This is a genomic window from Planktothricoides sp. SR001, from assembly GCF_001276715.1.
Taxonomy (GTDB): domain Bacteria; phylum Cyanobacteriota; class Cyanobacteriia; order Cyanobacteriales; family Laspinemataceae; genus Planktothricoides; species Planktothricoides raciborskii.
In genome coordinates, this window is record NZ_LIUQ01000002.1 from 82,093 (window position 1) to 139,763 (window position 57,671).

At 43.1% G+C, this 57,671-nt stretch carries 54 protein-coding genes, 2 tRNA genes, 1 other RNA gene and 1 pseudogene (1 of these 58 running past the window's edge); 14 read left to right on the forward strand and 44 right to left on the reverse strand.

Going from position 1 to position 57,671, the window contains the following annotated elements; translation table 11 throughout:
• The first annotated feature begins 356 nt into the window (after positions 1-356).
• Positions 357-794 (forward strand): Hsp20/alpha crystallin family protein, encoded by a 438-nt coding sequence (locus AM228_RS01570; RefSeq protein WP_054464348.1) that lies wholly within the window; start codon positions 357-359, stop codon positions 792-794.
• Positions 795-1,069: 275 nt separating this feature from the next.
• On the forward strand, positions 1,070-1,540 hold the full coding sequence (locus tag AM228_RS01575; RefSeq protein WP_231636533.1) for a group 1 truncated hemoglobin: 471 nt from the start codon (positions 1,070-1,072) through the stop codon (positions 1,538-1,540).
• A 63-nt stretch (positions 1,541-1,603) separates the two neighbouring features.
• Here the strand turns inward: AM228_RS01575 and AM228_RS01580 are convergent, their stop codons facing one another.
• From AM228_RS01580 to AM228_RS01595, 4 genes are all read right to left on the reverse strand, one after another.
• Positions 1,604-1,828 (reverse strand): hypothetical protein, encoded by a 225-nt coding sequence (locus AM228_RS01580; RefSeq protein ID WP_054464349.1) that lies wholly within the window; start codon positions 1,826-1,828, stop codon positions 1,604-1,606.
• A complete protein-coding gene (locus tag AM228_RS01585) occupies positions 1,825-3,612 on the reverse strand; it encodes a S8 family peptidase (RefSeq protein ID WP_054464350.1) in 1,788 nt (595 codons plus the stop codon). Before AM228_RS01585 ends, AM228_RS01580 begins: the two co-directional genes overlap by 4 nt.
• A gap of 1,374 nt (positions 3,613-4,986) precedes the next feature.
• Positions 4,987-5,238 carry a hypothetical protein gene (locus AM228_RS01590; RefSeq protein ID WP_054464503.1) on the reverse strand — a complete coding sequence of 84 codons (252 nt, stop codon included), beginning with the start codon at positions 5,236-5,238 and terminating at the stop codon, positions 4,987-4,989.
• Positions 5,239-5,338: 100 nt separating this feature from the next.
• Complete coding sequence (locus tag AM228_RS01595) at positions 5,339-6,109, reverse strand: Uma2 family endonuclease (RefSeq protein WP_054464351.1); 771 nt, start codon at positions 6,107-6,109, stop codon at positions 5,339-5,341.
• 88 nt (positions 6,110-6,197) lie between these two features.
• Between AM228_RS01595 and AM228_RS01600 the strand changes: the two genes are divergently transcribed.
• A complete protein-coding gene (locus AM228_RS01600; protein ID WP_082348702.1) occupies positions 6,198-7,148 on the forward strand; it encodes a homocysteine S-methyltransferase family protein in 951 nt (316 codons plus the stop codon).
• Positions 7,149-7,198: 50 nt separating this feature from the next.
• Here AM228_RS01600 and AM228_RS01605 read toward each other — a convergent pair whose 3' ends face one another.
• The 6 genes from AM228_RS01605 to AM228_RS01630 form a co-directional block, all read right to left on the reverse strand.
• Complete coding sequence (locus tag AM228_RS01605; RefSeq protein WP_369817657.1) at positions 7,199-8,017, reverse strand: SGNH/GDSL hydrolase family protein; 819 nt, start codon at positions 8,015-8,017, stop codon at positions 7,199-7,201.
• A 373-nt stretch (positions 8,018-8,390) separates the two neighbouring features.
• Complete coding sequence (gene cas6 / locus AM228_RS01610; RefSeq protein ID WP_054464505.1) at positions 8,391-9,233, reverse strand: CRISPR-associated endoribonuclease Cas6; 843 nt, start codon at positions 9,231-9,233, stop codon at positions 8,391-8,393.
• Between the two features lie 93 nt (positions 9,234-9,326).
• On the reverse strand, positions 9,327-11,606 hold the full coding sequence (cas3, locus tag AM228_RS01615; RefSeq protein ID WP_054464353.1) for a type I-D CRISPR-associated helicase Cas3': 2,280 nt from the start codon (positions 11,604-11,606) through the stop codon (positions 9,327-9,329).
• On the reverse strand, positions 11,603-12,361 hold the full coding sequence (gene cas5d / locus AM228_RS01620; RefSeq protein ID WP_054464354.1) for a type I-D CRISPR-associated protein Cas5/Csc1: 759 nt from the start codon (positions 12,359-12,361) through the stop codon (positions 11,603-11,605). Before cas5d ends, cas3 begins: the two co-directional genes overlap by 4 nt.
• Before the next feature lie 3 nt (positions 12,362-12,364).
• Complete coding sequence (gene cas7d / locus AM228_RS01625; protein ID WP_054464355.1) at positions 12,365-13,399, reverse strand: type I-D CRISPR-associated protein Cas7/Csc2; 1,035 nt, start codon at positions 13,397-13,399, stop codon at positions 12,365-12,367.
• Positions 13,400-13,414: 15 nt separating this feature from the next.
• Positions 13,415-16,153 (reverse strand): CRISPR-associated protein Csc3, encoded by a 2,739-nt coding sequence (locus AM228_RS01630; protein ID WP_054464356.1) that lies wholly within the window; start codon positions 16,151-16,153, stop codon positions 13,415-13,417.
• Positions 16,154-16,842: 689 nt separating this feature from the next.
• Here AM228_RS01630 and AM228_RS01640 point away from each other — a divergent pair.
• Positions 16,843-17,712 (forward strand): YafY family protein, encoded by an 870-nt coding sequence (locus tag AM228_RS01640; protein ID WP_054464358.1) that lies wholly within the window; start codon positions 16,843-16,845, stop codon positions 17,710-17,712.
• Between the two features lie 206 nt (positions 17,713-17,918).
• Positions 17,919-18,548, forward strand: a complete 630-nt coding sequence (locus tag AM228_RS01645; protein ID WP_054464359.1) for a precorrin-8X methylmutase — start codon at positions 17,919-17,921, stop codon at positions 18,546-18,548.
• A 197-nt stretch (positions 18,549-18,745) separates the two neighbouring features.
• Here AM228_RS01645 and AM228_RS01650 read toward each other — a convergent pair whose 3' ends face one another.
• A complete protein-coding gene (locus AM228_RS01650; protein WP_054464360.1) occupies positions 18,746-19,444 on the reverse strand; it encodes a hypothetical protein in 699 nt (232 codons plus the stop codon).
• Positions 19,445-19,721: 277 nt separating this feature from the next.
• Positions 19,722-20,549: a 4-hydroxy-tetrahydrodipicolinate reductase gene (gene dapB, locus AM228_RS01655; RefSeq protein WP_054464361.1), complete on the reverse strand. Its 828-nt coding sequence runs from the start codon at positions 20,547-20,549 to the stop codon at positions 19,722-19,724.
• A 363-nt stretch (positions 20,550-20,912) separates the two neighbouring features.
• Here dapB and dndE point away from each other — a divergent pair, with 363 nt between their 5' ends.
• Entirely contained in the window at positions 20,913-21,329 is a 417-nt protein-coding gene (dndE, locus tag AM228_RS01660; protein WP_054464362.1) for a DNA sulfur modification protein DndE, read from the forward strand.
• 141 nt (positions 21,330-21,470) lie between these two features.
• Here the strand turns inward: dndE and AM228_RS01665 are convergent, their stop codons facing one another.
• The 14 genes and pseudogenes from AM228_RS01665 to ssrA all read right to left on the reverse strand — a co-directional run bounded on the left by AM228_RS01665 (position 21,471) and on the right by ssrA (position 33,201).
• On the reverse strand, positions 21,471-22,760 hold the full coding sequence (locus AM228_RS01665; RefSeq protein WP_054464363.1) for a Glu/Leu/Phe/Val dehydrogenase: 1,290 nt from the start codon (positions 22,758-22,760) through the stop codon (positions 21,471-21,473).
• A 427-nt stretch (positions 22,761-23,187) separates the two neighbouring features.
• The gene (locus tag AM228_RS01670) at positions 23,188-24,204 is read right to left on the reverse strand and encodes an endonuclease/exonuclease/phosphatase family protein (RefSeq protein ID WP_054464364.1); all 1,017 of its coding nucleotides are present in this window, start codon (positions 24,202-24,204) and stop codon (positions 23,188-23,190) included.
• Between the two features lie 61 nt (positions 24,205-24,265).
• Positions 24,266-24,391, reverse strand: coding sequence for a hypothetical protein (locus AM228_RS35905; RefSeq protein ID WP_255353130.1), 126 nt, complete (start codon positions 24,389-24,391; stop codon positions 24,266-24,268).
• Between the two features lie 88 nt (positions 24,392-24,479).
• Complete coding sequence (locus tag AM228_RS01675) at positions 24,480-25,868, reverse strand: hypothetical protein (RefSeq protein ID WP_156331459.1); 1,389 nt, start codon at positions 25,866-25,868, stop codon at positions 24,480-24,482.
• Between the two features lie 745 nt (positions 25,869-26,613).
• The gene (locus AM228_RS01680; protein WP_054464506.1) at positions 26,614-27,903 is read right to left on the reverse strand and encodes a glucose-1-phosphate adenylyltransferase; all 1,290 of its coding nucleotides are present in this window, start codon (positions 27,901-27,903) and stop codon (positions 26,614-26,616) included.
• Positions 27,904-28,087: 184 nt separating this feature from the next.
• Positions 28,088-28,609 (reverse strand): Hpt domain-containing protein, encoded by a 522-nt coding sequence (locus tag AM228_RS01685; protein WP_054464366.1) that lies wholly within the window; start codon positions 28,607-28,609, stop codon positions 28,088-28,090.
• Positions 28,606-29,046 carry a response regulator gene (locus tag AM228_RS01690; protein ID WP_054464367.1) on the reverse strand — a complete coding sequence of 147 codons (441 nt, stop codon included), beginning with the start codon at positions 29,044-29,046 and terminating at the stop codon, positions 28,606-28,608. Before AM228_RS01690 ends, AM228_RS01685 begins: the two co-directional genes overlap by 4 nt.
• 75 nt (positions 29,047-29,121) lie before the next feature.
• Positions 29,122-30,295: pseudogene (locus AM228_RS01695) on the reverse strand (ISAs1 family transposase).
• A 122-nt stretch (positions 30,296-30,417) separates the two neighbouring features.
• Entirely contained in the window at positions 30,418-30,552 is a 135-nt protein-coding gene (locus AM228_RS36635) for a hypothetical protein (RefSeq protein WP_199317273.1), read from the reverse strand.
• A 156-nt stretch (positions 30,553-30,708) separates the two neighbouring features.
• Positions 30,709-30,849 carry a hypothetical protein gene (locus AM228_RS31585; protein WP_156331460.1) on the reverse strand — a complete coding sequence of 47 codons (141 nt, stop codon included), beginning with the start codon at positions 30,847-30,849 and terminating at the stop codon, positions 30,709-30,711.
• Between the two features lie 74 nt (positions 30,850-30,923).
• Complete coding sequence (locus AM228_RS01700) at positions 30,924-31,214, reverse strand: hypothetical protein (protein WP_054464368.1); 291 nt, start codon at positions 31,212-31,214, stop codon at positions 30,924-30,926.
• A gap of 58 nt (positions 31,215-31,272) precedes the next feature.
• Entirely contained in the window at positions 31,273-31,464 is a 192-nt protein-coding gene (locus AM228_RS01705; RefSeq protein WP_156331461.1) for a hypothetical protein, read from the reverse strand.
• A gap of 591 nt (positions 31,465-32,055) precedes the next feature.
• Positions 32,056-32,586, reverse strand: a complete 531-nt coding sequence (gene cysC / locus AM228_RS01710; RefSeq protein ID WP_054464370.1) for an adenylyl-sulfate kinase — start codon at positions 32,584-32,586, stop codon at positions 32,056-32,058.
• A gap of 223 nt (positions 32,587-32,809) precedes the next feature.
• Positions 32,810-33,201: a transfer-messenger RNA gene (gene ssrA, locus AM228_RS29040) on the reverse strand.
• Between the two features lie 325 nt (positions 33,202-33,526).
• On the opposite strand from ssrA, the gene AM228_RS01720 reads away from it, so the two are divergent.
• A complete protein-coding gene (locus tag AM228_RS01720; RefSeq protein ID WP_082348707.1) occupies positions 33,527-34,870 on the forward strand; it encodes a lipid-A-disaccharide synthase-related protein in 1,344 nt (447 codons plus the stop codon).
• A 154-nt stretch (positions 34,871-35,024) separates the two neighbouring features.
• Here AM228_RS01720 and AM228_RS01725 read toward each other — a convergent pair whose 3' ends face one another.
• Together AM228_RS01725 and AM228_RS01730 are read right to left on the reverse strand one after the other, a co-directional pair.
• On the reverse strand, positions 35,025-35,759 hold the full coding sequence (locus AM228_RS01725; RefSeq protein ID WP_054464373.1) for a 2-phosphosulfolactate phosphatase family protein: 735 nt from the start codon (positions 35,757-35,759) through the stop codon (positions 35,025-35,027).
• 450 nt (positions 35,760-36,209) lie between these two features.
• The gene (locus AM228_RS01730) at positions 36,210-37,085 is read right to left on the reverse strand and encodes an S-methyl-5'-thioadenosine phosphorylase (protein ID WP_054464374.1); all 876 of its coding nucleotides are present in this window, start codon (positions 37,083-37,085) and stop codon (positions 36,210-36,212) included.
• A 208-nt stretch (positions 37,086-37,293) separates the two neighbouring features.
• Between AM228_RS01730 and AM228_RS01735 the strand changes: the two genes are divergently transcribed.
• The gene (locus AM228_RS01735; RefSeq protein ID WP_054464375.1) at positions 37,294-37,494 is read left to right on the forward strand and encodes a hypothetical protein; all 201 of its coding nucleotides are present in this window, start codon (positions 37,294-37,296) and stop codon (positions 37,492-37,494) included.
• Between the two features lie 313 nt (positions 37,495-37,807).
• Positions 37,808-38,131: a hypothetical protein gene (locus tag AM228_RS01740; protein WP_054464376.1), complete on the forward strand. Its 324-nt coding sequence runs from the start codon at positions 37,808-37,810 to the stop codon at positions 38,129-38,131.
• Between the two features lie 58 nt (positions 38,132-38,189).
• Here the strand turns inward: AM228_RS01740 and AM228_RS01745 are convergent, their stop codons facing one another.
• Positions 38,190-38,441, reverse strand: a complete 252-nt coding sequence (locus tag AM228_RS01745) for a hypothetical protein (protein WP_197285193.1) — start codon at positions 38,439-38,441, stop codon at positions 38,190-38,192.
• 277 nt (positions 38,442-38,718) lie between these two features.
• Between AM228_RS01745 and AM228_RS01750 the strand changes: the two genes are divergently transcribed.
• Both AM228_RS01750 and AM228_RS01755 read left to right on the forward strand, forming a co-directional pair.
• Positions 38,719-38,967: a hypothetical protein gene (locus AM228_RS01750; protein ID WP_054464378.1), complete on the forward strand. Its 249-nt coding sequence runs from the start codon at positions 38,719-38,721 to the stop codon at positions 38,965-38,967.
• On the forward strand, positions 38,964-39,407 hold the full coding sequence (locus AM228_RS01755) for a PIN domain-containing protein (RefSeq protein ID WP_231636534.1): 444 nt from the start codon (positions 38,964-38,966) through the stop codon (positions 39,405-39,407). The genes AM228_RS01750 and AM228_RS01755 overlap by 4 nt, the downstream gene beginning before the upstream one ends.
• Positions 39,408-39,656: 249 nt before the next feature.
• On the opposite strand, the gene AM228_RS01760 is transcribed toward AM228_RS01755, so the two are convergent.
• The 4 genes from AM228_RS01760 to yvcK form a co-directional block, all read right to left on the reverse strand.
• Positions 39,657-40,739: a hypothetical protein gene (locus AM228_RS01760; protein ID WP_054464380.1), complete on the reverse strand. Its 1,083-nt coding sequence runs from the start codon at positions 40,737-40,739 to the stop codon at positions 39,657-39,659.
• A gap of 421 nt (positions 40,740-41,160) precedes the next feature.
• On the reverse strand, positions 41,161-41,994 hold the full coding sequence (locus AM228_RS01765; RefSeq protein ID WP_054464381.1) for a Tab2/Atab2 family RNA-binding protein: 834 nt from the start codon (positions 41,992-41,994) through the stop codon (positions 41,161-41,163).
• A gap of 132 nt (positions 41,995-42,126) precedes the next feature.
• Positions 42,127-42,630, reverse strand: a complete 504-nt coding sequence (gene tsaE / locus AM228_RS01770) for a tRNA (adenosine(37)-N6)-threonylcarbamoyltransferase complex ATPase subunit type 1 TsaE (RefSeq protein WP_054464382.1) — start codon at positions 42,628-42,630, stop codon at positions 42,127-42,129.
• A gap of 193 nt (positions 42,631-42,823) precedes the next feature.
• Positions 42,824-44,239 (reverse strand): gluconeogenesis factor YvcK family protein, encoded by a 1,416-nt coding sequence (gene yvcK, locus AM228_RS01775; protein WP_054464383.1) that lies wholly within the window; start codon positions 44,237-44,239, stop codon positions 42,824-42,826.
• A gap of 577 nt (positions 44,240-44,816) precedes the next feature.
• Here yvcK and AM228_RS01780 point away from each other — a divergent pair.
• Positions 44,817-45,599, forward strand: coding sequence for an ABC transporter ATP-binding protein (locus AM228_RS01780; RefSeq protein ID WP_054464507.1), 783 nt, complete (start codon positions 44,817-44,819; stop codon positions 45,597-45,599).
• 231 nt (positions 45,600-45,830) lie between these two features.
• Positions 45,831-47,285: an MlaD family protein gene (locus tag AM228_RS01785; protein WP_156331462.1), complete on the forward strand. Its 1,455-nt coding sequence runs from the start codon at positions 45,831-45,833 to the stop codon at positions 47,283-47,285.
• 525 nt (positions 47,286-47,810) lie between these two features.
• Here AM228_RS01785 and AM228_RS01790 read toward each other — a convergent pair.
• From AM228_RS01790 to AM228_RS01810, 6 genes are all read right to left on the reverse strand, one after another.
• Positions 47,811-48,137, reverse strand: a complete 327-nt coding sequence (locus AM228_RS01790; protein ID WP_190877572.1) for a hypothetical protein — start codon at positions 48,135-48,137, stop codon at positions 47,811-47,813.
• Between the two features lie 111 nt (positions 48,138-48,248).
• Positions 48,249-49,682: a vWA domain-containing protein gene (locus tag AM228_RS01795; RefSeq protein ID WP_054464385.1), complete on the reverse strand. Its 1,434-nt coding sequence runs from the start codon at positions 49,680-49,682 to the stop codon at positions 48,249-48,251.
• Between the two features lie 289 nt (positions 49,683-49,971).
• Entirely contained in the window at positions 49,972-50,709 is a 738-nt protein-coding gene (locus AM228_RS34795) for an NUDIX domain-containing protein (RefSeq protein WP_231636535.1), read from the reverse strand.
• A gap of 268 nt (positions 50,710-50,977) precedes the next feature.
• Positions 50,978-51,054: transfer RNA gene (locus AM228_RS01805), tRNA-Leu, on the reverse strand.
• A 391-nt stretch (positions 51,055-51,445) separates the two neighbouring features.
• Positions 51,446-51,517, reverse strand: a tRNA-Asp gene (locus tag AM228_RS31590).
• Between the two features lie 129 nt (positions 51,518-51,646).
• Positions 51,647-51,847 carry a hypothetical protein gene (locus AM228_RS01810; RefSeq protein WP_054464386.1) on the reverse strand — a complete coding sequence of 67 codons (201 nt, stop codon included), beginning with the start codon at positions 51,845-51,847 and terminating at the stop codon, positions 51,647-51,649.
• A gap of 825 nt (positions 51,848-52,672) precedes the next feature.
• Here AM228_RS01810 and AM228_RS01820 point away from each other — a divergent pair.
• Positions 52,673-53,611, forward strand: a complete 939-nt coding sequence (locus AM228_RS01820; protein ID WP_054464388.1) for a ParA family protein — start codon at positions 52,673-52,675, stop codon at positions 53,609-53,611.
• A gap of 229 nt (positions 53,612-53,840) precedes the next feature.
• Here the strand turns inward: AM228_RS01820 and AM228_RS01825 are convergent, their stop codons facing one another.
• The 5 genes from AM228_RS01825 to ctaD all read right to left on the reverse strand — a co-directional run.
• Positions 53,841-54,239, reverse strand: a complete 399-nt coding sequence (locus AM228_RS01825) for a hypothetical protein (RefSeq protein WP_054464389.1) — start codon at positions 54,237-54,239, stop codon at positions 53,841-53,843.
• A gap of 18 nt (positions 54,240-54,257) precedes the next feature.
• Entirely contained in the window at positions 54,258-54,509 is a 252-nt protein-coding gene (locus AM228_RS01830; protein ID WP_054464390.1) for a hypothetical protein, read from the reverse strand.
• A 277-nt stretch (positions 54,510-54,786) separates the two neighbouring features.
• Entirely contained in the window at positions 54,787-55,623 is an 837-nt protein-coding gene (locus AM228_RS01835) for a Uma2 family endonuclease (RefSeq protein WP_054464391.1), read from the reverse strand.
• Positions 55,624-56,030: 407 nt separating this feature from the next.
• Entirely contained in the window at positions 56,031-56,648 is a 618-nt protein-coding gene (locus AM228_RS01840) for a heme-copper oxidase subunit III (protein WP_054464392.1), read from the reverse strand.
• A 268-nt stretch (positions 56,649-56,916) separates the two neighbouring features.
• On the reverse strand, positions 56,917-57,671 hold the 3' end of the coding sequence (gene ctaD / locus AM228_RS01845; RefSeq protein WP_054464393.1) for a cytochrome c oxidase subunit I. The gene runs 925 nt beyond the window's last position; 755 of the gene's 1,680 nt are visible here — the last part of the coding sequence; its start codon lies off the right edge, out of view; it ends in the stop codon at positions 56,917-56,919.

Here is a 57,671-nt window from a genome sequence, read left to right on the forward strand (position 1 = left end):
AGTAGTTGCCTGTAGCAGTAGTCGCCTGTTGCCTGTGGTTGTTGATTGTTGATTGTTGATTGTTGGTTGTTGGTTGTTTGCACCAGAAGCCCCTCCGCTCCCCCGCACCCTCTCTTCCCCCGCTCCCTACACCCTACACCCTACACCCTACACCCTACACGACGGCGGCTTCCCCCGCCCCACACCCTACACTGATGGCGGCCCTACACCCCACGCCCCTACTCTTAAAAAATGTGGGGAAATTGACACTGTTTTTGTTCATAAAACCGAACTTTACTCTCCGTTAATTTCCGATATATTAAATGGCATAAACAAACGGATCGTAACAGTGATTAATTGAACTGGAGGTTAACACTATGAGACTCGCTCCTTATTCTCCCTTCCGTGAAATTGAAACCATGCAACGGCAAATAAACCGTTTGTTTGACAACCTAGTCGGTTTCACTGAAGATGGGTACAATACATCCTTTATTCCTGCCGCCGAAATTGAAGAAACCGAGCAAGCTTTGCATCTCAAACTGGAAGTTCCCGGACTAGAACCGAAGGATCTAAATGTAGAAGTTACCGCTGATGCCGTCAGCATTAGCGGCGAACGGAAATCCGAAACCCGTACAGAAGAACAAGGGATGGTTCGCAGTGAATTCCGCTATGGCAAATTCCAACGATTGATTCCGTTACCTACCCGAATTCAAAATAACAATGTTCAAGCGGAATATAAAGATGGAATTCTGCATCTGACCTTACCAAAAACTGAAGAAGAAAAGAACAAAGTAGTTAAGGTGACTATCCAATAATCCTCTAAGTTTATACCCCCGGCTGTTTTGCCAACCGCCGGGGGCTTTTTGTGTTTTCTGTGCTACTAAGTATCTAAGTATCGTGGTCTTAGTTCAGTGATATGAATCAGGAATTGTGCTGATTATTCTAGATGCTGATAAATATATTTACTCATAAATAAATTAAAATGATAAACTTAAGGATTTCTTCAGATTGTTTTTGACTTAAGTCAATTAAATATACTAGGCGGCTAATTTATACTAATGCTCTGGGTGAAAATCTATCCAGGGTTGATTTGGATCTATCGGATCTCGATCGCACCTTGAAAAAACTTACTAGAGCGATCGCCCTCTCAAAATTGCAAACCATAACTGAATTTGAAGCGAAAAAAATGACTACTTTATTTGATAAACTAGGTGGCAAAGCTGCCGTTGACCTCGCTGTAGATAAGTTTTATGAACGGGTTTTAAACGACGATCGCATTAAGCATTTCTTTGCCAATACAGATATGGCGAAACAGCGATCGCACCAGAAAGCATTTCTCACCTATGCCTTTGGTGGCAGCGCTCGATATGATGGGCGCTATATGCGAGAAGCCCATAAAGCCTTAGTAGAAGAAGAAGGTTTAAGTAGCGAACATTTTGATGCGGTGGCAGAAGACCTGATGGAAACCCTCAAAGAAATGGGGGTTTCTGATGAATTATTAGCAGAAGTTGCGGCGATCGCGGCTGCCCCACAACACAAAAAAGATGTCTTAAATCAGTAGGAATTAACTCGAATTTGTCTTAAATCAGTAGGGTGGGCAATTGCCCACCCTACTTGCTTTACTCTATTTCAAAATTTGAAAGCTGTAAACTTCCAATACTGGGCCAATCATGGCCATTGTCATCACATCATCTCGCACTTGAGCATCTATGGTGACTTTGAGGCCGCTTTGCAATAACTCCGAGGGAAGTTCATAAAGTTCATAGGTTTTGCCCTCGTCGCTTTTCAAAGCCCAAGTCCCAGTACCCATGTTAATTCGTTGAATGGTGCCGGTTACGGTGATATTCATGCTAGTTTTTCTTCTCCTTTCATGGCTAAACGCGCTAAGGAGAAACATAACAGGGCATTCACCAATAAGAATAGACGGGCGCCGATACCGCTACCGATCCACAATAATGTGGGCGGGTTGAATAATAAGGCGCTAACGGCTAAACAACTAGCAACGCCGAGGGTTGAACCGATCGCAAACCATTTCCAGTCTCGGTGTCCTAGCAGCAGGATGACTAAAACCAGGGGAATGGCGATACTGGCAAAAATTGGGTTCAGGGCGCTACTGCCACTAATGGCGGTGCCCAGTTCGGGGATGGAACTACCCATAATTCGCATGGGCCATTGAGGTAAATCAAAGATATAGAAGCCGCGCAGGACGAATAACCCGGAACTGCCAAAAACTAAGCCGGTAGCGAGGTTCCAGTTCCAAGCAAAGGGGAAATAGTTCCGTAAGAACCAAGCCAGCAAATAGGAACCGAGTACCATTGCCAGTTTCGGTAACAGTGCGTAAGCGCCACCATCAATCCAGAAACGCGGATTCAAATAACCGTTATCCCGCAGCCAGCGGAAGAAGTCCCGGAAGGTGATTTGGCCTTTGGTGGCGATCGCCACGGCATTGGCGGCATCCAGTTGTCCGGCCCCAAAGTGGTTTAAGGGGTCATCTTTAATTGCCCGCGCCGACTGTTTGAGAATGCCAGTGACTTGTTCTGGGTCATCCACTCCAGAGGCTTTGATTAATGCCGCAACTCCCGCAACGTGGGGGGATGCCATGCTGGTGCCTTGGAAATAAGCAAACATGGGCTGGCCGGTTTGGGGGTTAATGGTTTCTTGGAGAATGCCCCCGCTTTCGGTTTCTGAGGTATCGCCACCAGGGGCGGAAATGTCTACACCCGCGCCATAGTTGGAGTAGGGAGATTTGACGCCAGCAGCGTTGATGGCGGAAACCCCAATCACATGAGAGTAACGAGCGGGATAGGAAGCGCTGTTATCATTGGAGTTGCCAGCGGCGGCAACGACGACCACTCCTTTGCTGTGAGCGTAGGCGATCGCCTCTTTCATGGCTTGGCTTTCGCCCCCACCACCGAGACTCATGTTAATTACATCGGCGCCGTTATCGGCAGCAAATTTAATCGCTTCGGCGATATCGGCGATCGTGCCACCACCACCAGCACTGAGGACTTTTAACGGCATAATGTTGGCTTGGTAAGCAATACCGGCAACACCATAACCGTTGTTGGTGGTTTGGGCAATGGTTCCGGCTACGTGGGTGCCATGTCCGTTGTCATCATCGGCTACTTCGCGATCGTTCACGAAATCGTAGCCTTTGACAAATTTGGTATCTTTTAGGTCGGGAACGCGAGAAACCCCCGTGTCAATCACTGCCACGGTGACGCCTTCCCCTTTGGTGTCTTCCCAAGCTTTTTCTACGTTAATGCTGCGGAAATTCCACTGTTTGCTATAGTCGGGGTCGTTGGGACTTCCCAGGGTACTATAGATATAGTTTGGTTCTATATATTCGGTATATCTACCAATTTCCGATTTTTTCAGGCGATCAAAAAGTGTGCGATCGCCCTTCACGATATATAGATTATCTGCCTGAGAAAATTCACTATTTAAACGAGGCGCAAGCTGATACTCTTGAGTGAGTATGCTAAGTTTTTTGTCAATTTGGCTGGGAGAAATATCTTCACGAAAATCCAAGACAATGGACTCGTAAGCGCCTTGGGCCGCCAATCCCTGAAAGGAGGCGATCGCCCAAATTAGCCCAACCAAAAATAAACCGAGCAAGAAAAATTTTTTCATCGTCAAAATTTGGTGTAGAGCCTGTGTTTCTACCAGGATAGCTCATCGAGAGTGGAGATGTGGGGTGTGGTGGGGTATGGGGTGTAGGGTGTGGGGTGTCGAAGCGGATGTGGGCAACGGTATTGTTGACTATTTTATTTTGGAATAGCGATGGGCAACGGATGGGATGACTGATCGGATAACGGATGGGCAAGAGATGAAAGGGCGATCGCTTATTGACCCTTAATTCAACCGTCCCCCTGGAGTGACATTGATATGTTAATATTTATTAATAATTTATTAAGAAATCGCCTCTGAAAAATTAAGGATTAATTCCAATTCTTCTCCGTAAAAACTCGTAAATTGCTGGTTTTTTGATGCGATCTGGGAGTTTTTGTGCAATTCAATTTGGTAGGGTATATCAGTAATTTTACGCTTTTTTTTCAATTTTTAATATAATTAAAACATGATTTTAATATCTTACAGTATTTTTTTCTATTAATTTAATAAATTAATGCATTAAATTATTCAGTTTTTATTGCTAAGTATCCTGAATAATTTATGATAATTTTCTGTATCAAAAATATACAAAAAAAATATATTTATCCGTAAAAATATGTAAAAATTTCGCAGGAAAATAAAAAACAATCGATATCCCTGAGTCAATCGGCGGCTAGAACGCCGATTGAATGAACGATCTGGGGCAATATTGGTAGGTTCGGAAAGTGAGCGATCGCTGTATCCCGGTCATTTTAGCTCAGTTGTGGCTCATTGCGGTTCAATTTTAGATCACTTGGGTTCAATTTTTCCTGAGTTTTAGATCAGTTTGCCTCTCAAATATCTCTATTTCAGCGACAAAAGTGATCTGACAATTTTACGGAAGATAACCAATACTTAAATCAACAAATTTGGACATTCGTCCCGGGTTTCTAGCAAGATTTTGGCTTAGTCACCAAGACTTTTCTAAGAAACCCGGTTTCTAATCTCCCTCGCGATCGCCGACTTCACTGCTGCTGGTGGCCAAAAAGATGCGATCGGTCGGGCAGATTATCTCACTTATAAAAGCCTTACTATTGTATATGTTAATGCCGATAGCTGGATTAAGAACGCCGCGAATGATGAACTATTGGCAATGCTTTCCGGGGTTAATGCCAATCAGATTAATCTTTCTCACTTTCAATTTATTTATCACTTAAGTAAGATAACGACTGAACCACAGAGACACAGAGGACACAGAGGATATCTCCTTTGTGTTCTCTGTGTCTCTGTGGTGAAATTTTTGGCAGGGGATTGGCAGCGAATAAAAAGGCGATCGCAAAAAACCACTCTACTTTGTGCTCTTTGTGTCTTTGTGGTGAAATTAACCTTACGGCTGTATCGACAAATATTTTTTCATTATGGGTATGCTTCTCGCTTCGGGGTTCCGTGAATATAATGGTCATGCTGGTGGGCTAAATCTTCAATGCCCGTATCTACTTGGCAATCTGCTAATATTTGATTGAGTTCTTCCCAATCAGAACCCTCCAAATCTTCTGAGGGATTCTCTTGTTCCACGAATGTAATGATGACTTGCTGCCCTTCTTTGGCTGCGATCGCCTCTAATGGATGAACTACGCCGTTATTAAATGTGCCTTTAACTGAAACCATAAATAACTCCATTTTTGATGATTATATAACATTATAAACCACAAAGGCACAAAGAACACAGAGGAGATTTCTTTGTGTTCTTTGTGCCTTTGTGGTGAGATTAATTATCTGGGTCAATGCCATGCGATCGCAGCAATTCTTCTAAACGCTGGGATTTTTGCCGTTCTGCTTCAAAATTTGCTTGGGCTTGTTCCGTTGGTGTTAAAATCCAATTACCTTGGGCATCATACCAACGCAACCAAACGCGATTAAGTCCTTCATATTCTCCCGACCACAAACCCAAACCTAATTCTAATTGAGGCATCCAAATTCTGGGTTCTTTTAACTCGATTTCCTGATAAAACCCAGCCCGGATTTCAAAGGCTTTTAATGTATCCGTATAGCGATCGAATACGATATAATAAGGAACCTTCAAAATTTGCTCGTAAACTTCCCATTTTGTCGGGGGTTGATTGCTTAATCTCGTACTTCTGCCTAAGTCTTCTTTTTCCGTTCCGGGTGATAGTAATTCTACCACCACCGTCGGGGCAACCACTTCTTGCCAAATCACATAACTTAACCGTAAATCCTTTTCGTCATAAAGCCGTGACACCCCGACCACTCCAAACCAGTCTGGTCGTTTATACCAAGAATGGTGTCGCCCATCATAATAAAGGTTCATATCACTACCGCAAAACACTTTTTCTGCTGGGTAGTTGGGGGGGCGAAAAGTTACGCGCAAAAGTTCGGGTTGAAAGTCATGGAATTCGTCAGGCAAACCAGGTTCCTCCGGGTTTTCACTAGGTAAGTCATACATGGTGGGCAGGGTTTCTCTCGGAGAAACAGGAGTTTCTCTTTGTTCTATCGGGTATTTAAATTGTTTAAGTTGCATTTTGCTTCGACAACCGTTTATTATCTATAATAATTCAATTATAACGCAAAACAAAAAATGTGCGTTTGGTTTTTTCAGGTAAAAATCTATGATGACTAAACATTCCGATCTAAGAAAATCCGTAGAGATATTAGATGGAGGAACGGGAGAAGAATTACAACGGCTGGGACTGCCGGACGATCGCAAAATTTGGTCTGCCCGTGCCCTAGTAGACCAGCAATATCACGATTTAGTGCGGCGCGTTCATCAAAATTTTATTCGGGCAGGGGCGCTTTATATTACTACTAATAATTATGCGGTGACTCCTAACTGTGGATTAGCCGATCGCCTGGAAGAATTAACCAGATTGGCGGGTCATTTAGCGGTGGAAGCTAGAGATAAATGTCACCAAGAAGGATATCTAAGAGTGAAAATTTGTGGTTGTCTACCTCCGCTGGGAGAAAGTTACCGCCCCGACCTGATTTTACCCAAAGAAATTTCCCTGGATTACTATCGCCGCATTGCGCTGAGTTTACTGCCTTTTGTGGATATTTATCTGGCGGAAACTATGTCTTGTTTGGCAGAAGCAAGCTGGGCATTAACAGCGGCAAATTCAGTCAGTCCAGATATGCCTTTATGGGTGTCTTGGACAGTGCAAAAAGATGGCTGTTTGCGAAGTGGAGAACCGGCAACAGAGGCGATTCGTTCTTTACTGAAATTACCCGGAATTGAGGGAAGACTAAAGGCGATCGCGTTTAACTGTAGCGAACCGGAATCAATCACATTAACCTTGCAATCTATTCATGGCGATCGCGCCTTAACCGAAGATTTACAACAGCGCGGAATTCAATTAGGGGCTTATGGGAATCGGTTAGTTCCAGTAGAGGCAAATTTTGAATTAGCCAAAAGTGAATCTGCTGCCCCAACCAGAGAGGATATCACCGAAAAAGTTTACACTAATTTTGCCTTAGAATGGGTGAAACTAGGGGCGCATTTTATTGGGGGCTGTTGTGGAGTCAGTCCCCAATATATTAAAAATTTATCCGATAGATTAATCTAGGGGGAAATTATTTAGGGTGGGCAAAAGCTCTTATTTTGCCCACGGTTATTTTATTCTAATTTCATTTGAGTAAATAAATCGATCGCCGATCGCCAAACTAAATATCCTTGACGGCTTAAATGTAGACCATCGGTGGTTAACTCTAACCGTAGATTTCCATTAGCATCGGCAAATAAAGGATGTAAATCTAGGAAATAAACATTTTCTTCCTCTGCGATCGCTTTTAGTTGACTGTTCATCTCGCGAATAGTCTCATTGGGAATTGCTAAGAGGCGATCGCGTCTTTCCCAAGTCGCATCTTCTGAACTGTGGGGTAAAATTGACTGCACCACCACTTGAGCATTAGGATGAGCCCAAAGAATATCGCGGATAATTAAACGGGAATTTTCCAGCACCGTTTCCGGTGACTCCCCGCGAATCAAGTCATTAATTCCAATCAAAACAAACACCGTTTCGGGATTAGTTTCATCCAGGATTTTTAATCGCTTCAATAAGCCCTGAGAAGTTTCTCCCGAAATCCCTTGATTCAGCCAAGTTTTACCCGGTGGCAATAACTCTGGAGGAAACCACAGAGTTATCGAATCCCCAGCTAAAATAAACAACCGTTCGGGCGGATTTTTCGCCACCGCTTTGGCTTCCCGGCCCAACTGGGCAACCCATTGGTCATAATTCCAGCGATGTTTTGGCCCTAACTGGAGTTGACTGGGGGATACCTTGATGCTTTCTAGGGTTTGTTCATTATTCAATTTGGCCGATTTTGACCAGTCAGCGGAAGATCCTGAGCCTTTTGCCAGCAGCAAACTGACCGTCAAAAGCAGCAACCCATTCGCTGCCAAGGATAATAAAGCCCAAGACGGAATTTTATTCAAGGACGTGAATATGCTAATTGTTTGGAGTTTGCCTGGTTCCACCGTTTAATTTATCTGCTTATGGGGTGAAGACTTTGCCCACAGGTTATCACATCTGATTGCTAATTGGCTTGGTGGTGTTCCTCTGCTTTTTATCAGTCTTACAGGGTACATTCACAGGGTCATTCACAGAGTCATTGGCAAAATCATTGGCAAAATCAAGGCAACCAGGGGATCCCCTCTAAGTTTATTCGATATCCTGGGTCAGTCTTATCTTAGGGAAAAATCGAGAAAATGATGTCTGGGTGGTTTTTGCCCAGACCATCTATTTTTGAAATCCGGCTATTCTGGGTTATTTCTAGGGAGCATTTCACATAGATGCCTATTTTTACGGTCAATTAACCAGAGAAAAATTAACTCGCCGCACCATTCCCATACCCATCGTAGTTTTGCGTCCCAAACCGGCATATAAAGCAAAATCCGCCAAGGCATTTAGTTGTTTAATTGCAGTGGGTTCAACCTCTCCCAAAATTCGGAAACTAATCTCCCCAATACAGCCGATAAAAGTGCTCCGAGAATCCCCCACTACTTCGGTACGAATATTAAAAAAACTGGGAAAAATCATCCCTAACAAATCAGGGGAAAACTCTATGCCACTGTATTTATTCCAGCGGTGCAGCAAACTATTAAAGACACAATCCCTGGTTGGCAAAGAGGCATCGTACTGTCCCTGACGAAAAGAGGTCGGTGTGGCAATGGTAAAAGCCAGTTGGCGATCGCGATCGGAAGCCTTTTCATATAAAGTAGAATAAGAGCTAAAATTTGCCCAAGGTTGCTGAGGTTGCGCCGTGCCTAAAATACTGGTAATGTGTAAATCTGCTGGCCCTAAATGCCAAGAATGCTCTGGGTTTAAATTCAACCAAAGCTTAGTCAAGCGAGAAAACAATGTATCATCTAATAAAGAAATCCGCCACCAGCAACGAGTCCCCCCACTAATGCCTTGATGATACTCCCATTCTAACGAATCAATGCCGAATGCACTCCGCATTTTTCCGCTAATTTGTAAAGGACTGAGGGTGAAAGCTTTATCATTTTTTTGCTCATGGAGATAGTCGCCTAATTCTCGATCTCCCGCGCTGACCAAGGTGAGAAATAGGGCGTGTAAATGTCTGCCGGTGAGGTATTGGGGAGGAATCCAAGATTTAGGTTGGATGTTGAGGACAAGACTGTGAGGCATTGGCTTATTTTGGGTTGAAGATTTAGGGTTATTTTGGGTTATAAAAGGTAATTTTAGGGCGGCAATGGTGCGATCGCTCAATTTTAATTATTGTTAAACAATCAAAGGCTCGTCATCAGGAAGACGTACCGACTTACTTTTCATAGCCATTGCTAAAATTCCATAAATCCCAGGTAAAAATCTGTATTCTTTTTCCTTATCATTGCAAGACACTACAATGGGATAAGATCCGATTCCTTCTCGTCGCAGTTGATAAAAAACAGCAGCATTTGAAATAGGGGAAATAATGACTCCTGGTAGCAATATTTTTTCAAGTTTTTTAACTAAAGGAGTTGGTGCGATCGCACCTTCTAAGGTGCGACTAATTCGGCAATCTCGAAAAGCCGTTAATTTATTGAGTTCTTTACTCACAAATTCTGATTGATTTCCATAGTAGCGCAAACGAAAACTTAATTGATAAATTTTTTGAGCGCGATTAGTTATTTCAATGTAATCACCGTTTTGCCCAAATTCATAATATCGTAACAGATGAATTGGATCTAAAACAGTTTCTTCTGATTCATCAAGTAAAAAACCATGAGGATCGCGGATAGGCAGACTTTCAAACAAACTTGAGCGGAATTGAAACAGCGGTGCATAACTTGCTGCCCATATTTCCGCAAATTTTTTTAATTCTTTAGCTGCATTTAAATTGCTTTTAAATTCCTCTTCATAGTTTTCTATGGTAGCAATTCCTGTTTCAATTTCTTCGTATTCATGCGCGTAATGAAGTTGGATAAACTTTTTTACAAAAGCTTGTCCGCCTTTAATATATTTCCACTCTTCTTGTAGAGGTTTATCTCCTATTTTAACAATCTGCTCGGCGGCTCGCAAAATTTGCATCCGGTAACGATATTCTTTCCAACTACGTCCCCTTCCTAATGTTTCTTGCAAAGTTTCAAAAAGTTGAAAAATGACATCTTTGCCTGGTAGGTTTATAAGCATTTCTTCCATTTCTAATAAAGGGCGGGCAATTTCTAAAAATGATTCCGAACGCCAGTAAACATCAAGAAAAGGCTTATCAAGACATGATAAATTATTCAGAGTTTCTGTCAGTGCATCCCGTCCTTTAGAGCAATCAATATTGGTTAAACCTTGTTCCCAAGCAATTGCCGGTAAATAAGCGATCGCCTCTGAAGGAATATCGGTTTCAGACTTGCCCAAAACACGGCCAACTCTTCCTATTCTTTGCCAAAAAGCGGCGCGATCGCGGGCTGAAAAAATTAACCAGTCTAAATTTTGTCTTGTCGGTGCAGGGTTGCGTTCAAAGTTAAATCCTACATCTACGGTACTGGTTGCTAAAATAATTTGACACTGCATTGCTCGCTGTCTATCTGGTTTTGGTGCAGGGCCGGTGATTCTTCCGGTCACATTGCCAAAACCTTTTGTTTGTAGTAATTTAGACAGCAAATTGATATTATCCAAAGAGTCAAGAATAACAGCGCCATTTTGTTTCGGTTGCTCTTTTAAGCGTTTAATGATCTCATTGGCTAATTGGTTCATCCACTGATTTTTATCATATGGTTGTGGGCGCAATTCTAAATTAACTGCTGTTTGGGAGGGTAATAAATTTTCCTGGCCTGTTTCCCCATCAATGCGAGCAATTTTTAAACCCTTTTTTTGTAAACTTTGCATTGCTGCTTCACAGGCTTTTTCTGGGGTTGCTGTCAATAAAACGATTTTGCGTCCGTTTTGGAAAAAACCAAAAATTAGCGAATATGCCAGATAAAACAATAATCCGACTAACTGCTTGGCATCATAAAGATGAAATTCATCAACAATCACAGTGCCAAAAGAAGTAAAAAAAGTTGATGCTAAGTTTACTTTATCTAGTCGGTTGTAACCAAAAAAAGTAGCGTAATAAAAAATATCCGGGTTGATGACTAACAAAACCGGCTGGTTGGGGCTAACATCATCAAAAAATGTAGCAGGATTTCGCAACACATTGTACAGCTTTTCCCCCGAACGTTTACCTACTCTGTCATCAGGCCATGATTTAATTTCTCTGGCAGTCACGGCTTTGACAAGATGAGGCAAACCAGCATCTTGCACAAATTTCTCGGCAGCTTCTTTTTGCTGTTCAACTAAGGCATTTGTCGGAGCAATATAGATAGCATTTTGAGAAGGATTATGCAGCACCACTGTTAAACCGGCTTTTGTTTTTCCCGTGCCAGTTGGCGCTAAATCAATAATAATATCTGCATCCCTCGCTTGTTCAAATACATCGACTTGATGTTGAAGTGCGTTTCCCATAAATGCCAGTTCATCAGGGAGTGAAAGGCAGTTTGGAATGCTGCGGGGTTCAAGTTGAATAGCTAAATTTTTAGCGGTCATTTGTTAGTTTCTCCACCACAAAAGTATAAATTTGCCGGTACTGTCAAGTCACCAATACGCCAAGCTTCACCGCGAAAATGCAAGTTTTTTAGCAAGGGTGCTGGTGGCATAGAGATTAAATCAAAAGACAAGATTTCTAAGCTAGGAGGTAAGTCAGCAAAGCTAAGATAAAAATCACTTTGATACTCACCCACCGGCAATAAACTAACCGGCAGTTCTTCCAAGACATTCACTTTGACTTTACTGGCAAATTTTCCTAAGCGAATATAATCCGGTAATTCGCAATCTCCTAACACCAAAGTTTTAAACTTATTCTGGCGTTCAATCATGCGAATTCGTCCGGTTTGAGGAAAATTGCTCGGTCTAAATGAATTAGGTTTTTTGCCTTGCCGTATCAAGGGTAAATCTTCCCGTGCGGTGGCAACTCGGTTATTAGTCATCGAATACCAATAGCTATCAGAAAGAGCGTTAAATCTTTCAAACCGAAATGTTACTTTACCGTTGCTTGGGGATGCCGGTAACACATAACAAGTTTGACTTACGGGTTGCAAATCTTCCCTATAAGTTGGTCTTCCTGTGGCTGTACCTTGGAGGCGATAGGGAGAATTTACCCAACCCATTGCATAGGCTAAAGCATAATTCCCGATCGCCCCTTCAGTGTAATAGGTATCTGACAACTCCCTAGAGGCAAAAAACACCGGTTCTGCACACCATAATTCAATAAGTTTTGCCTGCCCAAAAGGAAGTGTAGACATAAATTAACTCTCTGTTTCTACCGTGTTTTTCTTGCTTTTACCTTTGCCGCCTTTGCCGGCTTTTTTATCTTCAGACGCAACTCGGAATGGTTCATAAGAATCACTTAAACGCTTGAGAAAAGCATCTCGCTGATTTTCTGACCAATGATTATCAACATCGGCAATTAATGCGGCTAATTCTTCGTCTGATAACTGCATAGAAACTCCGCGCCGATTTTGCCAATGTGAAATAACTTCTTTAGTAGCAGAAATAAGAGTATCCGTATTGAAGGGATGCTCTAAAGGCTTCGGCAACGTATCATAAAGTGCTTGGACTAATTCTAAAGAACTTGGCAATTCTACTCGACCGGCAAACACTCCTAATATCTGATTTTCCATCCGTCCAACTCGACTGGAAACAGCGCCATAACGAGTGGTTGATAAAATGTTGCCAATCACATAACGCAACTCATCAGCCGTAATATCTTTTAGCGTCACAACATCCAGAAAATGAACGCCTGGTTTAATGTATTCACTGGTGTTTAAAGCAGTAGATGCCTTTGTCTCTTCTTCTCGCTTCAGACGCATTGTGCCATTTTCATAGATAGCGTTAATCGTGCGATCGCCCAGCACATCGGTTGCCGGTAGCACACTGAAAGCATCCTCTGTCCAAATGCGGCTTTTTTGAGCACCCCCACCACCGGCAGCAAAACCGTAAAGGAAACAATCAACACACATTTCACAGGGAGAATTCGTGTTTAAAGAACACACCGACCCATCTTTACTGGTGTATAAAAGTTCGTGGGAGCGTAAAAATTCGCGTCCATACCGACGTTCTGGTGCAACTTGCTTGCGTTTTGTCATTACCAAGCGTTGAATCGAACTTTGATCCTGCACACCGGCTTGCACAAATTCACTACACATTGGCTCGCCAGAACCTTCTGTGCGAAAAATAGTTTCAGATTTTGTTGTCCTCAAAACCACCAAACCAATAAACCGGCCTTTGGGAAAATTTTCGTAACTTTGAGCGAGAAAAGCATTGAGTTTTTCAACAGACATGGGGTAATCTCCTAATTAAATAGACGCAGTATTTTCGTTATATTTTTCATCTTTCTTTGGCTTGGGTAGCTGTTGATAAGCTTCTTGCCAGAAAAATAAATAAGCGGCTTCTAAGTTGTTTTGATCTGAAAGAAGTTTCTCAGGCCGGCCTTGATAAACTTCTTCATAGAGCTTACGCAAAACTGCGTAATATTGCTTTATTTGCTCATACTTGGTTTCCCCTACTTGATAATCACGGATACGGTCTAAACGAGTGTGATACTTTTGTGCTAAAGCCGCGAACATAAAATCTAAATCCATGTAAGATTTATGAGAACGAACCGCAGCCGTAAAAGCTGTAAAAGGCTCTGCTAAAGACGTGCGTTTGAAAGAACTTCCCTTGAGATGTGCTTCAGCCGCAATTTTTGCCGCCTCTTTGAGATATTGCGTTAAAAGCGTATTTTCATTTGGCATAAGGCTCTCCAGTAAAGTGTTTAAGGGTTCTTTAATCTGCTTCCAGTTGTACTCCAAATTCGGATCATCTTGTTCGCGCAAAATCCAGCGCAACAACACATAATAAAGTCGGAAAGATTGTGTAGTTGCCCGTGCTAAATCGTACAAACAATCATCAGCTTTTTGGATAGTAGAAACAGCCGTTGCAAGTTTTCCTATGCACCGAAGTCGCTTAAGAATGTCCTCAGCATCACTGCGATTATATTGTCCTGTTGTAAGTAAAGATTGATCAGCATCACTGCGATTATATTGTCCTGTTGTAAGTAAAGATTGAAGGGAGGCCGGTATTCCTTCTACTCGTGCAAAACTATCTTCAGATAATTCTACCTCCAAATTACCACTAAGTGTAAAAGGAAAACCAAATTCTAAAGATAAGGAAAGTTCTAAAGCTAATCGCAAGGACTTAAGTAAAGCCATAGACGAATTAGCATCACCCCATAGCAAAGGAATGACAACTCTTGTGTAGATAAAATTAGGCCGTTTAGGAAAGGCAAAACCCACAACTTTGTTAGCTGTAAATTCCAGTTCATTATCTTTATAAAGCTTAAGTTCATTAACCGTAACAACACCTCCATCTGCATTTGTTGCAGCAAGTTTTTGCAAAAATTCTCGCCAAATTCGCAACAATTCAGGAGAAGAGTTTTTTGGTAAAGCCAAGTGCAAATAAAGCGGATTTTCTTTAACTTTACCCGGAAAATTTGCACCTACAGCCATAAGCTGATAAGATAATGCCGCTAAAGAATCTGCTTGTCGTTTTGGTTCAGCACTGATTCCCCCAGGCAAGCGGTTAGAAAAAACTTGTACTTTTGTCCCCGGTGGCATACTGTTAGAACTTAGGTCATCAGTTTCGCCAAAAGTTGATCCAAGAGAACAACGTTTGCGGGGGTTTGGTTCAATATATGCCATCAAATATTCAATGCCATTTAAAGCACCGCTATTCGGTAAACTCAAAAGTCTAGCAACAGCCGCCACCATTTCTTCTGAAGCTTCAGAGGTCTCAGATTTTTGCGAATTTTCTTTTCTCAATTCAAAAGATTCGCGCAAAGCTGATTCAATTCCCTCCAGTCCTCTCAGCGCAGCTTTAGCCGCAAATAAAGGCCGGCCATATTGAGCGTTAAAGCTTTCCAAGACGATTTTTTGCTGTTCTGAAATGCCCACTTTTTCAGCAATTTTTTCCCAGCGATTATTTGTCTTTAAACCGGCTTCTCCGTAGCTCAAATAAGCAGCTTTTAGCCCTTCGGCAATACCAAATTCTTCAGCATTGCTCACCGGCAATAACCCAACCTCCAGAGCTTTTTGTAATGCTTCTGTGCCTGCTTCTTCTCCCCATTTTTCCACATCATTGTTAATTTTGTCAAGTTTAAAACTGGCTTTTTTCTTTTCCAACAGCGCCAAAATATTGCTTACTACCTCATCAACATTTTGCTGGATAGCTTGCTGAGAAACTTTAATTCCATCTTTTGTTGCACGCACCAACTGTTCAATATTATTCCCAAAAACTTCATCAATTTTTGCTTGCCAGCGAGAAGCAATTTTTAAGGTCAAATCTTCCGAAGGCCAAGCCGAACCCTCAAAAATTACCCCATCAGGAAAAAGTGCCAAAGGAGTTAATTCATAATCCGCCAAAATTTCCTCGCAGGCACCCAGCAATAAAGCCGTGATATAACCCCGATCTTCCGAAAGTCTAATTCGGAAAAGATTACTACGCCGGCCAAAAGCAACTGTTAACTCATTTTTAACTTTCCGCAACCTTTCACTTTCTGGAATTCCTAAGTCAAATAAATCCGCCCCCGTCACCATTGCAGCCCAACGTTTAATGTTTGGATCTTCAGGAAAAAGTATTGCCCCATCGCTAACATTATGACCAGAATGGCGCTCAATTAGCCGCCTAACTAATTCTAAATCATCGTCATTTTTAACCAAATCTAAAACACAAGCTTCGTCTAATTGCTCTCGCAAAAATTGCCGATCTCTCGCTAAAACTTTAACTTTCCGTTCTTGCTTGTCTAATTTATTCAAGTCGTGAACAGCGGTTGCAGCTAAAATTAAACCGCGTTTATCTTCGGGGACTTTTGCGATTTTTGTAACCGTGAGAATAAATTGACAAGCCGAGTCTAAATGTTCAGCCAGAGTTCTTCCTATTCTGCTTCCATACTGATGATGGTGAGCATGGCGCAGATAAAGCTGAGGGCGAATTTTACTAAAATAACGCTCGCCTAAAGTTTTGGGAAGTGGGTTTAAAAGTCGGCGTTGGTTGTTCATAGATTAACTCTCCTATTCAAAAGTAAGTTAATGAGAGTCGGATAAGAGTATAAATGAGAACTTTTACTTACCTCTCAATATCGCTATAGCTAACGATTTCTCCTTCATCGCTAAGGACTGGTTCCGATCTCAAATCCTTGATTTCTTTTCTCCGTCGGCTAATCTCAGCCTGGTGGTAACGGATCTGATGCTCGTGGTATTCAATCTGATCCTCGTATTCAGCAATCTTGAGAGCGGTATGTGCGACTGAGTAGTTCACGATTAACCTCCTACAGGACGTTTTTCTACCTGCTCCCAGTATATATTATTTTTATGTCTAATGTCATGTAATAATTTTAAAAGCCAATCGTCTCCTTATGAGTTATAATAGGTTCTTGCCTCAGCGCCCGCCGAATCCCTCACAGGGATTGAAAGTAATGTCATGTAGAAAAACTGAGGCTTTTATTCAAGCAATCCCTTTCAGGGTTTATCGGCCAGAGGTTTACTCTGGCTTTTTTAGTGCCTAGATTTTTGTATCCACACTTAGCAAGCATGACCCCCACCGGCACAGCATCAGCAAGACGAGAAAATACTGGCTTCAAAGTAATACAGCAACTCATGGCTGGACATCCTCCCAGGCAGCTTGTACATTTACAATATAAACAAGTAAGCCAATTATGTCAATAGTGCAAGTATAAAAATTTTTAGCTATGCCCAGAAAAAAAGAAGCCCTAACCCTGTCGGTTCCCCCTGGAACCAAAGAAAAACTAGAGTCGATCGCCTCTAAACTCAAGATATTGTGGGGAAAAAAGCCCAGTGCATCTGGGCTAATCGTCGCGATCGCCGAGCAAACCGTGCAAGTAGGACAACCTTTTGCCCTCAGTACAGTGCAAGTACAATCTTTAAATCAAGCCATCAAAGCCCTAATCGATGCGGGTCACTTGGGAGACGCTCAAATCCTGACGACCCTGGCGATCGAACAGGGAAACCTCAGCCCCCAAGAACATCAAACCCTCATGCAGCAAGTCAGCCAGCCTAATCAAGCTTGGCGTGTCACCGTCGATGAGTATCGCCAAAATCAACAACCCTTTCATCTTCTTTATCGCAATGCTCAAGGGGAAAACCTTTCTTATACCGTGCGTTACGCCGAAATCAACTTTTATGAGAAACGGTTTTACTTGCAAATTTGGTGTGATGAAACCGAAGACATCAAAGACAGCAAAAACATCTCCTATGCCGAACTCAAACATAATCGCTGTCTGCGGTTCGATCGCATTCAAAGCATCCTACCCGCCACCGGCCATTGGCGCAGCGAAGGCTTAGATCACATAAAAGTGTATTTACACTTTTATCGGGGCATGGTCAAAGCTTATGAACCCAGAGTAGGGCAAGACATCAGCGACGAAACCACCGGCAACGTTCGCCAAGTGGTTCGCCGAGTCAATCACCCCTTCTGGCTAGTGCGAGAAGTCCTGCGTTATGGCCAAGATTGCATAGTCATATCTCCCGATAACGTCCGTGAAGAGGTTAAACAAGAGATTCTGGCCACTTGCCGCAACTACGATATTAAGCTCATGTAGGGGCAAAGCATGGGGACTGAAAAACCGGGTAACTTCGGCGAAACCCGGTTTTTTGGTTTGCACACAAAGCATGGGGCTTGAGAAACCGGGTTTCTGGCAAAAATCTGGGTTTGCAGGTAAAGATTATCGCCGAAACCCGGTTTCTTGGTCTGGAAGCGGCATTATACTGCTTTTAAATAGAAAAACATCACAGGATCCAGCAACTTATGGAATGGCACGTCACTGATGCCCAGAGTTTAGGAATAATCGACCGGGAAATCGGCGATCATCTGTTTTCGCCCGCAGAGTATGAAATTGTCCGGCGGGTGATTTATGCCACCGCTGATTTTGAGTATAAATCTCTGATTCGGTTTTCTGACCAAGCCTTGCAACGGGGGGCGGCGGCTTTGGCTGCACGGACAACTATTATAGTCGATGTGCCAATGGTGCAGGTGGGAATTGCCCCACTGATTCAAAAAACTTTTGCCAATCCCGTTTATTGTTCAATGGAAGCGATTACTCGACCCCAAAGAGAAAAAAGCCGCGCCGCATGGGGCATAGAAACTTTGGCCAAACGCTATCCAGAGGGGATTTTTGTGATTGGGGAGTCTCAAACGGCGTTAACCGCAATTGTAGAACTGATTGAGGCGGAAGAAATTAGACCGGCTTTGGTGATTGGCAGTCCCGCTGGTTTTGTGGGGGTGGATGCGGCAAAAGCGAGGTTGAATGATTCCATGATTCCCCATATTCGAGTTGATGGTCGCAAGGGAAGTGCGGTGGTGGCGGTGGCGATCGCAAATGGTATGGTGGATTTGGCTTGGCAAGCTTACGGACATGAAGGGCGAGGAATGCCTTGACAGTGGGTTGAGTGATCGAGGGATGGATAGAGGGATGGGTTGCTGTGTATGGGTTGCTATGTAGTTGCCATATACTGTTCGGATTGGTCAACCATGCTTTCCATCCCCCGATCGCACTTTACGGCGCAACGGCGCAACGGCGCAAGGGCGCAACGGCGCAACGGCGCAACGGCGCAAGGGCGCATTTAGGGCGCACTTTAGGGCGATCGCAATCGGTCGCTGTTTCTGGGGCTTCTAGCGGGGTTTCGCCGTCGGGCAGCCCGTAACTCGTCCCCAATCGCCAGAAAAATATCTCGGCGTAAATAAGGATAATCACTCACCCACAGATCCAACCGGGGCAGATAAATATCGGAAACTTTGCTAATGCGACTGAGATCCTGAAGATTGGACATAACGACCATTTGCGCCGCTTCACCCACCGCGATGCCTTTATGTTCTTTTTGTAAAGCGACTTGCAAAATGGTCAGCGGGCCGGATTTATCTCCTACTTCTAGATTTAGTCGCCGTTCCAAGTTTTCTAGCAGTACCAGTTCCCCTTTATTATTAACAGTTTCCTGGGTGCCGACTAATTCTTCAGTGACAAAAACATCAAAAACTTTTCCTTGCCAAAGGCCACTATATTTATAGCGGCGACATTCCGCATTCCGACGACTGGCGTCAAAAATTGGCCCCCAGAGCCAATAAAACCCCATAAAAATACCGATAATAAATAAAAAGGGTTTCAAGTTTTCCGCCAAATAGTTGGCGATAATTAATAATATTAATACGCCAACCACCGAAATCAACAATCGTTTTAATAAATCAGAAAATTTACCCCAGCAATAAACATATTGAGGGCCGGTGGCAATAATCGGAATCAATTCTTCAAAGCTTTCTCTTGTTAGTGGAATGAGCATAATCCCCAAGACTTAACCAGCGTGAGCTATGATTTTGGGCGAATAACCGGGGCATAATTACCCTAAATAATTCGCCAAGCGTGATAATTAGACAATTCTGGCTTTCATAGCGGATCGATCCCCCCAACCCCCCTTTTTAAGGGGGGCTTTTTAGCTTGGGAAAGTCCGAATTGTCTATTGAGAATTGTCGGAAATTATCCAGTCAGTGAGAAAATTGACCGCATTTTTTTCTATTCTACCCCGTGAATTCAGCTAGGTGCTGATTAAGTAATCCTGATTAAATAATCTTTTCTAGGCCATAAACCAGGGATTTGAGTTTGATGACCTGACGAATCGCCAGGAGGACTCCGGGCATATAGCAGGTGCGATCGCTCGTATCATGGCGTAGGGTGTAAATCTGTCCCGGTGCGCCAAAAATTACCTCTTGGTGAGCCAGTAAACCGGGCAAGCGGACACTGTGAATCCGAATCCCTTCGTCGGCCAGTCCCCCACGGGAACCCGCCAGAGTCTCAGTTTCTTTCACCTTGGGGGGATTGTAGGTTTTGCCCATTTCTGCCAGCATTTCCGCCGTTTTAATCGCCGTCCCACTGGGGGCGTCTGCTTTTTGGTTGTGGTGCAGTTCAATAATTTCTACATGGTCAAAGTATTTGCTGGCTTGAATCGCCGCTTGTTGCAGCAGAATCATGCCAATGGAGAAATTAGGAATAATTAAACAACCAATACTGGCTTTATCGGCAAATTCCGCCAGTTCGTCAATTTGTGTGGAACTCAGACCTGTGGTGCCCACCACGGGACGGACTCCATAAGCGATCGCCGCCCGAACATTTTCATAGACAGACTTCGGGTGAGTAAAATCCACCATCACCGCTGGCTGTTTTTCCTGGGAAGCAGCACAGAGAATGGGTTGAGGATCGTTCATAATCGGCACTTCCAAGGCACCACATCCAATCACCTCTCCCACATCTTGACCCTGAATCTCTGGATTGATATCAATCGCCCCAAACAGAGTCATATCCTCAGCAGCGGCCACGGCTTTGATCACTTCGCGACCCATTTTGCCCGCTGCCCCATTGACAATTACCGGAATCGGTTCTTGATTCGTCATAAGACAAAAAATATTCTGAACAATATTCTTGGAACTTCTAGAGCGAATCTTAACCTGGCGGTGGGCTCACTTGAACGAATTATGGGCAAATTATCGGCAAATTACCGGCAAGTTATCGGCAAATTACCGGCAAATTACCGGCAAATTATGGGCGATCGCTTTTCAATAGACTTTTAAATACGCTTTTAAATAGACTTCTTACACCTCCCTAAAAAGCCGTTCGCGGTTTTAAGGGGGGGTTGGGGGGATCCTTCCGTCCTGTTTGCCAGAATTGTCTAATAAACTTCTCACTTATGGGTGCAACGTCCCCGCAAAGCCTAAAATCTTAGCTTGGAGTCGCTGACTACGCGGAAATATCAAATTATGGAACCACCCGTCGAACGAATTAAACTATCACAAAGCGCCAAAGACCAACTGATTAAACTCAAGCGCTACACCAAAATCGAGCAGTGGAATATTCTTTGCCGCTGGGCTTTTTGTCGATCGCTTGCCGAACCCACCATTCCCTCACCGATACCCATTCCCTTCGATAGTAATGTAGAAATTGCTTGGCAAGTATTTGGCGGGGAAATCGGGGATATTCTGACCATTGCCTTAAAACAGCGCTGCCAACAAGACGGACTAGGCACAGATCCAGAAACCTTGGCCACTCAATTTCGCCTGCATTTACATCGCGGCATTGGCTATCTCGCTGGAGATCAGAATATTAAGCAAATTGAGCATTTAGTGGATATGGCGATCGCGCAGGATTTGAGAAACCGGGTTTCTCCGATAACTTAAGTAAAAAAGCTTCTTGTTTATCCGTAGGGGCGTGATCTTTCCGGCTAATATTTATAGGTTAAAAGCAGAGATTTAATGCCGGAAAGATCACGCCCCTACCAAAGCAAGGGTGGGCTTTTAGGCAAGCCCACCCTACGAGAATTATGGATACAAACCGCGATCGCTCAAAGCTTCCGCCACGCGACCCACCCCCAACATATAGGCAGCGCGACGCATAGGAACACTCATTTTTCGAGCATTTTCGCTAACTCGTTGATAGGCTTTCACCATCAAACCTTCCATTTCCCGGTTCACCCGGTCTTCATCCCAGAACACATAAGATTGACCTTGCACCCATTCCAGATAGCTAACCACCACACCGCCAGCATTCGCCAGAATATCCGGCAACACCATAACTCCGCGATGATGTAACATCTGATCTGCCACCAGAGTCACCGGGCCATTCGCCGCTTCCGCCACAATTTTTGCTTGGATGCGATCGCAATTATCCTCAGTAATTTGGTCTTCCAGGGCGGCTGGCACCAACACATCACAAGGCAGAGTCAGCAACTCTTCATTAGAAATCCGTTGCGCCCCCATAAAACCAGCCAGACTGCCTCGGTTGCGGGCCGCATAGTCCATCAGGGCGGGAATATCCAACCCATTGGAGTCAAACAGTCCACCAGACACATCAGAAACCGCCAAAATTTTCGCCCCTTCCTCATACATCAAATAGGCCGTCGCATTGCCCACTTTGCCGAACCCTTGGATCGCCACCGTCACATCTTTAAAAGATTGCCCCCGTTCCGCCAACGCCTCGCGAACCACAATCATCACCCCGCGTCCGGTGGCCAACTTGCGACCCTTGGAACCGCCAATAGACAAGGGTTTTCCCGTGACAACTCCCGGCACCGCATAACCCTTATTCATAGAATAAGTATCCATCATCCAGGCCATTTCCCGTTCCGACGTGCCGACATCTGGGGCGGGAATATCGATCGCCGGGCCAATATCCTTAATTAATTCGCTGGTATAGCGACGGGTAATTCTCTCCAATTCCCGGACACTATATTGAGCCGGGTCAATGGCAATGCCCCCTTTCGCTCCACCGTAGGGAATTCCCAGCAATGCACATTTCCAGGTCATCAACATGGCCAGAGATGAGACCTCCTCCAGGGTGACACCGGGATGATAGCGAATGCCTCCTTTATATGGGCCAAGCACATCACAATGTTGGACTCGGTGTCCCGCTAAAACTTGCACTTCCCCATTGTCCAATTGCACCGGAATGGAAACCGTAATCACCTTGCGGGGCTGTTCCAGCATCCGCAATATGTTCGGATCCATTTGCAAATCTACCGCTGCCTGTCCCAGATAGCTACAGGTGCGAGCCGTTGGGCAAATATAGGCAGGAGAGGGAGCCGCATTGAGGACAGTTTTTGTTAAAACCATAGTTTGCTAAACCTTGATGAGAAGTTTGATGAGCAGTTTTAAATCAGTTGCTATATTTTTAGGTTAACTCAAAATGTCAAGAAATGATGACATTTGTATAAATCGTAACAATTCACCATCAAGTTGTATGTATGAGATCAAGATATCCGTAGAAACACGGATGAATACAAAAATTTGGGGATTTGTCCTGGGAAGAAGCGATCGCCCCAAATAAGTATTAATACTCAAATGATTAAAAATGGAGTTAACCATGATCCCTATTTAGTTTTTGTCTAAATTTAGCCGGTTTCCCTTAAGTCCATCATAGCCGGAAAATCAGAAAACGGGTTGCTTTTGCTTTCCTGGGAGGCGATCGCCGGTAACTTGCGCCAAATCAATGTCAGGACAGCACATTGCCTTGTCCTCGTTTTTGCCCCAAGTCTCTTGCTTAGTCCGGGGCGGCATTAAGGAAAGCGCGATCGCTTTTCTGGGGAATAGCCAAATCCACAATAATCGGCAAATGATCTGACCCCACCGGATCGCCAACGCGACTATTTTGCACCCGAATATCCGGGCTGACCAAACAGTGGTCAATGGGAATATAAAAAATCGGTGATTTCATGTACCATGTGGGCTGCACCCCAAAACCAGCGCGAGCATTTCGCATTCCCGTAGTTGCCACAAAATCTTTATAATAAGGAGACCACATGGTAATATTCAAATCCCCGAAAACGATTTTCGGCGTAGCGATTGTTTGCAGATAGCTGCTGATTTCTGCTAATTGTTTATTCCGGGCTTTCTCCAGACCGAAACTGATAGGTGGAAAAGGATGAGTGCCGATAACGTTGAGTTTTTCCCCGCCCACCGTGACCTGAGCCACAATACTGACAATTCGCTTAACGCCAAACTCTTGAAAAACCCCATTTTCTAGGGGAAATTTGCTATATAAAGCGATGCCATGATAGCTATCCTGGGGATAGGATAAAGCATAAGGCAAAATATTTTTTAGCTGTGCTAATAAAGTATCCGACCAGGCATCATTCACTTCCATAAATAAGGCCAAGTCTGGCTGTTCTTCGCGCACCAAGGATATGACGCGATCGTAGTCTTGATTCCGCCGACGCACGTTGGCGGATAAAACCCGCAGATTTTGGGTAGCGATGGTGGGGTTATTGTCCGGTACTGGCAGATACCAATGCAGAATTTCAGGGAGATTAATCACTAGGCAAAAAGCACAAATTGCCAGACCGATTTTTGACTTGCGGGCTAACAATAAAAACAGACCCATTAGCCCCATAGACACAATCAGATATTGCAGGCGAAAATGAGATGTAAGTTCTAAAAAAAGGTGGAAGCTTCCGAAATAACCGGCCAGGGAAAAAAGGGTACAACCGGCAATGGCAAGAATTAAGCCAATTTCCAGGATAGTTTTGAGAGTTTTTGTGTTAAATTTGGAGTCACTCATAAAGCCATATTGGGAAGTATATCCCGATTATTTCATTATGCCTATACAGCAATTCACTCTGTTATGGAATACAGTTTAATTCTCGAAACGCCCGTAATACAAACTGTTCCCTGTTTCCTGTTCCCCGTTTTTTCCCAGCGCGATCGCTGTCGATGCTGTTGTTGATGCTGTTGATATTTTTAGTCAAATTTTCACCCCATCCTGAAATCATCCACCAGACTAAGTTTAACAGCCTTAACCGGCAAAGGACACGGCAATGCCGTGTCCAAAAATTACTAAGCTTTCAGCACCACCGGGTCTTTAAAACAAGGAAAATTCACCACATCCCCAGGGGTTTTTTCCGAAGGATTCAGACTCGGATCAACCGCCCCAGCGATTTGCAAAGATTTAGCCACTAACTCAGAACAAAATATAGTAGAAAAATCTGGCTGATTGGTTAATCCTAACTCATCAAACCAATCAATTGCCGCATTATAAATTTGCAGATAATCATACCGAACTTTCTTGTTGTGCGTTTCCCGTAACCAAGCTTCCATTTCCGCTTGCTTCTGTGGATGGAGAGGATTTTTCAAGCCTAACCAATAAACCGAGCCCTTATACATCTCAATCCGCTTAGATAGCCAGTGCATTTGCATTCCTTTAATGGCTTGTTTTTTCTGGGCATCTAACATTTGAGTTTCTAGGGTAGATTCAATAATTAAGATACTGTCACCCAAACCACTACCCAGTTCAGCTTTAACCACAATCCCCACATGAGAATACTGGGATTTAGTCGCCCATTTAATCACATTAGAAAATCCCGCATTACCAGAAAAAGCAATCACATCGCCGGTTTGCATCTGGGTTCGATATTGTTCATAAGTTTCTAAATTACTCCCAATTCTGGGAATTATATGTTGCTCTGATGGTTCAATAACTCGCGATTCAGGCAAAATTGCGGGTGGGTTTGCCTCGGTTGCAGGTTCGGGGTTAAATAACTCTAAAAGTCGATTAAAAAATAGCTGAATATAACCCCATAGTCCCGATGGTTCTTGTGGTTTGCTAAAGTCCATTGGTTTGAGGACTACGGGTTCCCCAAAACAAGCAAATTTCACCACATCATCCGGGGTTTTTTCCGCAGGATTAAGGTTCGGATCGATGACTCCCCCAATTCGCAGGGCTTTGGCGACTAATTCAGAACAAAATAGGGTAGAAAAATCCTGTTGATTGGTTAACCCTAGCTGATCGAACCAATCAATCGCTGCTCCGTAAATTTGTATATAATCATAAGGCACTTTTTTGTTATGAGTTTCTCTCAGCCATGCTTCCATTTCGGCTTGTTTTTCGGGAGCCATTGGATTGGTGAGTTTTAACCAGTAAACTGACCCATTATAGGATTCAATGCGTTTAGAGAGCCAGTGCATTTGTACTCCCTTAATTGCTTGTTTGTTATGAGCATCTAAGAATTGAGTTTCTAGGGTCGATTCCACAATTAAGATACTGTCACCGAAACCAGTGCCTAGGTCTGCTTTTAATACCATACCCACATGAGAATACTGGGATTTGGTCACCCACTTAATCACATTAGAAAATCCCGCATTGCCGGAGAAAGCAATTAAGTCTCCGGTCTTCATCTGCGATCTATACTGCTCATAAGTCTCTATAATACTTGGATTTCTGTTCATAATCACTTTAAGGATGTTGACCAAAGGTTATTGTAAATTTTTAAGACTAGATTCAGCAATAATTTTTATTAAATTTCTTAAATTTATTTAAGCAACAAGCCTAGGTTATTCCCTTTATGAGTGACACCAACTATGACTGGCATTGGTTATTGGTCTTTTCCAATGTCAAATCAATCAAATATTAACCTGTTATTGACATTGTTATCTGTTATTTGTTATTGTTGGGCTGATTAAAAATTTCTAATGCTGGTAATTTGATGCTGGTAAGGGGTGTAGGCTATTTCAAAGCGATTCCCCTCCTGAGCAACGCGCGATCGGAGCGTCAGTCAGCCCAAGGGGGAAAAATAATTTGGCAGATTTACAGAGAATTCATAGAGAAAGTGACCCCGTTCAGGGGTCACTGGTTAAAGAAATCAGCATTCTATTTTTTGCCCACTTAATCCCCAAGACTCCTGGGAAGCTGCATCGCCAAATAAAGAAAAGAACCGTGACCAGAAAATCTCATCAGCAAGATTAACGGAGGTATTCTAATTTTAGAGATGGGCATTTAGAGCCCTAATTGAACCGCTAACATCACTCATCTAAAATCACCTCTGTAAGCAATCAGCGATCGACATTTAGAGATATTTAACGATGAGCAGTCAGGGTTCAGAAATTAGCATTCAGAAAGGTTCAGAATGGAGGACGGGAATCGGCTAATTCCTGACCGTGAAGCCTGAATACTGACTAACGACTAAATCAACGACTAAATCACGGTGCCATTGGGAATCACACCATTTTTCAGCACCACGACAATGCCATTACGGATGTAAAATCCTTGGTTTTCTCGGTCTGCTTCTTCCACGCGATCTTTATTGATAATTTGCACATTGCGGCCAATGCAAGCATTCTTATCAATAATGGCGCGGCGAACGGTACTTCCCGCACCAATTCCCATAGGAACTTTGCCACTGTTTTCGGACGAATGCCGTTCGGCATAAGGTTGGTAATAGTCCGAACCCATAATCAAAGCATCTTGGATATTGCAGTTGGACTCAATCCGGGTGCGGACTCCCAAGACCGAATGTTCCACCCGACATTCTTTGAGAATGCAGCCTTCGCCAATAATGGACTCGGTGACATGACAATCTAATAGCTTGGTCGGGGGTAAATAACGAGAACGAGTATAGATTGGGGCCTGTTCGTCGTAGAAACTAAAAGGCGGCTGTGGTTGCTTGGTTAAAGCTAGGTTAGCATCGTAGAACGCTTCAATGGTTCCGATATCTTCCCAGTAACCTTTAAATAAATAAGCTTGAACATTATAGTTCTTTGCCGAAGCAGGGATAATTTCTTTACCAAAATCTGTCCGTTCTGGGGCTTCTAGGAGCAGCTTTTTGAGAACCTCTTTTTTAAAGACGTAAATGCCCATTGAGGCAATATATGGACTTTTCTCCGCTTCTTCTGGAGTTAACCCCAAGGCGGTTGTATCCACTTGCATGGCTTTTAAGGCTTCCCCTTTGGGTTTCTCGCTGAAATCAACCACTCGCCCTTGGTCGTTGATTTTCATCAAGCCAAAATCAGAGGCGCGTTTTTCGTCAATGGGTAATACCGAGAGAGTAATATCGGCGTTGGTTTCCCGGTGACGGTTTAAAAATTCGCGATAGTCCATCCGGTAGAGATGATCCCCAGAGAGAATCAAATATTCATCAACATCCCATTCATCCAACAGCCAGAGATATTTGCGTACTGCGTCAGCAGTTCCCTGGAACCAGCTAGGGTCGCTGGCGGTTTGCTGCGCGGCCAGCACTTCCACAAAGCCGTCACTGAAACCGGAAAAGTTATAAGCGCGGGCAATGTGACGATTCAGAGACGCAGAGTTGAATTGCGTCATCACATAGATTTTGAGGATGTCTGAGTTAATACAGTTACTCACAGGAATATCAATTAAGCGATATTTCCCGGCGAGTGGTACAGCGGGTTTCGCCCGCATTTTGGTCAGTGGATAAAGGCGGCTACCAGCGCCACCTCCAAGAATAATCCCTAAGACTCGTTTCACGAAAACACCTCGCATTCATCAGCTTTAAGGTTCAAATCCAGTGTCCGACTGTGGGGGATTGTTGACAAGGGGGGGAGACCGATAAATTCAGATAAATTCAGAATCCGCCCTGGTGGTGAGTGATAATTTCGTGGTTGAAACCACCGTGATAGTCTGCGTTTAGAGCCAAAATTAACTGGCAAAATTAACTGGTTTGAATTTCTTGTTTTAAGGCGGCTTTGACTAGACGATATTCGGTTTCTATTTTGGCGATCAGGGCGGGGGCTTCTGCGCTATTGCCGATCCGAGTCATAAGTTCTAGGGTTTGGCTGAGTTGCGCTAAGGTATTGGCACCGATCGCCCCACTGGTGGATTTTAAGGAATGTGCGGCATCTCGTAATTGGCTTATATCACCCTGATTGATGGCTTCAGTCATCTTGTGCAGCAGTTTGGGAGACTCGGTTAAGTAAATTTCAATTACTTCTTCCAGGAAGTCGATTTCCCGCAGGGAGTTGAGGATATTCGCATCCAGTAAAGACTCCGGGTTTTGCTGCCATACAGGTATATTGAATTGCGGAGAGTCTTGGGGCAGTGCTTGGGGCAGTGCTTGGGATCGGGGTGCATTGAAGGAAGTTAAGCTGGATGAATCTGGCTGGTTTGTCTGAATGCTCCGTTGAGTGGGATCTAGGGGTTGACAGACCGAAAGGGCTTGACTCAGTTCGATCATGCGGATGGGTAAGAGTAGATGTAGTCGTCCATTCGCGCAGCTAAACAGGCTTCGCGATCGCCACTCATAGCATTAGCGGTCATGGCAATAATTCGCGGTTTATAAGTAATGGTTCCCGATTCCAAGGCTTCGCGAATCTTTTGGGCGGCGTCTAAATCATTCATTTCTGGCATTTGTACGTCCATTAATACCACATCATAGGTTTTTTGTTCTGGGGCGGCGATCGCTTCTAAGCCATTGGTGGCAATATCCGTTTGATGCCCCATGCGTTCTAACATTTGTAGCGCCACTTTTTGATTCACGAGATGGTCTTCGGCTAACAAAATTTTTAGCGGCATCACTTGACTTAGCGATCGATTGGCTAAATTTATCGGCGGTTCTTCTGAGATTGACTCCAGGGGTTGTCCGTCGAAAATTCGACTGACCACATTAAACATCAAAGATTTTTTAATCGGCTTATTCAGACAAGCGGTGAATTGGTCGCGATGGTTCAGCAGGGTAAACGCATCAAATTAGGAGAGAGAATGTGATAAGGGCAGAGAAAGAGAAGCCGCGAGGATTTCGAGCAGAAAATGATGATCCAGACCCGCTCGATAACGCTTCATCTTCAAACTCCCCTTACCTTGGTGCCGCCGCAACAGATTCAATGCCAATCGCCTCAAGATACTCAGGTTACGCGCCCCATGCTGGCTACGAATACGACTACGATCCGAAGGCATTCACCACATCCAAAGACCAATGCAGAGCATTCTCAATCTCCCAGTGGGAGCGAATATAGCCAGCAAAGGACGGGGCATCAACAGCCAAAGAACTCAGAAAAAAGCGGGTCTCACAAGTAGTCTTGTTCCACAACTGACGGAGTGAGCGAATTACCACAACAGACTTGAGTCCCGGCCAACGCTGACAAACCGAGGCTTCAAAAACCTCTGAGGCGCGAAAGACCCAACAAGACCGACTCTCAATGGGGTGATGTTCACTCCCCACCAAGTGGCAGTGGTCAACCAGCCGCTCTTCGGGACAGTCTTGTTGCTCAAAATCCTCAAACCAAGCGCCTGCGGTAGTATGCAGATTACCCTGATTACCTTTAAGAGCCAAAATATAATCGGCATCAGCGTCGTGAATTTGTTTGGCAATAGCAGTCTGAGTTCCCATCGCATCAATGGTGATAATGGTTCCAGTTAAGTGCAGCTGTGCTAGGAGGATCGGGATCGCTGTCATCTCATTGGATTTTGAATCCACGGGGGTTTGACCTAAAACCAATCGGTGTTCTGTACACCAAGCACTGACGAGTTGTAAGGCTTTGAGGTTATGCTCTCGGTCATAGGAGCCTCTGAGGGTTTTGCCGTCAATGGCTACTACTGTTGCGCCCAGTGTTTCGAGCAGACTACCAATCCAATTCTGAAATCGAGCTTCAAGTTGGGTGGGGTCAAGTCGAGACAAAACCCGCCTGAAGGTATCATGGGAGGGAATTCCGTTGGGTAAGGAGAGAAAAGTGGTTAACCAAGCTTCTTTGGCTTTGCCATAGGTCTCCATACCATCCCAGCCTTCTGCACCAGCCAGGACCGCCAACAGGGCAATCACCACGATATCAAATAGCTGATGAGCACAGCGGCCTTGTACTCTGGGGTCATCGAGGGAGCCAAAATGAGCATAAAGGGAGGAGGACAGACTTAATGAGTTAGACATGGGGTGGCACGTAATGGTTTATGCCATTGTCCTACAGTGAGAGCCAGTGGATTAATCCGAAACCTACGGCAGTCCTACTTTTTAACGGCATTTTTAACTCTGGCTCTTTTGTCAAGTACAATTTATACCAATTTTGATGCGTTTACCCTGCCATAAGCGCCCGCTTTTTCCGCTTTAATTGCCGCATTTAGTGAGAGTAAATTGGCGCGATCTGCTATCTCTGAAATCGTCGTGGACACTGTATTGATATTATTCAATTTTTCACTAATTATGCCAATTTATGAGGATATTAAAGTCATATTTTGGGCTAATTGACCCATTATTTTTTCAATTTTTAGCAAAGCAAATTATTTTGACTTGACCATTACAGGCAGCACTGGCCATAAAATGAGATACTGAGGCGATTTCATTGACTATCTGAGATAATTACTTCGAGTTGAGGGCAATTCAATTTCCTGGGCGATCGCCACCTCTTGATTAATCGATGCTAATTGTTCACGGCAAGTTTCTTCTAATTCTTGGCTGGATGAGGCGATCGCTGTACTGATTTGCATCGCTGAATTTTTTCCTTCTAATATCACTTAATTTAGCTGATTTTGCCTCTCGGTAAACTGAGCATTTACATCACTTATTTGGCGGCGATCGCTATAAATTTCAAATTGATTAAATTATTAATTAAATTATTGTCTGAAATAGTTTCTCCATCAGATTTGTCAGATTTGACTGGTGCCATCTGATTTTTTAACTTGAGAGTAATCCCCAGGGCAACCAGGATACCGAGGGGAATAGATACAGCCGTACCGACCAGCCCCACCCCAAGCATAAATTGATGAGAATCTGCCAATTTTTGTTGATTATCTAGATAACTATCGAGCATCTCTTCAATTAATCTATTTCCCAGTTGAGCGATTTCTGTCATTGTTAACTGTTAGGTTAACTGTCTCGCTTCTTGTAGTTTGTTTTCTTATATGAGTTTTTTAATTAATATCTTCACATTGATTAAAAAATATTTCTGTCTCATCAATAAACTGTTTTAGCAACGATTTTACCTCTGGAGTAAATCTGGCATAGTTGCTGGCTAAACATAAGCTATTAATATCGGAAAAATCAAAAAAATAAAAAATATTTTCATATATTTGCCAAAAATTTTGTCTTTTATAATCCAACACATATACTCTAATAATATTTAGCGCTAATTGATCGATTTTATTGATAAAATTCTTCACTTATAACAGACTTTTTGTTGTCAGTTTAGTGCTTTGATCAAATTTTAATAAATTTTGGGCGTTCACATATACCGTAATACTTAAAGCAAGGAGAAACCCGATAGGAGTTGAACATCACCAAAAAATCCGATTACTTAAACTAGAATTACCAAACATATTCCCCAATTGAATCATTTGCCGTTTTTAACTAAACTAAAACTAAACTAATTGACAAAATAACGGTTTTTTAGGATAAATCATTAAATATTAGCAGCAGAAACATACCTCGAAATGAAAATACCTCGAAATGAAAATTTTGACTATCCACCCCCCGTGAGTGCCTTTTGCAGAGGGCATTAATCAGAAATCCTAACTTAAAATTTTCTCTCTCAACAATTTGTCACCAAGATATCCCCCTTACAATATCGGGGTTTAAACCCGTGGCTACAAAAAGCAAGTCCGCCGAAGGGCGGACTCAGAAGGCGATTAAACCCGTATCAGCGGGTGCCTGTTTATGTAGATCCCTATAAGTTACTCATATAACGATGAGTTTAACTATTCAATATAACCATCGTCTCTAAGCTTTTGCAAAACCTTATTGACACATTCGTCCACAGTTTCTAGGTCAGTGCGACACTCAAGATCCGGATGTTCTGGGACTTCATAAGGATCGTCAATCCCCGTAAAGTGTTTAATTTCTCCAGCCCGTGCTTTTTTGTATAGTCCTTTGACATCCCGCTTTTCACACTCAGCCAAAGGCGCATTGACGAAAACCTCAACGAAATCACCAATCTGGCGTTTAACTTCCCGGCGGATTTCTCGATATGGGGAAATCGCCGAAACCAGCACAATCACACCATTACGAGTCAACAGATGTGCCACAAAACCAATGCGGCGAATATTGATATCTCGGTCTTCTTTGCTAAAACCTAATCCTTTGGTCAGGTTTTCCCGCACGATATCACCATCAAGTAGCTCAATTTTACATTGGTTATCTCGGAGATATTTCTCTACCTGAGCGCTAATGGTGGTTTTTCCGGCTCCACTCAACCCTGTAAACCAAACTGTGACACCGCGATGTTTCATTATTATTCGACTCCAACTATAGCAATAAGAATATAGCAATAAGAATATAGCAATAAAAAACATCCTATTGACCCAAGATTTTATAAGAGTTTATAAAATTTGACTGGTTTGATGTCCCCAGGCATTTTAAATCCCTGATTACTGATAGGTTTTTGCCGGTTAATTATCCGCAAAAAAACCCGGTTTTTTTGGAAAAACCGGGTTTTTTTCTTTATTTAATAGTTAATGGAGCTGAGCGGAATCGAACCGCTTTCCGAAAAACCTATTAACTTCCCACTCGTTCACAGGCGTAGCCTTTCTAATCCTCAAGGCGGGAACCATCCATTATCCCGGATGATAGGATGCAATGGTTAAGTCTTAGCTAACAAGCAACCAGAGTAATCTTGTTAGAGCATCCGTTGGGGGTTGGTCTATAGTCCTTAACGGAGTCAAACTACAGACGCTCGAACCTATGAGAGGTTATTAGGCAGCAACAGTGGCCGCTTTACGAGCAAATGGAACGATGTTGTTCGCAGTTACTTTTTTGTTTGAGCCTTGGATTATCGAGAGGAGACTCACTCTCGGCCTGAATCACAGGACCAGCTTTCAATTTCCCGTCGAAACCAAAACAGCCCCTAGCACTTTCTATTATAATAAAAAATTCTCAATTGTCAAGAAGTCGTGGGAGCGGGGTGTGGGGCCGCCATCGGCCGCCATCGGTGTGGGCTGTGGGGCCGCCATCGGTGTGGCGTGTGGGGTGTGGGGGAGCGGGGGAGCAGAGGAGCAGAGGAGCGGGGGAGCAGAGGAGCATTTAACCAAGAACAACCAACAAACAACCAAGAACAAACAACCAAGAACAAACAACCAAGAACAACCAACAACAAACAACCAACAACCAACAACCAAGAACAAATAACCAACAACCAACAACCAACAATAGGATAAATGGAGATATTTGAAATTGAAGTTACTGTGTTTAAGTAATGGTCATGGAGAGGATGCGATCGCAATTCGCATTATCAAGCAACTTCAGCAGCAACCGCAGCCCCCAGAAATCGTGGCTTTGCCTTTGGTCGGGGATGGACTGGCGTACAAAAACCAGCAAGTGCCGATCGCCGGGCCGGTGAAGCGGATGCCTTCTGGTGGTTTTATTTATATGGATGGTCAGCAACTTTGGGGAGATTTACAAAGTGGCTTGCTGAAACTAACTTGGGAGCAAATTAAAGTGATTCGCAGTTGGGTTCAGGATGGTTCTGCCCCAGAAAAGCCAGAAAAGAAATTTATTTTAGCGGTGGGAGATATTGTGCCCCTGTTGTTTGCCTGGTTAAGTGGGGCTGACTATGCTTTTGTGGGGACGGCGAAATCAGAATATTATTTGCGGGATGAAGTGGGTCTGTTACCCCGTCAGTCTTGGTTTGAGCGGTTGGAAAGTTGGTCTGGGTCGGTGTATCTGCCGTGGGAACGGGTGCTGATGCGGCAAAAACGTTGTAAGGGAGTTTTTCCCAGAGATACTTTGACGGCGACAACTTTACAGAAATTCGCGATTCCCGCGTTGAATTTGGGAAATCCGATGATGGATGACTTGGAGGAAGAAAATCCCCCAGGGATATTTTATGATCCCAAAAAAGTATTAAACGCAGAATTGAAAGAAAGTCAAAGACCTTTGGTGGTGGTGCTGCTGCCTGGGTCGCGATCGCCGGAAGCAGCAGAGAATTGGGAAATAATTATGGCCGGTGTGACGGATTTGCTGGCGGCATTAGGCGATCGCCCAATAATTTTGCTGGGTGCGATCGCCCCTGGGGTCAGTTTAGAACCTCTGCAAAAAGTGCTCCAGATTTATGGCTGGAACCTGCAAGCCAGACCTCAGCCATCATCTGCAACTGAGTTAGGAATTACTGAGTTAGGGATTAAAGACCCCAATGCCCTCTATTTCCAACAAAAAAATACTTCATTAATTTTAACTCAGCAAAGTTTTGTCTCTTGTCTGCAAAAAGCTGACCTGGCGATCGCGATGGCAGGAACTGCCACGGAGCAATTTGTCGGTCTGGGTAAACCGGCGATCGCCATTTCCGGACGGGGTCCACAATTTACCCCCGCATTTGCCGAGGCCCAAAGCCGGTTACTGGGGGCATCATTAATTTTAGTCAATCGTCCCTCACAGGTGGGCGCCGCCGTCCAGCAACTTTTTCGTGACCCCGATCGCCTGGAATTAATTAGACAAAATGGCCGAAGACGGATGGGCGAACCGGGGGCTGCCCATCGAATTGCCCGCTATTTAATGGAGCAGATCGCCGTTAATGGTTAATGGTTAATAGTTATTAGTTATTAATTATTAATTATTGGCTACTTGCTATTTGTTATTATTTATTAGTTATTCTTTATTCGTTAGACAAACAACCAACAACAAACAACCAACAACCAACAACCAACAACTAACAACCAACAACTAACAACAAATATTAATTTTTCACTAATACCCCTGGTTCTTTTTGAATGGGAACTACATCTAAAATATCCATGTCGCAGCAATATTTAAGGTCTTCATCTCGATTCAGTCTAAGCAGCCGTTGACCATGACTAGCTAAACGCATCAGTTGTAAGAGATCGTCTTTCCATTGCTCATAAAGAGCGATCGCGCCAATCACTTCATCATTGCCAGCGAATTCGCCAATTTTCAGACCTGTTGCTGCGATCAAACTATGGGCGATCGCCCCGGCACAAACCGTATCTTCCAGGGAAAAACTGCCTTCCCAACCTGATGCAACAATCCAGACTGTTTCTGGTTTTTGCTCTAGAATAAAGTCCACCACAGCCTGACGATTAATTAAAGCCGCTGCCAGCACAATGGGGGCTTTTTGAATGCATTGCAGGGCTCTGGTGCCATTGGTGGTACTGATAAATAAGCGGGATTCTTTCACCCGTTCTGGAGTGCAATCAAAGGGAGAGTTGCCCATGTCGCAACCTTCTACCTGAGCGCCCCCGCGTTCCCCAGCCCGCAGCCGCTTGTGGGCAGGCCAAGCTTCACTGACTTGCATCAACTCATTTATATCACTGAAAACTTGCACGGCTTCGGCGCCCGCATTCAAGGCCGTTGCCATCGTACTGGTAGCCCGTAAAACATCAACAGCGATCGCACAATCTGGGACGCGATCGCTCGGAGTTAATTCAGGAGTATGGTAAATATATAACTTCACTGTTTGGCTTCACTTATTGTTTTATCCAGTCGGAATAACATTCTATTGGTTTGTGTGCCATCAAAAGCAATGATTTTTTTATCTTGAGGAATATTTTTTCCCACAGGTAGAAACAGACCCCACTCCTGTTGCGGTTGGCGGCGCTACGGGATTCGCCACGAGAGCGGCTACGGCAGAGGCTAAGTGCTGCGAGTTTAAGAAAAAAACTTCGCCAATTGCCAATAAGACAGCGTTTTTTTTCTTATAGGTTTTATAACTTTTTTTAATTTTGATGCGGATTTGCGAATTTGACTCAGCGATCGTAGGGTGGGCAAATTCTTGCCCACCCTACATTTAGCGATCAATAATTATTGATTGATTGTTTGGTCAAATAACCAACAACCAATAACCAACAAAAAAATCCCTACCCACCAATAACCAACAACCAATAACCAATAATCAGCAAAATTTTCAAGCGAAATATTTACTTAATAACAAGGCTAACTTTTCCTTGGTGGCTGCTGGTGCGTGATTTAAAGGGGTTAAAATTGCATATTTCAAGGCCGAATGCGCCTCAGAAATGGGCGGATTTGCTTGTAAACGTCTGACTGTTTCTTGAATCACTTTTTGAGCATTCACCGCATTGCGTTGCAAATTGCCAATAACCATATCTACTGTGACACTATCGTGGTCTGGGTGCCAGCAATCGTAATCCGTGACTAAGGCTAAGGTGGCATAAGCGATTTCCGCTTCCCGCGCTAATTTGGCTTCGGTTAAATTAGTCATGCCGATAATCGTGGCATCCCAACTCCGATAAAGATGCGATTCAGCTTTGGTGGAAAATGCCGGCCCTTCCATACAGACATAAGTGCCCCCACGATGCAGGGTGACATCGGGTAAGTTTAAACTAGCTACCGCATCGCCAATAATTTTAGCCAGATGGCCGCAAACTGGATCCGCAAAAGCAATGTGAGCCACAATCCCATCCCCGAAGAAAGTGGCAATCCGATTTTTGGTGCGATCGATAAACTGATCCGGGACGACCATATCCAATGGCTTCACCTTTTTTTTCAGGGAACCGACCGCTGATGCGGAGATTAAATACTCCACCCCTAAACTTTTCATGGCATAAATATTAGCCCGGTAGGGAACTTCCGAAGGTAAGAAAGTATGGTGACGGCCATGCCGCGCTAAAAAAGCCACACGAGTTTGCTCTAATGTGCCCACAATGAGTACATCAGAAGGATCGCCGAAAGGAGTATCAATTTTGATTTCTTCTACTTCTGTCAGGCCATCCATTTTGTACAGCCCGCTACCACCAATAATGCCAATTTTTGCTTGTGCCATGAGTAATCCCTGTCACCAAATTTTTACCAACATACTTGGTTATTGTATAGGAAATTTGCTCAGTTAATACATGGTGTCAGTGATTTTTGTCACTAAGTTTGCTAGAAAATATCACAATACTTCCATGAGCGCGATCGCTTCTGAATCTTTATAAAATCTTTAAGAATAGAAAGATAAAGTTGTGATATAGACTTCAGAGGGATTCTATATGCCAGGAACTAACCACATATCCAGAACTTCAGTCGAAAGCATCGTCAACCGGATCTTTAGATGGAAAAAAATTACCAGGAATGACCAACATCTCCTGATGTCAGCATTGTTAGCCAAAGAATCGATTAGTCCAGAGGAAAAATATCAAATCGATCGAGTATTTGATGCAGTAAATAGTGGTTTTTTGAAAGTGCTTTAAGCCAAACCAGCCCGGTTTGTCAGATAAAAAATTATGTCACGAGGAGCAGAGGAGCAGGGGAGCAGAGGAGCCCGCCGTCGGCAGAGGAGCAGAGGAGCAGAGGAACAAACAACTAACAACTAACAACCAAAGAATCCCTACCCAAAGAATCCCTACCCAAAGAATCCCTACCCAACAACCAACCAACCAAAGAATCCCTACCCAAAGAATCCCTACCCAAAGAATCCCTACCCAACAACCAATGTAATTTGATTATGAATTGGCTACAATAGTAACAATACATTCAGTCTGACAAAGAAAAGGAGTTAATTATATGGTGTCAACAAATAACTGGGGAATCACCAATGAAACTAAAGAAATGTTCAAACATCGAGTAAATCCGATTGTGGAGCATTTTCTCTCGACTGATACATTGTTTGAGAATTTGAATCGGGATGAAATGATCGAGGTCATGGTTGATGCGTTTAGCAAAAATTTTTCCGCCGAGCAATTAGAAAATATGTCCGATGAAACTTTAACGGCGAAAATCAGAAGCGTTTTAGGGTTAGAAGCCTTGTCTCATTTGTTTGATGATTGGACTCCCGAAGAAATTGCCGAATATGAAGCTGCTGTTAAAGATGTCAGGAGAACTTGGTAATGGACTATTTGTTGGATACGAATATTTTAACCGCCATTTTGAAAAACAATTGGCCAAATCATTCTAAATAATTGGGGTTAGTGCTGAGATCGGCGGGAAGGTTTTCAGCCCTGCCAATGACCCCTAGTTGTAAAGCCAGATCGTAGCAATTTTGGGATTGATTTAGTTCTTGAAGATGTTTTGTAATTGCCTCGATAATAAGTTCTTGTTCGGTTTTGTTGGTTTGCTTGGCAATTGCTTTTAATTGTGCTTCTAAGTAGACTGGCAGAAATAAATGCACCACAGACCCCATTAGAAGAAAAACTGTCATTCCCGCGCAGGCGGGAATCCACAGCCTATCGGCGGGGAACGAAAAGAGCAATTAATTATGTTCACCTACTTAGTTGGGGTTCAAGAGTAATTTTCATCATTCACCAGTCAATTAATTTTAATTGTGATTTAATATATATTAATACCGTTTCCCATCAAAAGTGCAACTCTTCTGGACGCGGGGCGACCACCCTTCGGCAGATGGAACGGTTGACGAAAAAATTGGCCGCACAGTTTACTGAAAGCGCCAATCGGGAAAATCTCTGGAGGTTGGAGTTATGAGTCCTTTACTACAACAGCTATTGCAGCAAGTCGAACAACTAGCCCCTGAAGAGCGCTTAGAGTTAATTCGACAGATTGCACAAGGGCTGAAAAAGTCAGAGGTGGTCGTCAGACCCAAGCCTCGATGGAGCGATTTAAAAGGAATGGCTCCCTATCCAATGATGGGAGAAGATGCTCAAGAGTGGGTTTCGCGTACTCGACGAGAAGCCGATGAGCATCGAAGCCAAGTTTTGCGAGGCGAATGATGAGAATTGATGAGGCTCTTTCTGGGGTATCGCGGCTGTTTTTAGATACGGCTCCTGTCATTTACTTTGTAGAACGGAATCCTAGCTTTATTGATCGGGTCGATCCAATATTCGATCGATTAGAGTCTGGGATTACCCCAGTAGTGGGATCGGTGACGGTTGCCGAGTGCTTAGTGGGTGCGTTGCAGATGGGCTTAACGAATTTAGAACAAGCATATATGGCTATCTTTACACGAGATGATGTACTGTTTGTGGAGAATACCCTGACGATCGCTCGTGAGGCTGCAAGGGTGAGAGTCCGATACAATCTGCAACTTCCTGACGCATTGCAAATTGCCGCCGCGATCGATGCTGGCTGTGAGGCGTTTTTAACTAATGACGTGCAACTGAAACGGGTAACAGAATTAAAAATTATCGTTGTTAGTGAATTAGCGATTTAACCAGCCGATTTGGATAGTGCATCATCTTCTGGCGCAGATTATCGCGTTTAGAAATATTGATTGATTAGACATCTCCAAAAATCAGCTATAAAGCCTTGATATGGCTTTGTGACTGGCAATTATTGGAGATGTCTATTAGCTAAAAATCTGTCATTCCCGCGAATGCGGGAATCCCAGGATTTACGTCGGGAAAAGAAAAGTGCAATTAATTATGTTCACCTACTTAATAATCAGGCTATTGTTACTAAATTAATCACGATCGGGAAAAATATCTTCTCCATATTCTGCAATCAACTCATTGAAAAATTCTTCCCCTTCTAGATTATCTATCATTAAACTTTGTTGGATTTCTTCTTGTTGTTTTAAAGCAATTTTTTCAGCTATTTTTTTATTATTATTGATACATTTTTGATATTGAAATTCACACATATTAATGGCTTCTTGTAATGTTTTTCCTTTACCTAAAAAATTGATATTTACGGGGTGTTCTTCATCTTCAATAGCTAGAATTTTTACTACTTCCCATGTAATTTTTTGTCTCCCAACATTAAGAGTAAATTTATGAGTATTTGATTGACATGACAATTCAAAATAAGATAACTCAATATATGAAAAGCCATTTTCATGGTAAGCGAATGTAACGGTATTGGGGTTAACCATAGGGTCGATTTTTTTGCAAGTATCAAACATTCGCTGCTTGGTCAACGGAATTTTTTGTTCAATAAAAGAATCGATGATTATCTGAGAATTAGTAAATGTTTTTATTCTGGCTTTATGAAATTCTAAATCAGCTTCTGGTAAAGTATTTCCATAGCCCATCATATTTTTTGGTGATTTTGCATATTTAGTATTCTTCGTAGGTGTTTTTAAAATCAGCCAACTTTGAAATGTTTCATTGTCAAATGAACCCCGCAAATAAGCATAAGTTTTTAGGCTATGAACTTGTGAGTTTTTTAGATTTTTCCACGATGTATTTAATTTGGGTTTTTTAGAAAATCTATCTTCAATAATTTCAAGTGAATACTCTTTCGGATTTTCGGAATATAATGGAGCATCACAAATAAATAATATAAAATTTTCCAATACTTCAATTGCACAGCGAATATCACTAAATTTATTAAATAAATTTATGATTAATTCATCTCGATATAGCCGATCGCAAAACAATAAATTAGCCCGATCTATGAATCTTCCTGATTGCGTCGAAATCGTTGGATCGAAGATAGAGCAATATGTAATAAAGTCATCTAAACTTTTAAGATCGGGTTCTTGGAAAGGAGGTTGCGGTTTTGGTTGATTCCGATCATTCAAAAAAGCGTCCATGTTTTTCATGTGATTTTCCTCACAAACTTTTGACTACTAACAATTCATTGCCTCGGTCATCGATCGCCTTGACAGCAATTTTTTTATGCTCACCTGCTGCAAACGGTGCGCTAATTGTCCCGGCTAAATGATCCTAAACTTGATCGTCATAGGTTGCCTTTAATGCCTTTTTATGATAAAGTTACCACTGAGATTGCCGAAAGTGTGTCAAATTTCCTTGTTTCCACCACCTCCAGTTCGATAACTGATTCCGGTTTGTTTGGCATAGTCTGATAGTTTCATGTCAATATATTACCAAAAATTGCCATATCTGACTATATTTTTATTGAAACTTTACAATACCAAACCAAATCCGCGGGCTCAAGTAGGGGCGATTCGCGAATCGCCCCTACTTGAGAACCGAATTTAGTTCAAAAAACCCAGTTTATTGCTAATCTTGCAATAGCCAAAAGCCACTATAAGTCATACCCGAATCATCCGGTTGAACCAGGAGAAAATGTAACCCTTTAATCAGTTGTTTCCGGGTTTGATAATTTTGGGCTGCTGCCGCAACTTCTTGGTCTTCAAAGGTGGCAATAACCCAGCGATCGCACAAACCAGCCTCTAAGATTAATCCATCTGGTTGACCGGGGATATAATTAATCGATACCGGATTAATTTCTTGCAGCCATCGGGCTAATTGCATCGATGACCGACCGCCATAAATCACAATCCCAGGGACGGCCACCGTTGAGGCTAATCCTAACTGAATCGGGGTAATAAATTCGGGAATTTCTTTGACGGGAATCGGCAAATCGGCAAAGGTATCAATTAAATCCCCAGCTTTTACCGTTGCCATACGCCATTGTTCTCCCCAGAGGTTTTCTGGTAATGGTAATGGAGGCGGTTTATCTATGGCTAATGGTTCATAATTTTCTCGGATATAACGAGGATCGCTGGGATATTCTTTTGCCCTGTCAATGAGCGATCGCTTCAAAGCCAAAGTGCGCCGTGTTGGTTCTACGGGAATCCCGAAGCTTTGAGCCACAGTCTCAATTAAACTCAAACTCTGAGGTCGAAATACTTGGATTTTATCCGGTAGTTTCCCATGATTAACTTGCGGGAATTGCGCCCGAACCCAATCAGCATTGACCTCGGATTGCGGACATAAATTAGAAAATAAAGGGGCTGAATCACTGGCATCACAAACCAGTAATTCCCATAAAGGTTGTCCCGATTCATTTTTCAGGGGACGACGATAGCAGTCAACTTGCCAAATTTTCATTGATTAAATATAGAATGTGTTAAGAACAGGATAGAGGAAAGAGGGAAGGGGGAATAGGAAAGAGTTTGGAAAAATCAACCATGTGTAGGCATTGGCCAATCTGAGATGAACCCGACAATAATGCATTTTGATTCAATCGATGTCAAATATCTGGTAATCAGTAAATAAATCATTAATCTGTTCTAAATTTAAATCAAATTGACCAATAGAAATTAACTCTACCCACCGTCCCTCTGGCTGATGGGCTAAACGAATTTGCCAATAATTCTCTGGCAAATATGGTAATCTTTCCGCCCATTCGATCGCGACAATTCCTGGTTCAACTTCTATCCCTTCCCAATAAATTTCTGGGTTAAGACTCGGTATTTGGGCAGGTTCTAAACGATATAAGTCGAGATGGTAAAGGGGAATTCTGCCTTCTAGATATTCTGTGATTAAGGTAAAAGTTGGGCTAACAATCGGTTCAGTAATATTCAAACCTGCCCCAATTCCTTGAACTAAGGTTGTTTTTCCCGCACCCAAGTCCCCTGACAGCAAAAGAATACTGCGTGGTTTGAGCGATCGCCCTAAAAACATTCCTAATTCAATAGTCGCCGTAGGATCGGCTAAAAAAATTCTCTTTCCCTGTTGACGCATATCTCGGTAAACAATAGTAAATATTATGGAAATATAATGGCAGTTTATTCAATCTTTTGCCGTGTGATAGGCCGGATGATATTAGATATTGTATCAGAAATTGATTCTTGCTAAAATTCCCTGAATGTATTACCCTTCCCTGGATCTAATATCTTCATCTACGCGGCAAAAACCTGACGCTCTTTATTCAGCTTTACACTTTCGTTTTAAGTAGTTGCATTCGACTGTACCAACGCAATAAAACCCGAGCCAGCAGTTGAGGATTATGCCGAACATAACCCGTGTCAGGGTCTTCTTCCATCACATTAGCATTCACAATTTGTCTCCCAGAATTTTTGATAGCTTCGCGATCTAAAAAAACCGGATGAGAATTATCTTGAGCATAGCGAATTAAGGCTTGAGCCGATGGGGATTGTGACTGCACTAATACGGCATTAAATAACTGACGACCACAGGCAAGATCGATCGCCTTAATATGATCGGCAACGCTGTAATCTTGGGTTTCTCCCGGTTGAGTCATAATATTGCACACATAGATTTTCGGGATATCTTTTCGGTCGATCGCCTCAGTAATTTGCGGCACCAAAAGATTAGGAATCACACTCGTATATAAACTACCTGGGCCGAGAATAATAAAATCAGCTTCCTCAATGGCTTGAAGGGCTTTCGGTAACGCTGGGGGATTAGCTGGAATGCAGCCAATTTTGACAATTTTGCCCCCCGCTTCAGAAATACTCGACTCCCCAGTAATGCAACGTCCATCGGCTAATTCCGCCCAAAGATTCACATCACAAAGAGTGGCTGGCAGCACTTCCCCCCGCACGGCTAAAACCTGAGAACTAGCAGCGATCGCTCGTTCCAAGTCTCCGGTAATATCAGTCATAGCTGTAAGAAATAGATTACCAAAACTATGACCTTCTAAACCTTTACCGGCACGAAAACGATATTTAAACAACTCAGTTAATAACTTTTCCTCTGCCGCTAACGCAGATAAACAGTTACGAATATCTCCAGGGGGCAACACACCATTTTCTCGCCGCAGACGGCCAGAAGATCCCCCATCATCGGCCACGGTGACGATCGCCGTAATATTACTACTGTAATGTTTCAATCCCCTAAGCAACGTCGAAAGACCAGTCCCACCGCCAACCACCACAATTTTTGGCCCGCGATTTAATCGGCGATGATTCAGCAACAAATCCACCAATTCCTCATCATTATCGGGTCTTAAAGCCCCGGCGATCGCACCCACAGTCCGCCCGTGAGCCCACAGCAACAACAAAATCCCCATCACAAGAACCAACGGGCCACTAATATAATTAGGGATCACCGTAGTCAGAGTAGACAGAAACGTCTCCAGAAATTGCATCACCCGAAAAATGGGGTTCAATCTAATCCAAATCGCTAGACCCAACAGACTGAGGATCACTCCCAAAACACTAATCAGTAACCAGCGCTTCACAAATAATCCAGGGGAAAGCCATTTGGCCCACTGATTAACCCGATTTGAAGGTCGGCGGGAATACAAATTCTGGGTACTTCCGGCAGCAAATGAGCGGGTTTCAAACTCAATTGCTTGAATTGCTTTTCTCAAGAAACCGTTGGCCATAATTAATTTTGACTTTACAGGATAAAAAAAACGATATACAAAACTTTACACTACACATACAATGGTTGACTGATGACCGTTTGATCTTCAGGCATCCCTTCCCACCACCTGAGTATCCGGGAGTTCGGGGAGTTGACGGCTATGCTGGCGTGCCGGTTGACGGCTGACGGTTGACGGTTGACGGTTGATTATTTTAGAATAATTAGCATTTAGTTTGCATTTTTAGATCAAGTTCTTTTAGATTAGAGAAAATCTGGCTAAAAATTGTGATTTCTTTAACAAACAGCTAATAATTCTCGTAATTATCGTAATTATCGTAAATTACCTGTTGATAATCTGTTGATGTTCTGTTGATGTTCTCTTGATGAGCGGCGATCAAATTTATATAATTTAACTGTTTAATCAAAACCCATCAATAACCAAGGTTAGGCCGTCCCTCGCTTGTCAGTGCTAACCTCAAAAAAGTAGGGGACTAAAGAAGATTCAATCCTCTCTGGCGCAAGACTGCCATCTTTAAACGGTACAGACCACTATACTAATCTTTGAGTTTCCGCTCAGGATAGGACAACATCAAATGATCGACGAGCCTTTAATTGAATTAAAAGGAGTATCTAAGGCGTTTGGCGGGAAGGCCATCTTAGATGATGTCAATTTGATTATAAAAAAGCATGAAGCTTTGGGAATTATCGGCCCATCTGGGACGGGAAAATCAACAATTCTGAGGATTATCGCCGGTTTGCTGGAACCGGATAGTGGTGAGGTTTATGTCCAGGGGACTTTGCGGAAGCATTGGCTCGACGATCTCCAGGATCCGATTGGGATTGGGATGGTGTTTCAAAATGCGGCTTTGTTTGATTCGTTAACCGTTGATGAAAATATTGGCTTTTTGCTTTATCAGCATTCTAGGCTATCCCGTAAACAAATTAGAGAGTTGGTGAATCAAAAACTGGAAATGGTGGGTTTGCCGGGAATCGGCGATCGCTATCCCGCTGAACTTTCCGGGGGGATGCGGAAGCGAGTCAGTTTTGCCAGAGCGATTATGACCAACCCCCACAATCCCAGAGCCAACCCAGAGGTGTTACTGTACGATGAACCGACCGCAGGACTCGACCCGATCGCCTCAACGGTGATTGAAGACTTAATCCGAGATTTGCAAGCGGCAAAAGGCGGTTGTAGTACATACGTCATGGTGACACATCAAGATAGCACCATTCGTCGTACCACCGATAGAATTATCTTTTTGTATCAGGGCAAAGTCCAATGGCAAGGAAGTGTGGAGCAAATCGATCGTGAAACCAATCCATTAGTTAAACAATTTTTTAGTGGCAGTGTGAGTGGACCGATTCAAGTGGTCGGGTAAATCAAGTGGATCTCGTCCCAGTACCACCCAGTTCAAAATTGGTAGGAGCAATTCCTCAATTGCCCCGACTGAAATCGGTGAAATCATAAAATATTGCGTTAAATATTAAGTGAAGTATTAAATAAAATGTTAATTCAAGTATTAGATTAAATGTTAATTTAAATATTAGATTAAATCTTGGTTTAATTCTAGAGAAAATAAAACAGAGCGTGTTATTCAGGAGGAAATATTGTGTCGCGACGAATGATCAGAGAAGGCTCATTGGGCTTGTTAATTTTATTGGGTCTGGGTTTATTTGGCAGTTTTTTCCTGTGGTTGCGAGGATTTAGTTTCGGCAGACAATATTACACGGTAGTGGTTGAATTTCGGGATATTGCCAAACTGCAACTAGGCGCACCCGTGCGATACCGTGGGGTACAAATTGGTGCGGTTTCCGAGATTAATGCTCGTTCTAATCAAGTGGATGTGGAGATTCAAATTAGCCCAGCGACCCTACGGATTCCTAGACAAGTGAGGATTGAAGTCAGTCAGGCGGGATTTATTGGGGAAACTTCGATTGATATTTTTCCTTTCCAAGAGGTTTCGATCTCCGCTAGAAATACGAATCCTTTAGACAAAAACTGTAAATCAGAGTTAATTATCTGCGATCGCGATCGGCTTCAAGGAGAAATCGGTGTCACCTTTGATGAACTATTACGCAACTCCCTAGGCTTGAGCAAGTTATTTGCCAATCCCCAATTTTTTGGCAACCTCAACCAACTGATCCAAAACACCACCGTTGTCACCGCCGAGGTGACAGCCCTAAGTCGCGATCTTCAACAGTTAACCCAATTAACCGAAAAAGAATTGGCCAGGGTTTCCACCACCGCAGTTCAATCAGCAAATACCATTAATCAAGCGGTCACTCAAATTAGTGGCACCGTCAACGAATTAGGCACCACCGCCAAACAAGTCACCGCTTCCATTGATCGGATTAGCAGCACCGCCAATCAGGTTGGCAATACCATTAGTCAATTTGGCGACACGGCCAATCAGGTTGGCAATACCATCGATCAGTTTGGCAGCACCGCCAATCAAATTGGCAATACCGTTGGTCAACTCCAAACCACCGCCAATGAACTCAACAGTTTAGTCCGAAATGTAAATGGATTGGTGGTCGCCAACCGTTCCACCTTAGTGCAAACTTTAAATAACTTGAGTCAAACCAGTGAAGACCTCCGGGTGGCGGTCAATCGTCTCGATCCCGCCATCTCCCAGGTAGAAACCGGATTAAATCAAGCTCAAATCCCTCAACTGCTGACCAACTTACAGCAAGTCTCCGCTAATGCGGTTCAAGTTTCCAATGATGCCGCCCAAGCGACGGCTAATTTAAAAGACTTATCCAATCCCACCAATTTAATCTTGTTGCAACAAACCCTCGATTCGGCCAGGGCTACGTTTGAAAATGCTGAGAAAATTACCTCGGATTTAGATCGTTTAACCGGAGATCCGACATTTTTTAATGATTTGCGCCAGTTGATCGACAGTCTGAATAATTTATTATCCGTGACCGAACAATTAGAAGAACAAACCGCGATCGCGCAGAATCTCGATCCCATCGTTAAAATCGTCAACGATCAAGCCACATCCTTGCCGGACATCAACCAATTACCATTACAAAATCCCCCCTCCCCCAAAGCCCCATAATTAATTATTTGTTTATGGTGAATAGTGATTACAGATTCCCTTTTTAATCTTTAATTTTGAATTTTGAATTTTGAATTTTGAATTTTGAATTTTGAATTTTGAATTTTGAATTTTGAATTTTGAATTTTGAATTTTGAATTTTGAATTTTGAATTTTGAATTTTGAATTTTGAATTTTGAATTTTGAATTTTGAAGTTTTACTCTTTACTCTTTGTTTCTAATTCTGCTAGGCTTTGGGGATTTTCTGGGGGTGCTTCCTCCTCTTGGATTTTGGCGGCATTGACTAAGCGCGATTCCCTCGCCTGAGCTTTCGCGCGATCGCCACTTTTCGATCCGCTTCTGATAATCCGCTCTTATAATTAAGGCTTCTGCTAATTTCATATCACCTTTTTGGTTAAATAAACTACAAATTTAATCTTTTTTTGTAATTAGTTATTTGCCCTTCGGAAGTATAGATTAAAACAAATCAGGTGGGGAAATTTCCGCCACCTGATAGGGTTAATCTATGGGGTTAATCTATGGGGGTTAATCCTCTGGGGATAAGCTGCTGGCATTAATCCCAAATAGATTTTCCAGTTGGTCCGTTGACCAAGATTCTGTGCGGTAGGCGATCGCAGAAATGGAGGACAAGCGGATTAACCAAGCGGTACTTTCATAGGACGCTTCTTCTTGTTCGTCTTCGTAAAACGTTCCTAACACCAGAATTTCCAGAAATTCTCGATTGAGATTGATTGGTACACCACTAAAACTTCTTTCTTCTGTTTCAATCCAAACTTGAGTACCTCGATCAAGTGCTTCTTGTAGTCTTTGATAGAGGAGATTTGATTTTTTGACCTTGGTTTTTTTTCCCACGGTGTTTTTCCTTATGGAAATGTCAGTGGACAAGCGATCGTGTCAAGGAGAGAAAATGCTGAGAGTTAATACACTTTTGGCATATTATGAGCCTTCTCCCCTTGAAGTGAACTACCGATCATCACGTACCGGCAACGGTGTTTCCATTATTTCCATCAACAACTCCAGACGCGATGGACGAGACAGGAGTGGGACGAGATTCGGTAGCGAGTAGTAGTCTCCAGAAAAGGTGAAAGTTTCCACCGGCAAGTGCTTATTTTTTAGCTGAGTTTCAGTCCAATCATAAGCATACCCTACTTTTACTATAACCACATTTGGCATCACTGCCATTTCGCGGCAATAAGTTTGGTAAGCATCATGGAAATAAGGTACAGCATTTTCTCCTTCGTCGGTGACAAGAATGATTTGGTCTACTATTTGCTGCTTGCGTCGTAGTGCTTCCATCGCACAGCCGATGCTGGTGCCACCACCGGCGCGAATATGCTCAAAAGCACGTTCCCAGTCGCTCAACTCTGGACCTTTGGCTTCCACGTAGTAAGGTATGGTGTCGAAAGCGTACACGAACAAGTCAGCATCAGAGATTCCAGAAATTAAAGCAGCTAAATGCTTACCGACTTCGAGCGCTTTCTCCATACTGCCACTTTTGTCTACTAGCAAACCAGTGGACTTAGTAATTTTACCGCGTTTCTTGACCTGCTCGTTAGTGATTTGTTCCAACTGGGCAATGGTGGCGGTGTCTAGCTGGGTGGCTGCCGCTGCGACCCGCGCTTTATAGGCAGAAACGCGATCGCACTTTTGGGCTGCTTTCAGTTTTTCATCGATCAAAGCCTTCACCTCTGGGTGATCCATTGCCCCCCGTCCTTGCAGGGACTTGAGGTTATTAATCACCTCCTGGGGAGACATGGAGTTAATCAAGGCTACCAAAACCGTTGGGGTCAATTGGGCGATCGCCCCAATTGCGATCGGATAAGGAATATTGTGTTCTACAATCAGCGCCGCTTGTTCTCCGGGAGTTTTCCCTTTCGCCAACTGCTTGACCATAAAAGCCAGACTATCCACTGGAGGCTGATCCTTAAACAAAATCGCATCAGCGCGAGGTAGTGGTTTAATATGCAGGGTGGCATATAAGTGCTTCATCGCTTTCCGGTTACGCAGGGCAGCGCGATCGAAAAACTGGGGATTCTTTTCCCGTTCCTTCAAATAGCGAGTCACCGCTGTCCGAGCCGATCGCGGCATCTTCCCTCGATGTCGTTTCATAAAATCAACAATTCTTGACACCTGGTAAGGCGGAAACTCTTGTAACATCACAAAACCCGCATCGCGATGTTCTGTCAAAGCACTGGTCAGCAAATAGCTTAAAAACACTTCTTGATGATCCCGCACCTCCCCATTTTTCTGATACCAAACGGCCAAATGACCATAAAAAATTGGATCGACATCGATCATCAACTGGTGAGTTTCTGCCACATCTTCCAGCTTGCGGTGTGGGGTGATCAACAAACTATTCAGCATTTCTAATCGTAAATCGCGTTCTGCGGTATTCATCTGTCACCTCTTATGGTTCAAAATAACTAAGGAAGCAGATGTCGCCCACTCTAAAAAAAGAGTGCCGCGCAAGTTTTAGCCGGAAAGTATTAGCCTGTGCTGACATAGAAACCGGGTTTCTGAAAAAAAACAATTTCATCCTCAGATGAGACAAAAAAACCCGGTTTATAAAATTAAATCGTTCAGCCCTGTAAACCTTCCTAATTTGGGCGCAGCGACAATATGTTTTGGTGAAAATAATTTGACAATTTGACAATTTGACAATTTGACAATATTTGTGAATTATTTTTTAATGCGGACAGCCAAACGGTGATCCTTTGTCGGTCAGGAGTCGCAAAGGATAAATTGGCCCGCCGCTGGCCAAATAATCACAAATTTCGCACACTTCCTGGGCTCTCAAGGGTAATTTTTTCATCTCTTCTCGACAAAACCAACCAGCCCTTAAGGATTCGTGATCCGCAATACTTTTTGGCGCCGTATCGTCCAAGGGATGCGCCAAAAAAATCACCCGAAACCGGGCTTTATCCTTAACAGGAGTATGCTCGATTCTTAAAATTCCATCCAGGGCAATGGGAATTCCCCCTTCTTCTAGCGTTTCCCTGACTGCCGCTGCCATCAAAGTTTCTCCTGGATCCACTTTTCCATGCGGAAAATACCAATTCTGACCGTATTTCGGTTCCTGAATTAACAGAAACCGATGGTGATAACGGACAACAACTAGGACAAAATAAAAGGTGATAATCGGCTGACGCGACATGGAATTGAGCGGCTTCCAGGAGCGATCGGGTTTAGTGTTTGGTAAATATTGCTTGGTAAATATTGCTTGGTAAATATTGCTTGGTAAATATTGCTTGGTAAATATTGCTTGGTAAATATTGTTTGGTAAATATTGTTTGGTAAATATTGTTTGGTAAATATTGCTTGGTAAATATTGCTTGGCAAATATTGTTTGGCAAATATTGTTTGGCAAATATTGTTTGGCAAATATTGTTTGGCAAATATTGTTTGGCAAATATTGAAAATTCAAGCAAAATCAAGCCAAATTAAATAGGTGACTCCGTACAAGTTTAGAAAGCTATTGGCTCGAATGGAAATCAAGGGTGTAAGCTTTCTGGGTTAGGGTACGGAGTCATTGTTCCTGATTGATTTTAAAAGGTTCTTCTGTTTATGATTCGCCTATCGCAGATATTTCTGAGCAAATCAGTGCGATCAAACATCAGCAAGTTGTTAAAGAATCTAAACAACATTAACCGAGTGGATGATTAAAAGACACCCCGCGCAAGTAAAAAAAGCCGTGGTTTCATACGCAGGAATTGAACCTGCATCATCCTGATCTTAAGTCAAGCGCCTATACCATTTGGCTAGTATGTAAGCTTTTTTAGTTAGGGCGCGAGATGTATATTTCAACCATAGCACATTCTCTCGGTAATTATGTAAAGCTTTGTTGACAAATTGGCCGGAACAAATGCCGGAACAAATTTTTCCCTTTCTCACTGCTGACTGGCAATAGGGGACTTTTTGGCATTTGGCAAAATCCCGCTACCTGAAAGCCCGTTTTCTGAGTATATATGCTGATTATCTGAACCCTGAACCATCCAAAGGCAAACGGATTTCTAGGGGTCAAACTCAGATCGCAGAATTAATCACATAATCACTCACATAATGTCACACATAATGTCACATATAATGTCACATATTTGATCAGATAATTGGCAGCGAGGAAAAAAAGACTTCGCGCAAGTTCAAAAAGCTGTTGTTTCATAGGCAGGATTTGAACCTACGAACTCACGATTGAGTTACTTGATTGACTGTCAAGCGCCTTAAACCACTAGGCAAGTATGTAAGCTTTTTGCGTCAGGGCGCGAAGTCTAGCTATCTGTAATCTGGCAGATAATCAACGCATATCTTGATGCTTTTCTGGTAATTCAATTTTTAGATAAATCATGGAAAAATTCGGTAAATATTTAACCGTAAACCGCTTCTGGTCTGACAATCATGTCGCCGCTGGGACGATGATCAATCACATAATCGTTAAAGCGATTAATGGGCAGGTCAAAATATTGTGCCAGACGTTCTTTGATGGCAACTTCGGTCATATTTGGGGAGATGCCTAGCTCGCGATCGCCTAAATCATAAGATCGTCCTTCAAAGCGAATGTGAATCATGCTGACACCTCCTTATCTTGATTTAATATTGATTTAATATTAATTTAATGTTTGCCATGAGAAAACAATGCCAGTCCTGATTTTTTGCTCATTTTCTCATCAGGCATTGCCGTCGGTCTATGGGCGCGATCGCCCTTTCTAGTCAATGTTCCTTGACCAACCCAAAGATTTGATTAATTTGATTAATTTAATTAATTTGATTAAATTGTCTAGGTTCAGTATGGATAACTTGGCCACAGCAAAGAGCGCGATTCCCCCCCCGCGAAGGCGGGGGCAAGCTTCGGGATCCGATCTTTCGCGAAATCGCCCTTGGCTTTCTTGGCTACATCTATATACTACATTAATACTACAAAACGGTCAAGGGGTTGGGCAAAAATTTTTTTAGCGTATGGCAAACAAGCCATAAACCTTTGGTATATGGGCATTCCTGCTATCTGTGTCAGCCGAGATTCTCTCCAGGGGTGAGGGTACTACAGAGGCGATCGGTGTTCATCTAAACCCTTGCTAGATCCATAACCCCTGGTCAAAATTCCAATATCTTTTGTCCTTGATGTCCTTGAACAGTAAACAATCAACAAAGGACAATGGACTTTCAGACAATGGACTTTCGGACAATGGACTTTCAGACAGAGGACTTTCAGACAGACGCTTAGGGAATCTTGAATCCGCCAAAACCCTTGATTACACTGCCTAGTGCGCTTTGAGCGATCGCTGACTGGTGAGATTTGCGATCGCCGTTTATCATGGCAGATATTTGTTTGATTGCCTGTATTTGATTCCCTTACCGATCATAGGTGTGCGTTTATTCAGAAAGAGGAATTCCCAATGACTTATATCATTGCCACGACGAACATGAAGGGTGGAGTGGGTAAAACCACATTAACCGTTAATTTAGGGGCAAGTTTAGCGAAAGATCACGGCAAACGGGTTTTAGTGGTTGATTTAGACACCCAAATCAGTGCTACCCTGAGTCTGGTGTCAACCCAGGAATTTGCCAAACTGCGTCAAGAAAACCGCACTTTAAAACATTTGGTCAACCAAATTATCCAACCGATTAATCAGACAAAGATTAATATTCACGATGTGATTAAGTCATATATATCCAATGTGAAAGGATTTGATTTATTGCCCGGAGATATTGACTTGTATGATGAATATTTGGTATCGGAAATGCTACACGAGAAAGCCATCCGCTTGGGTAAAGATAAATTTGATACGGTTTGGAATATTTTGGAAAGCAGTTTAATCTTTGATATTTTAAAGCCAGTCTTTTCTGATTATGATTTTATTATTTTAGATTGTGCTCCCGGCTACAATTTGATTACTCGGAGTGCTTTGGTTTGTAGTGATTTTTACTTGATGCCTGCACGTCCTGAGCCTTTATCAATTATTGGCATTCAGTTACTTGAAAGAAGATTAAAACAATTGAAAGAGATTTATAAATATACCCAGCCTCTCCAGCTAGAACTCTTGGGGATTGCCTTTACGATGTCGGGAAATTTAATGACTGGGAAGTATTATAAACAAGTGATGCAGAGAGTTTATGAAGATTTCGGCCAAAGCAAAATTTTTAAAACTCGCATCCCGATGGATTTTAAGGTGTCTAAGTCGGTGGATAGTTTTTTGCCGGTGGTTTTCAGCGATCCCACCTCATCAGCCTCTAAAGCTTTCAAAAAAATGACTACAGAACTTTTAGAGAAAGTTCAAATTGCTGTTGATATGAAACAACAAAAAACTAAGTTAAATTTAGTTAATTTAGATTAGTTGATTTTCCTTAATTGATCGTAAGTTAGCGATAGATAATTATCTAGCAGAAAGAAGCGATCGCGTTTTTCTGCTATCCAAAAATTCTATCCATAAAATAGAAGGCAAACAAGACGGATTGGGGGATTAATCCGTCTTGTTTGCCGGAATTGTCTAATGTTGGGTTTCGTCGATGGCGGACCCAACCTAAGAATAAAGCTTATTTTAGCCCGTGGCACTACCGCGAAGGTTATGCAGTTTTTTCTTTCACGGAACGACCATAAGGTTTAATCACTTTCAGATTGGGAATAACCTGATATTTTTTTACATTTAAGGTGCAAAGAGTGGCGGATCTTTCTATGGCACAAACGGCAATTTCTGCGTCAATTGACCCTAAGCCATAGGATAAACATTGAGGATAATAAGCGGAAGCTTTGGCGGATTCTTCCCGCGTTGGCCAAATAATCGGTAAAGGGGCAATGAACTGAAACATCTGATGGACTTGTTCCTGATTTCTGACGATTTCCATTAACTCCTGGAAAACCGTATAGGTAATCATCGGCACTTCGGTTAAGGTGCTAAACCAAGCGATCGCCTGTTTATTACCTTTCAATACATCCAGTAAAATATCCGTATTTAATATATACATAACATTGCTTTTTTATGGTTAAAGAAATTCCGCTTGACTGCGGAGTTGACTAGCATATTTTTGAGGATTTGTAATGTCAGGACGAGAACCAATCACGCCCGCTGCTTGCCAGTAAGCAATTAATTCTCTGCCGTTTTTGGGTGGATGATTAAAAACTTGTCGGACTGAGAGCAGATGCACAATATATTCCGATAAAGGTAACTTAATTTGTGCCGCTTCTTTAGCTAGTTCTGCTTCTAATTCCGGGGGTAAATCTAGAGGAATTGTCATGGGATTAATTTGGGGATATAGGGTTAAAAAGGGGAACGGGGAACAGTTATCAGGGAACGGGAAGGAGCAGATAACCTTTGCCTGTTGCCTTGATAGCGTTTGTCTTTTGTAAATGGAAGGCGGGGTCTAGGGGGGATTTTGAGAATTTTGTAGGGGCGAAGCATTCTGGCAGTGAACTTATCGGTTTTTACAATTAACTCTTTACCCGAATGCTTCGCCCTATTATCTAGGGTCAAGATCGCGCCCCTACAAGCACTTGTGATAGATCCAAGTTAGTTTACAGGGTTTCTGGGTCAATACCCATTGCTCTTAACTGTTCAGCTAAACGTTGTGCTTTTTGTTCAGCCTCCGAGAGTTTTTGTTCAGCTTGGGAAGCCTTTTGTTCAGCTTCCGAGAGTTTTTGTTCAGCTTGGGAAGCCTTTTGTTCGGCTTCCGAGAGTTTTTGTTCGGCAGCTTCCTCTGGCAATAAAACTAAATTGCCTTCGGGGTCATAAAATCGCAGCCAAATCGATGATTGTCGCTGAATTGTCCCTTCCCAAGTTCCTAACCATAAGCCTAATGTTTCTGACCAAAGCCATCCTCGTTCATTGGGGACAAGGGGCTGGTATTTTTGACCAGAATCTAAATGCCATCCTTGTAAAGAATTGGGATCGAAGGGATGATAGACAAAGTAATCTGGGGTGCGAAAAACTTGTTCGTAAAGCTGCTTTTTCTCCACTTTGTCGATATAGGCAGTGCTGTTCGACATGAGTTCAACGATCGCATCAGGATAGCGTCCGTTTTCTTCCCAGACTACCCAGCCTTCACGAGAGTAACTGCCGTCAATGTTTAAAACCGCAAAAAAATCCGGCCCGCGAAAGTCCCGATTTCTTGCCTGGGCGCTACTGTAGTACATAAACATATTGCCCCCGGTAAAAAAGTCGTTGCGATCGCGCCACGCATATTCCAACGACCGAATGAGGGCATTCATCGCCGTCCGATGTCGATTAGTTTCCAAGGGTTTACCATCATCAAAAATCAAGTCCGTGGGAGGCATCGGCGGTTCCCACTCTGGCACATCTGGGGGCAACGACTCTGTGGGGGAGATAATTTCTTTGATCGCCTCAGTAGTCATAGCAAGACTCTCCCGATTTTACAATTTTATTTTACAATTTATTGATTTCCTTTTTTAGGGTAGCTTACGGGAAAGGAATAGAAATTTTTCTAGCTAGTCGGTGCGTCTAGGCGGCATTTTTTATCGGTTAATTTTTTACCAAAAATTCTGGCCGTCTAAGACACCTTACTTTTATTTTATACCATTTCTAATTAAATATGCAACATTAGGGGCGCAAGCATTGCGTCCCTACAGATAAATCACCAGATGCTTGTAGGGGCGCAATGCTTGCGCCCAAATTAACCTCGAAATCTTAGCAATAATTTTTGAAATTGGTATTACTTTGAGGCGGTGCGTCTAGGCGGCATTTTTTATCGGTTGATTTTTTAACCAAAATTATGGCCGCCTAACACACCCTACTCCTGCAATTAGATCAAATAGAGAATGGTGAACAAAACAATCCAGACCACATCAACAAAGTGCCAGTAAATTTCGGCAGCTTCGGGGCCAAAGTGATATGTACTGGAGTAGCGATCGCCTTTCAAACTGCGGAATAACACCGCTAAAATCAGCAGCAAACCAAAGGTAACGTGCAAACCGTGAAACCCAGTTAACACATAAAAGGTACTGGTGAAAATATTATCGGTTAAGCCAAAACCCGTATGAAAATATTCATAAAGTTGGCCACATAAGAAAATCGCCCCCATTGCAGCAGTGGCGGCAAACCAAGCCCGCATTCCCGCCACATTATTTTGTTTAATGGCGGCGTTGCCCCGGTTCATCACAAAACTACTAGAAATCAGAATAATGGTGTTAATTCCGGGGACTAATAATTCCATTTCTGGGGTGCCTTCCGGCGGCCATTCGGGGGCAACTAAGCGGAAGGTGCCATAAGCGGCAAATAATCCCAGAAAAATCATCGATTCAGCAATCAGGAACATGATGATGCCAAAAATTCGATGATCGGGATGGGCTTCGTGATGGCTGGTAGCTATTACGCGATCGCCCACGGGGGTATTAAATGTTTCAACCGTTGAACCTTGCATAAATTTCTGGGAATATTTTTCACTTTTTGAAACAACAAATTTTAGTTATTGGTTGATTGTTGTTGGTTGTTGGTTGGTGGGTAGGGATTCTTTGGTTGTTGGTTGGTGGTTGACAGTAATTGATAATTGATGATTATAAAAAACAATCAACCAACAACAATCAACAATAGAATCCCTACCCAACAACAATCAACAATAGAATCCCTACCCAACAACAATCAACAGTAGAATCCCTACCCAACAACAATCAACCAATAACTAATAACAATTAGACACTTCCTTTCACTTCTGCCAGCAAGTCCTCAACGGATCGATCGCTGCCTTCATTGACCGTATCAATGCCGTAGTCATAAGGACCAGACCATAAGATTGGTTCTTCCAGGAAGTTTTCCACTGGAGGGGGTGAACTGGTCAGCCATTCTAGGGTTAAACCTTTCCAAGGATTTGCGGTGGCTTTTGGCCCAGCAACCCAAGACCAAACGGCATTAATAATAAATGGAATGGTGGAAATGGCTAACAGGATGGAACCGATGGTACAAACCATGTTGATGGTGGCAAATTCGGGGTTATATTGGGCCACCCGTCGGGGCATTCCTTGGAGCCCTAACCAGTGCATTGGTAGGAAGCAAAGGTTAAAGCCCAAAAAGGTGAGAACAAAGTGAATTTTGCCCCAAGTTTCGTTCATCATGCGCCCGGTCATTTTGGGGAACCAGTGATATAAGGCGGAGTAAATGCCAAAGACACTGCCCCCAAAGAGGACGTAGTGCAGGTGGGCAACGACGAAGTAGGTGTCGTGAACGTGAATGTCGAAGGGGACGGAGGCTAACATGACGCCGCTGAGTCCACCGACTAGGAACATGGAGACAAAGCCCATGCCAAACAGCATGGCACTGTTGAGGCGGAGTTTTCCACCCCAAATGGTGGCAACCCAGCTAAAGACTTTGATGCCGGTGGGGACAGCGATCGCCATTGTGGCAATCATAAAGAACATCCGCAACCAGCCCGGAGTGCCACTGGTAAACA

Bases quoted from the DNA above. Each gene is read 5' to 3' on its own strand.
- AM228_RS01570 (WP_054464348.1), top strand. From the start codon at position 357: ATGAGACTCGCTCCTTATTCTCCCTTCCGTGAAATTGAAACCATGCAA.
- AM228_RS01580 (WP_054464349.1), bottom strand. From the start codon at position 1,828: ATGAATATCACCGTAACCGGCACCATTCAACGAATTAACATGGGTACT.
- AM228_RS01585 (WP_054464350.1), bottom strand. From the start codon at position 3,612: ATGAAAAAATTTTTCTTGCTCGGTTTATTTTTGGTTGGGCTAATTTGG.
- AM228_RS01590 (WP_054464503.1), bottom strand. From the start codon at position 5,238: ATGGTTTCAGTTAAAGGCACATTTAATAACGGCGTAGTTCATCCATTA.
- AM228_RS01595 (WP_054464351.1), bottom strand. From the start codon at position 6,109: ATGCAACTTAAACAATTTAAATACCCGATAGAACAAAGAGAAACTCCT.
- AM228_RS01600 (WP_082348702.1), top strand. From the start codon at position 6,198: ATGATGACTAAACATTCCGATCTAAGAAAATCCGTAGAGATATTAGAT.
- cas6 (WP_054464505.1), bottom strand. From the start codon at position 9,233: ATGCCTCACAGTCTTGTCCTCAACATCCAACCTAAATCTTGGATTCCT.
- cas3 (WP_054464353.1), bottom strand. From the start codon at position 11,606: ATGACCGCTAAAAATTTAGCTATTCAACTTGAACCCCGCAGCATTCCA.
- cas5d (WP_054464354.1), bottom strand. From the start codon at position 12,361: ATGTCTACACTTCCTTTTGGGCAGGCAAAACTTATTGAATTATGGTGT.
- cas7d (WP_054464355.1), bottom strand. From the start codon at position 13,399: ATGTCTGTTGAAAAACTCAATGCTTTTCTCGCTCAAAGTTACGAAAAT.
- AM228_RS01630 (WP_054464356.1), bottom strand. From the start codon at position 16,153: ATGAACAACCAACGCCGACTTTTAAACCCACTTCCCAAAACTTTAGGC.
- AM228_RS01640 (WP_054464358.1), top strand. From the start codon at position 16,843: ATGCCCAGAAAAAAAGAAGCCCTAACCCTGTCGGTTCCCCCTGGAACC.
- AM228_RS01645 (WP_054464359.1), top strand. From the start codon at position 17,919: ATGGAATGGCACGTCACTGATGCCCAGAGTTTAGGAATAATCGACCGG.
- AM228_RS01650 (WP_054464360.1), bottom strand. From the start codon at position 19,444: ATGCTCATTCCACTAACAAGAGAAAGCTTTGAAGAATTGATTCCGATT.
- dapB (WP_054464361.1), bottom strand. From the start codon at position 20,549: ATGACGAATCAAGAACCGATTCCGGTAATTGTCAATGGGGCAGCGGGC.
- dndE (WP_054464362.1), top strand. From the start codon at position 20,913: ATGGAACCACCCGTCGAACGAATTAAACTATCACAAAGCGCCAAAGAC.
- AM228_RS01665 (WP_054464363.1), bottom strand. From the start codon at position 22,760: ATGGTTTTAACAAAAACTGTCCTCAATGCGGCTCCCTCTCCTGCCTAT.
- AM228_RS01670 (WP_054464364.1), bottom strand. From the start codon at position 24,204: ATGAGTGACTCCAAATTTAACACAAAAACTCTCAAAACTATCCTGGAA.
- AM228_RS01675 (WP_156331459.1), bottom strand. From the start codon at position 25,868: ATGAACAGAAATCCAAGTATTATAGAGACTTATGAGCAGTATAGATCG.
- AM228_RS01685 (WP_054464366.1), bottom strand. From the start codon at position 28,609: ATGATCGAACTGAGTCAAGCCCTTTCGGTCTGTCAACCCCTAGATCCC.
- AM228_RS01690 (WP_054464367.1), bottom strand. From the start codon at position 29,046: ATGTTTAATGTGGTCAGTCGAATTTTCGACGGACAACCCCTGGAGTCA.
- AM228_RS31585 (WP_156331460.1), bottom strand. From the start codon at position 30,849: ATGCAAATCAGTACAGCGATCGCCTCATCCAGCCAAGAATTAGAAGAA.
- AM228_RS01700 (WP_054464368.1), bottom strand. From the start codon at position 31,214: ATGACAGAAATCGCTCAACTGGGAAATAGATTAATTGAAGAGATGCTC.
- cysC (WP_054464370.1), bottom strand. From the start codon at position 32,586: ATGAAACATCGCGGTGTCACAGTTTGGTTTACAGGGTTGAGTGGAGCC.
- AM228_RS01730 (WP_054464374.1), bottom strand. From the start codon at position 37,085: ATGGCACAAGCAAAAATTGGCATTATTGGTGGTAGCGGGCTGTACAAA.
- AM228_RS01735 (WP_054464375.1), top strand. From the start codon at position 37,294: ATGCCAGGAACTAACCACATATCCAGAACTTCAGTCGAAAGCATCGTC.
- AM228_RS01740 (WP_054464376.1), top strand. From the start codon at position 37,808: ATGGTGTCAACAAATAACTGGGGAATCACCAATGAAACTAAAGAAATG.
- AM228_RS01745 (WP_197285193.1), bottom strand. From the start codon at position 38,441: ATGACAGTTTTTCTTCTAATGGGGTCTGTGGTGCATTTATTTCTGCCA.
- AM228_RS01750 (WP_054464378.1), top strand. From the start codon at position 38,719: ATGAGTCCTTTACTACAACAGCTATTGCAGCAAGTCGAACAACTAGCC.
- AM228_RS01755 (WP_231636534.1), top strand. From the start codon at position 38,964: ATGATGAGAATTGATGAGGCTCTTTCTGGGGTATCGCGGCTGTTTTTA.
- AM228_RS01760 (WP_054464380.1), bottom strand. From the start codon at position 40,739: ATGAAAAACATGGACGCTTTTTTGAATGATCGGAATCAACCAAAACCG.
- AM228_RS01765 (WP_054464381.1), bottom strand. From the start codon at position 41,994: ATGAAAATTTGGCAAGTTGACTGCTATCGTCGTCCCCTGAAAAATGAA.
- tsaE (WP_054464382.1), bottom strand. From the start codon at position 42,630: ATGCGTCAACAGGGAAAGAGAATTTTTTTAGCCGATCCTACGGCGACT.
- yvcK (WP_054464383.1), bottom strand. From the start codon at position 44,239: ATGGCCAACGGTTTCTTGAGAAAAGCAATTCAAGCAATTGAGTTTGAA.
- AM228_RS01795 (WP_054464385.1), bottom strand. From the start codon at position 49,682: ATGAATACCGCAGAACGCGATTTACGATTAGAAATGCTGAATAGTTTG.
- AM228_RS01810 (WP_054464386.1), bottom strand. From the start codon at position 51,847: ATGATTCACATTCGCTTTGAAGGACGATCTTATGATTTAGGCGATCGC.
- AM228_RS01820 (WP_054464388.1), top strand. From the start codon at position 52,673: ATGACTTATATCATTGCCACGACGAACATGAAGGGTGGAGTGGGTAAA.
- AM228_RS01825 (WP_054464389.1), bottom strand. From the start codon at position 54,239: ATGTATATATTAAATACGGATATTTTACTGGATGTATTGAAAGGTAAT.
- AM228_RS01830 (WP_054464390.1), bottom strand. From the start codon at position 54,509: ATGACAATTCCTCTAGATTTACCCCCGGAATTAGAAGCAGAACTAGCT.
- AM228_RS01835 (WP_054464391.1), bottom strand. From the start codon at position 55,623: ATGACTACTGAGGCGATCAAAGAAATTATCTCCCCCACAGAGTCGTTG.
- AM228_RS01840 (WP_054464392.1), bottom strand. From the start codon at position 56,648: ATGCAAGGTTCAACGGTTGAAACATTTAATACCCCCGTGGGCGATCGC.